At 41.4% G+C, this 42,115-nt stretch carries 46 protein-coding genes, 1 tRNA gene and 1 rRNA gene (1 of these 48 running past the window's edge); 43 read left to right on the forward strand and 5 right to left on the reverse strand.

Translation table 11 applies throughout. The features are described from left to right. Positions 1-5,781 carry the 3' portion of an LPXTG-anchored isopeptide-forming adhesin PadA gene (gene padA / locus HMPREF0847_RS07660; protein ID WP_020992767.1) on the forward strand. The gene continues 5,163 nt to the left of window position 1, outside the view, so only the last 5,781 of its 10,944 coding nucleotides appear in the window; its start codon lies beyond the left edge, outside the window; its stop codon occupies positions 5,779-5,781. A 76-nt stretch (positions 5,782-5,857) separates the two neighbouring features. Continuing rightward, on the forward strand, positions 5,858-8,515 hold the full coding sequence (locus HMPREF0847_RS07665) for a G5 domain-containing protein (protein ID WP_020992768.1): 2,658 nt from the start codon (positions 5,858-5,860) through the stop codon (positions 8,513-8,515). A gap of 217 nt (positions 8,516-8,732) precedes the next feature. On the opposite strand, the gene HMPREF0847_RS07670 is transcribed toward HMPREF0847_RS07665, so the two are convergent. Continuing rightward, positions 8,733-8,803 (reverse strand) — tRNA-Cys (locus tag HMPREF0847_RS07670). Between the two features lie 284 nt (positions 8,804-9,087). Between HMPREF0847_RS07670 and rpsB the strand changes: the two genes are divergently transcribed. Next, entirely contained in the window at positions 9,088-9,870 is a 783-nt protein-coding gene (gene rpsB, locus HMPREF0847_RS07675; protein ID WP_008809924.1) for a 30S ribosomal protein S2, read from the forward strand. A 78-nt stretch (positions 9,871-9,948) separates the two neighbouring features. Next, positions 9,949-10,992: a translation elongation factor Ts gene (tsf, locus tag HMPREF0847_RS07680; RefSeq protein ID WP_008809923.1), complete on the forward strand. Its 1,044-nt coding sequence runs from the start codon at positions 9,949-9,951 to the stop codon at positions 10,990-10,992. 105 nt (positions 10,993-11,097) lie between these two features. Here the strand turns inward: tsf and HMPREF0847_RS07685 are convergent, their stop codons facing one another. Further along, entirely contained in the window at positions 11,098-11,448 is a 351-nt protein-coding gene (locus HMPREF0847_RS07685) for a hypothetical protein (protein ID WP_008809922.1), read from the reverse strand. 318 nt (positions 11,449-11,766) lie between these two features. Between HMPREF0847_RS07685 and HMPREF0847_RS07690 the strand changes: the two genes are divergently transcribed. The 6 genes from HMPREF0847_RS07690 to HMPREF0847_RS07715 all read left to right on the forward strand — a co-directional run bounded on the left by HMPREF0847_RS07690 (position 11,767) and on the right by HMPREF0847_RS07715 (position 18,520). Then, positions 11,767-12,225: a CtsR family transcriptional regulator gene (locus HMPREF0847_RS07690; RefSeq protein ID WP_008809921.1), complete on the forward strand. Its 459-nt coding sequence runs from the start codon at positions 11,767-11,769 to the stop codon at positions 12,223-12,225. 6 nt (positions 12,226-12,231) lie between these two features. Beyond that, the gene (locus HMPREF0847_RS07695) at positions 12,232-14,661 is read left to right on the forward strand and encodes an ATP-dependent Clp protease ATP-binding subunit (RefSeq protein ID WP_008809920.1); all 2,430 of its coding nucleotides are present in this window, start codon (positions 12,232-12,234) and stop codon (positions 14,659-14,661) included. A gap of 221 nt (positions 14,662-14,882) precedes the next feature. After that, on the forward strand, positions 14,883-15,941 hold the full coding sequence (locus tag HMPREF0847_RS07700; protein WP_008809919.1) for an AAA family ATPase: 1,059 nt from the start codon (positions 14,883-14,885) through the stop codon (positions 15,939-15,941). Between the two features lie 21 nt (positions 15,942-15,962). After that, entirely contained in the window at positions 15,963-16,778 is an 816-nt protein-coding gene (gene pnuC / locus HMPREF0847_RS07705) for a nicotinamide riboside transporter PnuC (protein ID WP_008809918.1), read from the forward strand. 43 nt (positions 16,779-16,821) lie between these two features. Then, positions 16,822-17,610, forward strand: a complete 789-nt coding sequence (locus tag HMPREF0847_RS07710) for an NUDIX domain-containing protein (protein WP_008809917.1) — start codon at positions 16,822-16,824, stop codon at positions 17,608-17,610. Positions 17,611-17,845: 235 nt separating this feature from the next. Then, the gene (locus tag HMPREF0847_RS07715) at positions 17,846-18,520 is read left to right on the forward strand and encodes a DUF6287 domain-containing protein (protein WP_008809916.1); all 675 of its coding nucleotides are present in this window, start codon (positions 17,846-17,848) and stop codon (positions 18,518-18,520) included. A gap of 38 nt (positions 18,521-18,558) precedes the next feature. Here HMPREF0847_RS07715 and dusB read toward each other — a convergent pair whose 3' ends face one another. The 3 genes from dusB to gshAB form a co-directional block, all read right to left on the reverse strand. Next, positions 18,559-19,536: a tRNA dihydrouridine synthase DusB gene (dusB, locus tag HMPREF0847_RS07720; RefSeq protein WP_008809915.1), complete on the reverse strand. Its 978-nt coding sequence runs from the start codon at positions 19,534-19,536 to the stop codon at positions 18,559-18,561. Next, on the reverse strand, positions 19,523-20,395 hold the full coding sequence (hslO, locus tag HMPREF0847_RS07725) for an Hsp33 family molecular chaperone HslO (protein WP_008809914.1): 873 nt from the start codon (positions 20,393-20,395) through the stop codon (positions 19,523-19,525). Before hslO ends, dusB begins: the two co-directional genes overlap by 14 nt. A gap of 190 nt (positions 20,396-20,585) precedes the next feature. Further along, entirely contained in the window at positions 20,586-22,841 is a 2,256-nt protein-coding gene (gene gshAB / locus HMPREF0847_RS07730; RefSeq protein ID WP_008809913.1) for a bifunctional glutamate--cysteine ligase GshA/glutathione synthetase GshB, read from the reverse strand. A gap of 297 nt (positions 22,842-23,138) precedes the next feature. Here gshAB and HMPREF0847_RS07735 point away from each other — a divergent pair, with 297 nt between their 5' ends. The 33 genes from HMPREF0847_RS07735 to HMPREF0847_RS07890 form a co-directional block, all read left to right on the forward strand. After that, entirely contained in the window at positions 23,139-24,431 is a 1,293-nt protein-coding gene (locus HMPREF0847_RS07735; RefSeq protein ID WP_008809912.1) for an adenylosuccinate synthase, read from the forward strand. A 56-nt stretch (positions 24,432-24,487) separates the two neighbouring features. Beyond that, positions 24,488-25,156: an HAD family hydrolase gene (locus HMPREF0847_RS07740; protein ID WP_008809911.1), complete on the forward strand. Its 669-nt coding sequence runs from the start codon at positions 24,488-24,490 to the stop codon at positions 25,154-25,156. Positions 25,157-25,555: 399 nt separating this feature from the next. After that, the gene (gene rpsJ, locus HMPREF0847_RS07745; RefSeq protein ID WP_002894478.1) at positions 25,556-25,864 is read left to right on the forward strand and encodes a 30S ribosomal protein S10; all 309 of its coding nucleotides are present in this window, start codon (positions 25,556-25,558) and stop codon (positions 25,862-25,864) included. Between the two features lie 190 nt (positions 25,865-26,054). After that, positions 26,055-26,681: a 50S ribosomal protein L3 gene (gene rplC / locus HMPREF0847_RS07750; protein WP_008809910.1), complete on the forward strand. Its 627-nt coding sequence runs from the start codon at positions 26,055-26,057 to the stop codon at positions 26,679-26,681. 24 nt (positions 26,682-26,705) lie between these two features. Further along, positions 26,706-27,329, forward strand: coding sequence for a 50S ribosomal protein L4 (gene rplD / locus HMPREF0847_RS07755; RefSeq protein ID WP_008809909.1), 624 nt, complete (start codon positions 26,706-26,708; stop codon positions 27,327-27,329). Further along, on the forward strand, positions 27,329-27,625 hold the full coding sequence (locus HMPREF0847_RS07760) for a 50S ribosomal protein L23 (RefSeq protein WP_008809908.1): 297 nt from the start codon (positions 27,329-27,331) through the stop codon (positions 27,623-27,625). Before rplD ends, HMPREF0847_RS07760 begins: the two co-directional genes overlap by 1 nt. Before the next feature lie 17 nt (positions 27,626-27,642). Then, positions 27,643-28,476: a 50S ribosomal protein L2 gene (rplB, locus tag HMPREF0847_RS07765; RefSeq protein ID WP_008809907.1), complete on the forward strand. Its 834-nt coding sequence runs from the start codon at positions 27,643-27,645 to the stop codon at positions 28,474-28,476. Between the two features lie 86 nt (positions 28,477-28,562). Continuing rightward, positions 28,563-28,844, forward strand: coding sequence for a 30S ribosomal protein S19 (gene rpsS / locus HMPREF0847_RS07770; protein ID WP_000533766.1), 282 nt, complete (start codon positions 28,563-28,565; stop codon positions 28,842-28,844). Between the two features lie 11 nt (positions 28,845-28,855). Next, positions 28,856-29,200, forward strand: coding sequence for a 50S ribosomal protein L22 (gene rplV / locus HMPREF0847_RS07775; protein ID WP_008809906.1), 345 nt, complete (start codon positions 28,856-28,858; stop codon positions 29,198-29,200). Between the two features lie 12 nt (positions 29,201-29,212). Continuing rightward, on the forward strand, positions 29,213-29,866 hold the full coding sequence (gene rpsC / locus HMPREF0847_RS07780) for a 30S ribosomal protein S3 (protein ID WP_008809905.1): 654 nt from the start codon (positions 29,213-29,215) through the stop codon (positions 29,864-29,866). A gap of 3 nt (positions 29,867-29,869) precedes the next feature. Further along, positions 29,870-30,283 carry a 50S ribosomal protein L16 gene (gene rplP / locus HMPREF0847_RS07785; RefSeq protein ID WP_000960948.1) on the forward strand — a complete coding sequence of 138 codons (414 nt, stop codon included), beginning with the start codon at positions 29,870-29,872 and terminating at the stop codon, positions 30,281-30,283. A gap of 9 nt (positions 30,284-30,292) precedes the next feature. Then, the gene (gene rpmC / locus HMPREF0847_RS07790; RefSeq protein ID WP_008809904.1) at positions 30,293-30,499 is read left to right on the forward strand and encodes a 50S ribosomal protein L29; all 207 of its coding nucleotides are present in this window, start codon (positions 30,293-30,295) and stop codon (positions 30,497-30,499) included. A 23-nt stretch (positions 30,500-30,522) separates the two neighbouring features. Beyond that, on the forward strand, positions 30,523-30,783 hold the full coding sequence (gene rpsQ / locus HMPREF0847_RS07795) for a 30S ribosomal protein S17 (RefSeq protein ID WP_000440801.1): 261 nt from the start codon (positions 30,523-30,525) through the stop codon (positions 30,781-30,783). A 25-nt stretch (positions 30,784-30,808) separates the two neighbouring features. Continuing rightward, positions 30,809-31,177 (forward strand): 50S ribosomal protein L14, encoded by a 369-nt coding sequence (gene rplN / locus HMPREF0847_RS07800; RefSeq protein ID WP_002894494.1) that lies wholly within the window; start codon positions 30,809-30,811, stop codon positions 31,175-31,177. 74 nt (positions 31,178-31,251) lie between these two features. Continuing rightward, on the forward strand, positions 31,252-31,557 hold the full coding sequence (gene rplX / locus HMPREF0847_RS07805; protein WP_008809903.1) for a 50S ribosomal protein L24: 306 nt from the start codon (positions 31,252-31,254) through the stop codon (positions 31,555-31,557). Between the two features lie 23 nt (positions 31,558-31,580). Then, the gene (gene rplE, locus HMPREF0847_RS07810) at positions 31,581-32,123 is read left to right on the forward strand and encodes a 50S ribosomal protein L5 (protein WP_002894499.1); all 543 of its coding nucleotides are present in this window, start codon (positions 31,581-31,583) and stop codon (positions 32,121-32,123) included. A 17-nt stretch (positions 32,124-32,140) separates the two neighbouring features. After that, the gene (locus tag HMPREF0847_RS07815) at positions 32,141-32,326 is read left to right on the forward strand and encodes a type Z 30S ribosomal protein S14 (protein WP_001085697.1); all 186 of its coding nucleotides are present in this window, start codon (positions 32,141-32,143) and stop codon (positions 32,324-32,326) included. 284 nt (positions 32,327-32,610) lie between these two features. After that, entirely contained in the window at positions 32,611-33,009 is a 399-nt protein-coding gene (gene rpsH, locus HMPREF0847_RS07820) for a 30S ribosomal protein S8 (protein ID WP_008809901.1), read from the forward strand. A 187-nt stretch (positions 33,010-33,196) separates the two neighbouring features. Further along, entirely contained in the window at positions 33,197-33,733 is a 537-nt protein-coding gene (gene rplF / locus HMPREF0847_RS07825) for a 50S ribosomal protein L6 (protein ID WP_008809900.1), read from the forward strand. Positions 33,734-33,815: 82 nt separating this feature from the next. After that, positions 33,816-34,172, forward strand: a complete 357-nt coding sequence (rplR, locus tag HMPREF0847_RS07830; RefSeq protein WP_005592009.1) for a 50S ribosomal protein L18 — start codon at positions 33,816-33,818, stop codon at positions 34,170-34,172. A gap of 18 nt (positions 34,173-34,190) precedes the next feature. Next, positions 34,191-34,685: a 30S ribosomal protein S5 gene (rpsE, locus tag HMPREF0847_RS07835; RefSeq protein ID WP_006269137.1), complete on the forward strand. Its 495-nt coding sequence runs from the start codon at positions 34,191-34,193 to the stop codon at positions 34,683-34,685. A gap of 13 nt (positions 34,686-34,698) precedes the next feature. Next, positions 34,699-34,881, forward strand: a complete 183-nt coding sequence (gene rpmD / locus HMPREF0847_RS07840; RefSeq protein WP_002894509.1) for a 50S ribosomal protein L30 — start codon at positions 34,699-34,701, stop codon at positions 34,879-34,881. Between the two features lie 155 nt (positions 34,882-35,036). Further along, positions 35,037-35,477, forward strand: a complete 441-nt coding sequence (gene rplO / locus HMPREF0847_RS07845; RefSeq protein WP_008809898.1) for a 50S ribosomal protein L15 — start codon at positions 35,037-35,039, stop codon at positions 35,475-35,477. 12 nt (positions 35,478-35,489) lie between these two features. After that, positions 35,490-36,800: a preprotein translocase subunit SecY gene (gene secY, locus HMPREF0847_RS07850; RefSeq protein WP_008809897.1), complete on the forward strand. Its 1,311-nt coding sequence runs from the start codon at positions 35,490-35,492 to the stop codon at positions 36,798-36,800. 95 nt (positions 36,801-36,895) lie between these two features. Continuing rightward, the gene (locus tag HMPREF0847_RS07855; RefSeq protein WP_008809896.1) at positions 36,896-37,534 is read left to right on the forward strand and encodes an adenylate kinase; all 639 of its coding nucleotides are present in this window, start codon (positions 36,896-36,898) and stop codon (positions 37,532-37,534) included. 117 nt (positions 37,535-37,651) lie between these two features. Beyond that, positions 37,652-37,870: a translation initiation factor IF-1 gene (gene infA, locus HMPREF0847_RS07860; protein WP_008809895.1), complete on the forward strand. Its 219-nt coding sequence runs from the start codon at positions 37,652-37,654 to the stop codon at positions 37,868-37,870. Positions 37,871-37,894: 24 nt separating this feature from the next. Then, positions 37,895-38,011 carry a 50S ribosomal protein L36 gene (gene rpmJ, locus HMPREF0847_RS11125; RefSeq protein WP_001808836.1) on the forward strand — a complete coding sequence of 39 codons (117 nt, stop codon included), beginning with the start codon at positions 37,895-37,897 and terminating at the stop codon, positions 38,009-38,011. 16 nt (positions 38,012-38,027) lie between these two features. Then, on the forward strand, positions 38,028-38,393 hold the full coding sequence (gene rpsM, locus HMPREF0847_RS07865) for a 30S ribosomal protein S13 (protein ID WP_008809894.1): 366 nt from the start codon (positions 38,028-38,030) through the stop codon (positions 38,391-38,393). A gap of 19 nt (positions 38,394-38,412) precedes the next feature. Beyond that, positions 38,413-38,796 (forward strand): 30S ribosomal protein S11, encoded by a 384-nt coding sequence (gene rpsK, locus HMPREF0847_RS07870; RefSeq protein WP_001118385.1) that lies wholly within the window; start codon positions 38,413-38,415, stop codon positions 38,794-38,796. Between the two features lie 45 nt (positions 38,797-38,841). Continuing rightward, positions 38,842-39,780: a DNA-directed RNA polymerase subunit alpha gene (locus HMPREF0847_RS07875; RefSeq protein WP_008809893.1), complete on the forward strand. Its 939-nt coding sequence runs from the start codon at positions 38,842-38,844 to the stop codon at positions 39,778-39,780. A gap of 11 nt (positions 39,781-39,791) precedes the next feature. After that, positions 39,792-40,178 (forward strand): 50S ribosomal protein L17, encoded by a 387-nt coding sequence (rplQ, locus tag HMPREF0847_RS07880; RefSeq protein ID WP_008809892.1) that lies wholly within the window; start codon positions 39,792-39,794, stop codon positions 40,176-40,178. A 377-nt stretch (positions 40,179-40,555) separates the two neighbouring features. Beyond that, positions 40,556-41,821: a glutamate-cysteine ligase family protein gene (locus HMPREF0847_RS07885; protein ID WP_008809891.1), complete on the forward strand. Its 1,266-nt coding sequence runs from the start codon at positions 40,556-40,558 to the stop codon at positions 41,819-41,821. A 217-nt stretch (positions 41,822-42,038) separates the two neighbouring features. After that, positions 42,039-42,115 (forward strand): 16S ribosomal RNA (locus tag HMPREF0847_RS07890); the annotation flags it as partial.

Here is a 42,115-nt window from a genome sequence, read left to right on the forward strand (position 1 = left end):
TCAAATATCGTACCAGTGACTCCTCCAAGTCCTGAAAAACCAGAGATTGAAAAGACTGTTAATGATGCAAAAGAAGCGACTCTTGCTAACCGTGACGAAATCTTTACTTATAAAGTGAAGACAAAAGTACCGTTTGATGCAACAGCCTTCTCTATCGATGACACTATTAAGGATGTTCTAGAGTTTGCGGATGCTGGAAGTGCTACTCTTAATGGAGAAGCTTTAGAAGCAGACCGTATCTCTATCGCTGATCAAAAGATCACCTTGACTTTGACAGAAGACCAAGTCAAGAGCAATGGCGGTAAAGAAGTAGTTCTGACCTTCAAGGCTAAGATTCGCCAAGGTGCTAACCTGTCTGGCTACATTGAAAAAGGTAAGACAGTCATCAATAACCAAGCGTCTTATAACGCTGCCTTCCCTAACGATCCTAACTTCCATAAAGATTCAAATATTGTCCCAGTGACTCCTCCAAATCCGGAAAATCCTCCAATTGAGAAGAAGGTCAATGAGGCTGAATCAGCGAACTTGGGAGCTCGTGATGAAGAATTCACCTACACAATCGACACAACTGTGCCGCTTGATGTTACAGGCTTCGCAGTCTACGATACGATTGAGAAAGTCTTAGAATTCTCAGGTGAAAATGGCCAAGCAAGCGCAACGGTAGATGGTCAACCACTAGATGCCAGCCACATTACAATTAAAGGTCAGAAGATCACAGTCAAACTGACAGAAGACGAAGCGAAAGCCCTAGGAGGCAAAGCGGTTCATGTCAGCTTCAAGGCTAAGATCAAAGCGGGAGCGAACCTGTCAGACTACATCGAAAAAGATGGTACGACACGGATTTACAACACCGCTAAATACAACTTTAACAATGACCCAGGAACAGAACAAAGTTCTAAACCAGTTCCAGTCATTCCACCAACCCCAACTGAACCAGAACTGAAGAAGGAAGTAAACGGTAAAGAAGCTGAAACATTAGCTAACCGTGACGATGTCTTCACTTACACTGTGAAGACAACTGTACCGCAAGATGCGACAGCCTTCTCTATCAGCGATAGTTTAGTTCCAGTACTTGAATTTGCTGGCGAAGATGCAGAAGCATCTCTCACACTCAATGGTGAAAAGCTGGGTGCAAAACAAATCAAGTTGAAAGACCAAACCATCAGTGCTGAGTTGACTGAAGAACAAGTCAAAGCAAACGGTGGTAAAGAAGTTGTCCTCAACTTTAAAGCTAAGATTCGTGAAGGTGCTAACCTAGCAGACTACATCGAAGCAGACGGTGTAACGCGTGTACCAAACAAAGCGTCTTATGTGGCTAACTTCCCACACCGTCCAAAAGTTGAGAAAGATTCAAACATCGTCCCAGTGACTCCTCCATCACCAGAAAATCCACCAGTTGAGAAGAAGGTTAATAACAAGCCATCCGCAACTCTGGACAGCCGTGATGAAGAATTCACTTACACCATCGATACGAAAGTACCTGTCGATGCGACTGGCTTCAAGATTACCGACGAATTGAAAGACGTTCTTGAATTCTCAGGTAAGAAAGGCCAAGCAGAAGTCACAGTAGATGGTGACAAAGATGTGATCGAAGATTCACAAATCACTGTAGATAAACAAGTTCTGACAGTGACTCTGACGAAGGATCAAGTGAAGAAATACGGCAATAAAGCTGTTCATGTAAGCTTCAAGGCTAAAATTCGTAAGAATGTCAGCCTGGCAGGCTACATTGAAGCAGACGGCGTAACTCGGATTCCTAACATTGCTAAATACATCATCAACGATGATCCTAAGACAGAAAAGAGCACAGAACCAGTTCCAGTGATTCCACCAAGTCCAGAAGAACCTGGTATTAAGAAAGAAGTGAATGGTCAGCCAGAAGCAACGCTGAAAGAACGTTATGAAGAGTTTACTTATAAAGTAACAACTTCTGTACCTCAAGATGCGACAGCCTTCTCAGTATCAGATACTCTTGTACCAGTATTAGAATTCTCAGGTGAGAAAGGTCAAGCAACAGCGACTCTCGATGGCCAAGAAATTGATGCCAACCGTATCAACGTTGCAGACCAAACAATCTCTATGGCTCTGACAGAAGACGAAGTGAAAGCAAATGGTGGTAAGGAAGTAACCTTGACCTTCAAGGCTAAGATTCGTGAAGGTGCAAACTTGTCTGACTACATTGAAAAAGGTAAGACTAGCATCCCGAATACAGCTTCTTACACAGCAGGCTTCCCAAATCGTCCAGAAATCCATAAGGATTCAAACAGAGTACCAGTAACTCCTCCAACTCCAGAAGAACCTAAAATTAAGAAGGATGTCAATGGTAAGGAAGAGGAAACACTGGCTAACCGTAACGATGAGTTCACTTACCACATCAATACGAAAGTACCGTTTGATGCAACAGCCTTCTCTATCAATGATGAGCTGAAAGACGTTCTTGAATTTGCAGATGGAACAGGTCGTGCGACTGCTAGCCTAAATGGCCAAGCTCTTGATGCCGATCGTATCTCAATTAATGGTCAAACCATTACTGTGAATCTAACCGAAGAACAAGTCAAGAACAATGGTGGTAAAGATGTGAACCTAACCTTCACAGCTAAGATCCGCCAAGGTGTCAACCTATCTGGCTACATTAAAGATGGTAAGACTAGAATTCCGAATAAGGCAAGCTACCGAGTGGACTTCCCGAACAACCCAGGCGTAACTAAGGATTCTAATGAAGTCCCAGTGACTCCTCCAAGTCCGGAAAATCCTCCGATTGAGAAGAAGGTCAATGAGGCTGAGTCAGCGAACTTAGGAGCTCGTGATGAAGAATTCACTTACACAATCGACACAACTGTGCCGCTTGATGTTACAGGCTTCGCAGTCTACGATACGATTGAGAAAGTCCTAGAATTCTCAGGTGAAAATGCTCAAGCAAGCGCAACGGTAGATGGTCAACCACTAGATGCCAGCCACATTACAATTAAAGGTCAGAAGATCACAGTCAAACTGACAGAAGATGAAGCCAAAGCCCTAGGAGGCAAAGCAGTTCATGTCAGCTTCAAGGCTAAGATCAAAGCGGGAGCGAACCTGTCAGACTATATCGAAAAAGATGGTACGACACGGATTTACAACACCGCTAAATACAACTTTAACAATGACCCAGGAACAGAACAAAGTTCTAAACCAGTTCCAGTCATTCCACCAACCCCAACTGAACCAGAACTGAAGAAGGAAGTAAACGGTAAAGAAGCTGAAACATTAGCTAACCGTGACGATGTCTTCACTTACACTGTGAAGACTACTGTACCGCAAGATGCGACAGCCTTCTCTATCAGCGATAAGCTGGAAGATGTTCTTGAGTTTGCGGGTGAATCATCTGCGACTCTAGCAGGTGAAGACTTGAAGGCAGACCAGATTACAACAGACGGTCAAACCATCAAGTTGACCCTGACAGAAGATCAGGTGAAAGCAAACGGTGGTAAAGAAGTTGTCCTCAACTTCAAGGCTAAGATCAGAGAGGGCGCAAACTTGTCAGCTTACATGAAAGCAGACAAGGCAGAAGTACCGAATAAGGCTTCTTACACAGTTGGCTTCCCTAACAAACCAGCTGTAACGAAGGACTCTAACGTAGTACCTGTCACTCCTCCATCTCCAGAACAGCCACCGATTGAAAAAGATGTGAATTCAAAACCTTCTGAAACAATTGCAGATCGAACAGAAGAATTCACATACAACATCCATACAACTATGCCTCAAGATGCGACAGGCTTTACAGTTACCGATGAATTGAAAGACGTTCTTGAATTTGCCGGTGATGTCCAAGTCACTCTTGGTGGTAAGAAAGCAGACGCAGCTGTAGCGAAAAACGGTCAAACTCTGGAAGTAACCTTCCCAGAAGAGACTGTCAAAGCAAATGGTGGTAAGAAAGTCCAAGTAACCTTCAAAGCGAAGATTAAAGCGGACGCCGACTTAACTCCATATGAAACAGCTAATAGCTACTCTGTACCAAATACAGCTTCTTACTTGATTAACAATAATCCAGCAAGCAAGAAAGAAACTAAGCCAGTTACGGTCGAAGTTCCAAAACAACCTGGACCAGAGGTTACGAAGAAGATTAACCGTACATTGGATCACTTAGATGTTGACCGTGATGTTCCTTACATGTACAATGTCAACACACAAATTCCAAAAGATATCCGCCTTTACAAAGAGTTCACCGTTACGGATACTTTGGAACCAGTTCTTGAAATCACAGGAACTCCTGTAGCTTACGTGGATGGTTATGCAACAGACGCTGTGGAAACAAAAGTGGAAGGCAATACAGTTACTGTAACAGTGAAAGACTTCGCTCGTATCAGTGGCTATAAAGAAATCCAACTTTACATTCCAGCTAAGCTGAAAGCAGATAGTGACTTATCAGCTTACGAAAACCAAACTGTTCCAAACAAGGCAACAATTGCCTTCAAGGATAGCAATGGCAAGAACGGCACAAAAGAATCTAACCCAGTAACCGTTCGTCCACGGGACCCAGAAAAACCTGAGGAACCAAAACCAAACGAACCAGCTAAGACAGTAGGTCCAGCTGATGGATCTAACCCATCAACTGCTTACCGTCTGAAAGAACTCAAGGAAGGCTTCCGCTTTGATGTGACAGCGAAGGTGCCAACTGATCCAGTTGATGAATCAGGCAACCCTATCAAAGACGCTCAAGGCCGTGATGTGAAGACTGAATTGAATAGCTTTACGGTAACAGATGAACTTGAAAAAGTTCTGAAAGTGGACCGTGTAGCTGTTAAGGTTGAGGAAAATAAAGTCGCAGAAGCCATTGCGAAGATTACTGCTAAGATTGAAAAAGCAGAAAGCGACCTGAAAGAGCTCGAAGGCAAAGAGACAAATGGTACTTTTGCTAAGAAACTGGCAGAAGCTGAGAAGAAGGTAGAAGAGCTAACAGCACAATTGGCAGCAGCCAAAGAAAAAGCTACAGCTGCAGCGACACCTGCAACACCAGCTCCATCTTCAGATTCTGACGCAGGCAATGCTACAGCGACACCTGCTCCAGCAGACAATAACGCTGAAGTGGTAGCCCTTGAAGAAAGCCTCAAAGCAGCACAAGCTGAATTGGAACAACTGAAAGCAGATGGTGCGAAAGCTGGTAACCTCGCAACACCTGAAGAACAAAAAGTTGAACAAGATAAGCTGAATAAGAACCTTGAACAACTGAAAGAGAGCAAAGAGAAACTCGAAAAAGCTCTCGAAGCATTCACAACAGTGAATGACAAGGGTGAGATCACGGATGAAGCTCTTGCGAAAATCGCCAAAGTAACTGTAGAAGGTCAGAAAGTTACCGTAGAAGTTACTGATAAGGCTGTTTTGGAAGCCTTGAAGGGTAGCACCTTCCGCGTCATCATCTATTCATCTATTAAAGACGGAGCAGACTTGTCTAGCTACCTGAACAAAGAGAATAATGAGACGAAGATTCCGAATAAGGCTACTGTAACCTTCAACGATAAACCGAAAGTAACGAATACAGTAAACGTTTATCCGCCAGAGCCAACTACACCGCCGACAACACCACCACAAACACCACCGACAACACCGGGTACGCCGCCACCAACTACACCTGATACGCCACCAGCGCCTAAGGGTGACTTGCCACCGGCACCAACACCAGAGCCAGAAAAACCTAAGAATATCTTGCCAAAAACAGGTACTTCTGCTACTATGGTAAATGAGGTGATTATCGGAATGATCCTTGTGCTGATGGGACTTCTTTTGAGAAGAAAACCAAAGCATTAATGTAAGATAGTCCAGGAGAGCTATGCTCTTCTGGTTACTATCGTATTATTAGGAAAAAGATTAAAGGAAAATCATTATGGATAGAAAAAAGTTAATTAAGTTAGGAATCTCAGTGCTAGCTGTTAATGCTTTGGGAGCAGTAGCCGTTTATAAATATCCTGAGCTGACACATGTACCTACTGTCTATGCAGAGGAAGTGCCTGGAGAGGATGAGGAAATTCCAGATGCAGCAGAAGCGCAAGCAGCAAATAATCTCCGTGCGAAATTATCAGAACTTGAAGGAACTATTGCTAAATTTGATGCGACCGATGATGAATCTAAGGAAAATTTGGAAGCTTTATTAGAAGAGGTTGACGAGGCTCATACTGAAGCAGTTAATGCGATCAAGAGTGAAGAAGGCAAGAAAGGTTTTGCCAAGTACGAAGCTCGTTACCAAGCTTTAAAAGCAAAAGCTCAAGCCCTTCTAAATGGTGAATCACCAAAACCTCAACCAGAGATCACCACTCAGGACGTTACAGTCAAAGAACCAATCCCTTATGGATCTTCAACAGTTAAAAATCCAGCTCTACCAAAAGGCACAAGAAACACAAAAGTTCAAGGTGTCAATGGTGAAAAGGAAGTTGTCTACACAATCACTTTAACAGATGGCAAGGAAACAGGCCGTGTGAAAAAGTCTGAAACAGTTATTAAACCAGCTGTTGACGAAGTCATCGAAGAAGGTACCGGTGCAGTTACTACAACTGAAGAAGTAGTAGAAAAAGAAGTTATCAAGCATGGTAGCTCTACAGTTCCAAATCCAGCTCTACCAAAAGGCACAAGAAATGTAAAAGTTCAAGGTGTAGATGGAGAGAAGGAAGTAACTTACACAGTTACGAAAGCTGATGGCGTACAAGTTAGCAAGGTTAAGAAGTCAGAGAAAGTGACAAAACCAGCTGTTGACGAAGTCATCGAAGAAGGTACCGGTGCAGTTACTACAACTGAAGAAGTAGTGGAAAAAGAAGTTATCAAGCATGGTAGCCGAACTGAACAAAATCCAGCTCTACCAAAAGGCACAAGAAATGTAAAAGTTCAAGGTGTAGATGGAGAGAAGGAAGTAACTTACACAGTTACGAAAGCTGATGGCGTACAAGTTAGCAAGGTTAAGAAGTCAGAGAAAGTGACAAAACCAGCTGTTGACGAAGTCATCGAAGAAGGTACCGGTGCAGTTACTACAACTGAAGAAGTAGTAGAAAAAGAAGTTATCAAACATGGTAGCTCTACAGTTAAAAATCCAGCTCTACCAAAAGGCACAAGAAACACAAAAGTTCAAGGTGTAGATGGAGAGAAGGAAGTAACTTACACAGTTACGAAAGCTGATGGCGTACAAGTTAGCAAGGTTAAGAAGTCAGAGAAAGTGACAAAACCAGCTGTTGACGAAGTCATCGAAGAAGGTACCGGTGCAGTTATTACTACTAAGGAAGAAACTAAGACTGAAGAAGTAGATTTCCAAGTCAAAGAAGTTCCAAATCCAGCACTTCCAGAAGGTGTCCGCAATGTGACAACTCCAGGTAAGAAGGGTGTTCGTACAATCGTTGAGACAGTAACCTACACTGACGGCAAAGAAACAGGTCGTGTAGTGAAATCAAACGAAATCACAACTCCAGCAGTTGATGAAGTCGTTGAAGTAGGAACTAAGAAAGGCGTAGTTACTACAACCGAAGAAGTAGTAGAAAAAGAAGTTATCAAACATGGTAGCTCTACAGTTCCAAATCCAGCTCTACCAAAAGGCACAAGAAACGTAAAAGTTCAAGGAGTAGATGGAGAGAAGGAAGTAACTTATACTGTTACTAAAGCTGATGGCCAAGAAGTTAGCAAGGTTAAGAAGTCAGAAACTGTGACAAAACCAGCTGTTGACGAAGTCATCGAAGAAGGTACTGGTCCAGTCATTACCACTAAGGAAGAAACTAAGACTGAAGAAGTAGACTTCCAAGTCAAAGAAGTTCCAAATCCAGCTCTTCCAGAAGGTGTTCGCAATGTGACAAACCCAGGTAAGAAGGGAGTTCGTACCATTGTTTACACGGTAACCTACGCAGACGGTGTTGAAACAGGTCGTGTAGAGAAATCCAACACTATCACAACTCCAGCAGTTGATGAAGTTGTTGAAGTAGGCACTAAGAAAGCTACTGCTCCAGTTGTTACAACTGAAAACGTGACTGAAACTCAAGTTATTTACCATGGCACTATCACTTTAAGCAATCCAGATCTTCCAAAAGGAACAAAACGGATCAAGATTGCTGGTGTTGATGGTGAAAAGACTGTTGTCTACACAATTACTAAGACAAATGGTGTTGAAACAAGCCGAGTTGCCAGAGACGAACAGATTACGAAAACACCAATCACTCAAGTAGTTGAAATTGGTGCTAAGGAATCTGGTAGCAGCCAATCAAATGCTAGTCAAGATCAAAAAGATCCATCAGACAAAGCTCAAGATTCTAAAGGAAAAGCTCAAGATTCAACTGGTAAAGTTCAAGATCCTAAGGATCAAGCGAAACCAGGATCAGATGCTGCTACAAGTAGTCAATCAGGTCAAACAGACCGTCCACAACAACCTCAATACTCTAGAGTAAATAGAAACGCAGAAGAGAAGAAGAACCTTCCAAACACTGGTGAACATGCAAATGGCCTTGCGGCTCTATTAGGACTTGTTCTTGCAAGTGTAACAGCCTTCTTTAACTTCCGTCGTAAAAAACACTAAGAATTAGGTTGAAAAATAGAAGGCATTTGTCTTTAATTCTACTGCTTTTCTCAAAACAGAGAATTAGTAAAAATGCTATAAAAAGAGGCTGAGAGAATATCTCAGCCTCTTTTTGAATCCTAACTTAAGAGATAGGCTTAAAATCTAGCGTCAAATGAAAAAAGCCCGATTTTACGAGCTTTATGTTCAGATGTTTCCTGATAAATCAGGTAATATAAGGCGGTAGACGGATTTGAACCGACGATCAAGCTTTTGCAGAGCCGTGCCTTACCACTTGGCTATACCGCCTCAACCTTTACTATTTTACCTTAAAAAAGGATTTTCGTCAATACACTTGAGTCTAAGAAAATGAAATAATACTGAAAACTAGAAAAATAAATGCTGATAAAATCAAGGTTTTCGAGGAAAAATAAAGCAAAAGAGCTTGTCAAATTCTTGAAATTCTGTTATCATAATAGATGCCGTGCAAATGGCAAAATACTCATTTTAGATGAATTGTGGGACTGTTGCCCTTGGGTTGTCCTGCGAGCTGAAATCTAAAAGAGGAAAAAAACAAAAAGGAGAATTTACTCATGGCAGTAATTTCAATGAAACAACTTCTTGAGGCTGGTGTTCACTTTGGTCACCAAACTCGTCGCTGGAACCCTAAGATGGCTAAGTACATCTTCACAGAGCGTAACGGTATCCACGTTATTGACTTGCAACAAACTGTAAAATATGCAGACCAAGCATATGATTTCATCCGTGATGCAGCTGCAAACGATGCAATCATCTTGTTTGTTGGTACTAAAAAGCAAGCTGCTGAAGCTGTAAAAGATGAAGCAGAACGCGCTGGTCAATACTACATCAACCACCGTTGGTTGGGTGGAACTCTTACAAACTGGTCTACTATCCAAAAACGTGTAGCTCGTTTGAAAGAAATCAAACGTATGGAAGAAGACGGAACTTTCGAAGTTCTTCCTAAGAAAGAAGTAGCTCTTCTTAACAAACAACGTGCACGTCTTGAAAAATTCTTGGGTGGTATCGAAGAAATGCCACGCATCCCAGATGTAATGTACGTAGTTGACCCACATAAAGAGCAAATCGCTGTTAAAGAAGCTAAGAAGCTTGGTATCCCAGTGGTTGCGATGGTTGATACAAACACAGATCCAGACGATATCGATGTAATCATTCCTTCTAACGATGACGCTATCCGCGCTGTTAAATTGATCACTGCGAAAATGGCTGACGCTATTATCGAAGGTCGTCAAGGTGAAGACAGTGTTGAGTCAGTAGAAGCTGAATTGGCTGCAACTGAAACTCAAGCAGACTCAATCGAAGAAATCGTTGAAGTTGTAGAAGGCGACAACGCTTAATTCAAATAATTAGTAATTACCTAGGAGGGCGGGGCTTAGCCCGGCCCTCCTATTTTTAAAAAATATAGGAGAAACAAAATGGCAGAAATTACAGCTAAACTTGTTAAAGAGTTGCGTGAAAAATCTGGTGCTGGTGTCATGGACGCTAAGAAAGCCCTAGTTGAAACTGATGGTGACATCGAAAAAGCGATTGAATTGCTTCGCGAAAAAGGTATGGCAAAAGCAGCTAAGAAGGCTGACCGTGTTGCTGCTGAAGGTTTGACTGGTGTATTTGTTAACGGTAATGTTGCAGCAGTAGTTGAAGTAAACGCTGAAACTGACTTCGTTGCAAAAAATGCTCAATTTGTTGACTTGGTAAATGCAACTGCGAAAGTAATCGCTGAAGGCAAACCAGCTAACAACGAAGAAGCACTTGCTTTGACAATGCCTTCAGGTGAAACTCTTGAAGCTGCATACGTATCTGCAACTGCAACTATCGGAGAAAAAATCTCATTCCGTCGCTTTGCTTTGATCGAAAAAACAGATGCACAACACTTTGGTGCTTACCAACACAATGGTGGCCGTATCGGTGTTATCTCCGTTATCGAAGGCGGAGACGAAGCTCTTGCTAAACAAATTTCTATGCATATCGCTGCGATGAAACCAACTGTTCTTTCATACAAAGAATTGGATGAGCAATTTGTTAAAGATGAATTAGCACAATTGAACCATGCTATTGATCAAGATAACGAAAGCCGCGCAATGGTTGGTAAACCAGCTCTTCCGCACTTGAAGTATGGATCAAAAGCTCAATTGACTGATGCAGTTGTTGCTCAAGCTGAAGAAGACATCAAGGCTGAGTTGGCTGCTGAAGGTAAACCAGAAAAGATCTGGGACAAGATCATCCCAGGTAAAATGGATCGCTTCATGCTTGACAACACTAAAGTTGACCAAGCATATACACTTCTTGCACAAGTTTACATCATGGATGACAGCAAGACAGTTGAAGCTTACCTTGAATCAGTAAATGCTTCAGTAGTTGAGTTCGCTCGCTTTGAAGTTGGTGAAGGTATCGAAAAAGCCGCTAACGACTTTGAATCAGAAGTTGCAGCAACAATGGCAGCAGCTCTTGGACAAAACTAAGAATCTACTATCATAAAAAGAACGGGACAAGATTGATTTTGTCCCGTTTTATCTTTATAAGCCTAAGCTCTTGTATATATCAAAAGCTTTCTAATGTGCTTTATTCTATTTAGCCACTCTTCTCATCAAGTTGCTATGTGAAATCACAGCATCAATAAAAATTAGAAGAATACCAAAAATTAAGAGATGAGTAATTTGAGAATAGGTAAAAGTAATTCTAAACTTCTGAGTGAATAGGATTCCTATCACAGTAGCGAGTGTAATGAGTAGATTAAGAGTCCACTTTGTTTTCTGTTTCATCTTGGCCTGTTCAAATAAGAAGGGGATAAAGAAGCAGGCAACCAATATGGCAATCTGGACATTGACATAATGGGCAGAAAATACTGTGTATAGGAACAAGGTTGAAAGCAACCAAGTGAGCACGTGGCGAGTATAAGTGAGCCAATCTAGCGTCATTGGACATTCCTCCTTTTGAGATAATTGTGAATAGGTAAGGTACCTATTCTTTCTGTACATTTCCGCCTATATTATAACGCTTTAAAAGTTAATTGCAAGCGGTTACAGCTAAGAATCTGCTCTTTTATAAAGCTTTTTCACTAGTTTGAATTATCAGACCTTTTACCATCCCTTTTCCTTTCAAAATAAGGACTTTTTCGGTATAATATTAGTCAAAGATAGTCAATGTCAAAGATACTTTTGTGAAGCTAGAAATCAGTGTCTAATGTTTAATGAAAGAGCGATTAAAAATAATAAGATTGACTAGAAAGGAAGATCATGAGCGGTAAGAATACTTCAGATAATATCGAAGCCTATATTAAAGCAATTTTAGAGCAGGCAGGTATGGTTGAGTTGAAACGGAGCGAGTTGGCTGATGTCTTCCAGGTTGTTCCCAGTCAAATTAATTATGTGATTAAGACTCGCTTTACTGAAAGCCGGGGCTACGTTGTCGAAAGTAAGCGAGGTGGCGGTGGCTACATTCGAATTGGAAAGGTCGAGTTTTCTGACCGCCATCAGATGATATGTGAGTTATTCGATCGTATTGGAGAGCAAGTGAGCCAACAGTTCTTTACAGATATTATTCAACTCTTGTTTGATGAAAGAATTATGTCGGAACGTGAAGGCAACCTTCTTTTGGCTATATCGTCTGATTGTGTTTTAGGAGTAGATGCTCCAATAATTCGCGCTCGTATGTTAAAGAAAGTATTACAACAACTTGATAGAAAAGGAACTTAAATAGAAATGAAATATTCGAAAGCCTTGATTGTTAGTATAGAAGAAGCCCAGCAACTGGCTAGTCATTTTGAATCTGAGTATTTAGAGTCATGGCATCTCTTGATTGCTTTTTCTAATTATCCGTACAGCGTAGCAGGCTCAGTTTTAAACGATTATCCGCTAGAAATTGATCATTTTGAGGATGCTGCTTACCATGTGGTAGGGAAATCTTATCAGAAGGAAGGGCGATTTAGTATCCTGCCTTTTTCTCATCGCTTGACGACTCTTTTTAAGGAGGCAAAAGCAATAGCCGAAGCTACTCACGCAAAGGAAGTCGGAACTGAACATATCTTATACTCTATCATCAGCGACAGAGGAACCCTAGCAACTCGTATTTTGGAATTTGTCGGCTTTAGTTATGAAGACAAAGAAGGAGTCTTGCGCATTAATGATTTGCGGAGAAATCTGGAACAAAAGTCTGGCTGGACTAAGAATGATTTAAAAGCAATCCGCAGTCTTCATAAAGGTTTTAATCAAGCCAAGCAAAACATGGCAAACATGATGGGGATGCCTCCTACTCAGAGTGGTGGTCTAGAAGATTACACACGAGACTTGACGGAATTAGCTCGTTCAGGTCAGCTAGAGCCTGTTGTTGGTCGAGATCAGGAAATCTCTCGGATGATTCAGGTTCTCAGCCGCAAGACGAAGAATAATCCTGTCTTAGTTGGGGATGCTGGAGTTGGTAAAACTGCTCTAGCTCTCGGTTTGGCCCAGCGTGTAGCTTCTGGTCAAGTTCCACACGAACTAGCCAAAATGCGGGTTCTAGAGCTTGATTTAATGAATGTAGTCGCAGGGACTCGTTTCCGTGGGGATTTTGAAGAGCGTATGAACAATATCATCGACGATATTGAGAAAGATGGTAAGGTCATCCTCTTTATCGATGAGCTTCATACGATTATGGGATCTGGTAGTGGTATTGATTCTACGATGGATGCTGCGAATATCCTTAAACCTGCTCTGGCTCGCGGAACACTGCGTACGATAGGAGCTACAACTCAAGAAGAATACCAAAAGCATATTGAAAAAGACGCTGCTCTATCTCGGCGCTTCGCTAAGATCAGTATTGAAGAACCAAGTGTGGCTGACAGCATTGCTATCCTTAAGGGGCTAAAAGAAAACTATGAAGCCCATCATAAGGTAACGATTACAGATCAAGCCATTGAAACAGCTGTAAAATATGCCCACCGTTATTTGACAAGTAAGCATCTGCCAGATTCAGCAATTGATCTGTTAGATGAAGCAAGTGCTACAGTACGTAACAATGGTCCTCAGAGTCATGCACAAGAGGATTTGAGTCCAGCAGATCGAGCAATTATAGCTGGTCAGTTCAATAAACTTAGTCGCTTGATCAAGGAAGAAAATCAACCTCTATCAAGTAATTTGAAGGTAGAGGAAACAGACATTTTGACAACTCTCAGTCGCCTGTCTGGTATTCCAGTCCAAAAATTGACTCAGACAGATGCTAAAAAATATTTGCACTTAGAAGAAGAATTGCATAAGCGGGTGATTGGCCAAGATGAAGCTATATCAGCTATTAGTCGCGCAATTCGTCGTAATCAGTCAGGTATTCGAGCGAATAAGCGACCGATTGGTTCCTTTATGTTCTTGGGACCAACTGGGGTTGGTAAGACCGAGTTAGCTAAGGCTCTGGCAGAAACCCTCTTTGACGACGAATCAGCTCTCATTCGTTTTGATATGAGTGAATACATGGAGAAATTTGTAGCTAGTCGTCTCAATGGAGCGCCTCCAGGCTACGTCGGCTATGAAGAAGGAGGCGAATTAACAGAGAAAGTTCGCAACCGACCATATTCCGTCCTCTTATTTGACGAAGTTGAAAAAGCTCATCCGGATATTTTCAATGTCCTTCTGCAGGTTTTAGATGATGGTGTATTGACTGATAGTAAGGGACGAAAGATTGATTTTTCAAATACGATTATTATCATGACCAGCAATCTAGGAGCAACCAGTTTGCGTGATGATAAGACGGTCGGCTTTGGAGCGCGCGACATTCGCTTGGATCATGCAAATATGGAAAAACGAATGTTAGAAGAGCTCAAAAAGACATACCGTCCAGAATTTATTAACCGGATTGATGAAAAAGTCGTCTTCCATAGCTTGTCAGCAGACCATATGCAGGAGGTTGTCAAAGTGATGGTTAAACCTCTGGTTGCCAGTCTAGCTGAAAAGAATATCCAACTAAAATTCCAAGCTAGTGCCTTGAAACTACTAGCTAAAGAAGGATATGATGTAGAAATGGGGGCTAGACCTCTTCGTAGGACTCTGCAAACCAAAGTTGAAGACAAACTAGCAGAACTGCTATTAACTGGGGATTTACAAGCTGGTCAGACTTTGAAAGTGGGGGTTAAGGCAGGTCAGTTGAAGTTTGATATAGCCTAAATTCTAAAGAAGATCGCAGTAATCTTGATGAACAATTGTAAAAAAACATAAGGAAAGCTCTGATATAACAATTATCAGGGCTTTTTTAATTTTAAGTTTGATATTTGAGTTTAAAAATATTTTTATAAAATTTTATAAAAACTATTGACAAAACAAAAATATAGTTTATAATAAAAACATAGAAAAAATAAAAATATAAAAAACAATAAAAAGGTGTGGCTATGAAAGAAAAAATTGCAATCGTCTTTGGAACCTTTGCTCCCTTGCATCAGGGGCATATCGATTTGATTCAGAAGGCTAAGCGTTCTTACGACAAGGTGCGCGTGGTGGTTTCTGGTTATCAAGGTGACCGTGGGGAGGAAGTAGGCCTGTCTCTGCAGAAGCGTTTCCGCTATACGCGAGAAACTTTCGCAGATGATGAATTGACTCAGGTTTACAAACTGGACGAAACTTCTTTTCCTCGCTATCCTCTGGGTTGGGACCAGTGGTTGTCGGCTTTATTAGACTTGGTGGGTTATGATTCTGAACGCGAGGAGTTGATCTTCTATGTCGGAGAGGCTGATTACTTGGCAGAGCTGAACAGACGAGGGTTTGAAAGCTCCTTGGAAGAGCGTCAGGTTGGCATTTCCGCTACCATGATTCGAGAAAATCCTAGTCGTTATTGGAAATATATGGCCCAACCATTCCGCCGTCACTTTACCAAGAAAGTGCTGATCATGGGTAGCGCCAGCAATGGTAAAACGACCTTGGCTAAGGATTTGGCTCGCTATTATGATGCTCCAGTTAGTCTGGAATATGCTCGAGAATACCAGATTCAAAATAACGTACGAGATGATGAACTGACCCCTAAAGACTACTATTATCTACTTCTGGGACAATACGCTCAGACTTCTCGCCTCATTGACAGCAGCGCTAACCGTGGTCTGGTAGTGGCTGATACAAATTCACTGGTAACCAAGGCTTACTATGATTACTATCTGAAAGAAAGTCCGGTTCAGGACGAAGAGACAGATACTTTTGATAATCTCTTTGTCAGCATCTTATCCAAGGAAAAATGGGATTTGATTCTCTTTGCTGAGCCAGTTGGGACCTATGTCAATGATGGCTTTCGCGATATGAGCATGGCAGACGAGGCTATCCGCAGTGATTTTTCAAGCTATCTGAAAAAGCTGAAAGATCAGTACTTGCCTGATCATCCGACAGTCTATCTAGCTGGCAGTTATCTGGACAATTATGAGATGGCCAAAGAAGCAATCAACAGGATTTATCAAGCAGATTAAAAAAGAAAGTGGTAGAATAGAATGGAAATAAAAAATCAAAAACTCTCTCCTGAAGCTCTCTGCGCAGGACTGAAACAAAAAACTCAAACCTTTGCTCGGAATTTCCGTAATGTCTGTGCCGTAGCTAAAAAGCAGGGCATTAAGGGGATTACAAAATTGCTCTGGCAGGACCTATTTGGTGGCCGTAGCTTGGCTCAATGGCTCTATTTACTTGCTCTTTCCAGTCTGCCTTTCATTCTGGAGTTTACCAGTGGCCAGGCGAAGCATGATTGGCTGGGACTCTTTGCTTCCTGGACGGGCATCGTCTGTGTAATCCTAGTAGCTGAAGGTCGGGCTAGCAACTACATTTTTGGGGCTGTAAATTCCGCAATTTACCTCATATTGTCCTTCAAGGCTAGTTTTTATGGTGAAGTACTGACAACAATTTACTTCTTTATCATGCAGCCAATCGGCCTTTATACTTGGCTGTCCAACCGGGTTAATGAGCAAGATAAGGAAGAACCTTCTCATTTTGAAGCTAAGAAGTTAGACTGGCGTGGCTGGCTTAAATACCTGGCCTTGACGGCCTTGATTTGGATTGGTATGGGCTTTGCCTATAAAAGCATTCAAAGTCACCGTCCTTTCCGTGATAGTGTGACAGATGCGACCAATGGTATCGGTCAGCTTCTCATGACTGGTCTCTACCGTGAGCAGTGGATTTTCTGGATTGCGACCAATCTCTTCAGTATCTATCTCTGGTGGGGTAGCAACTTTCACATACAGGCTATGTACTGGGTCTATACCCTCAATAGTATCGTCGGGTGGTATCAGTGGACCAAGGCAGTGAAGAAGGCTTAGAGCAAGATTTGGAGGATTTTTGATAGAAAAGGATAAGATACTTATGACCAAACAGGCTATTCCATCTGGTATGACAGAAAAAGAATATTATGAAACAATGGCGGATGAATCCGCCTTTTTGGAATGGTACAAGACTCAGGATTTGCCAAAATATGAGACTCCGAGTGTAACAGCAGATATGGTGGCATACTGCTTCGTGGAAGGGCAGATAAAACTCTTGGTCATCAAGCGCAAGGCCCATCCTTATCAAAATAAATATGCCCTAGTCGGAGGCTTTGTGGACAAGCATGAGGATGCCTATCAAGCCTGCATTCGGGAAGTCAAAGAAGAGGTGGGGCTTGAGATACCGCTGGAAAAGGTGGAACAGCTGATGACGGTTTCTACACCAGGACGTGATCCACGCGGATGGATCATTACGATTTCCCACTTGGTTTATCTTCCGGCTATAGCAGTAGATCAAGTACAAGCTGGCGATGATGCTAAAGAAGTCACCTTTCTTGATGTGGACTTTAAGACAAGGAGCTTTAGGGACGGAGAGCGGCTTTTGAAAGCAGAGGACTTTGCTTTTGATCACTACCAAATCCTACTAGAATCTATTAAACGGATTCAGGGACGACTGGACTGGAATCCAACATTTCTTCATTTACTGGAATCACCTTTTACTGTCTATGAAGGGACTGAGTTGGTCAATCTCATCACACCTAGACGTCCTATTGTCAGCAATAATTTTCTAGTTAAATTTGGGGAATACCTAGAAGAGGCTGGTGTCAAGCGCGTGCCAAAGAAGAAGCCGAGAAAAGTTTATCGGCTGAAGACAGAAAAAACGGCTTAAAAGAAAGTCGAGGTTATATTTCTCTTGCAGGACAAAATTGTCCTGTTTTTCTTATTTTAATGACGAATAGATAAGTAGGAGCAAATTTCTCATGACCAAAGAAGTAGCATGAGAAGCTTGAACTTGCTTGGGTAGAAACTTTTTAAAGAATTTTATATAAATGATTGACAAATAAAAAACATAGTATTACAATTACATTACAAAAAGATTTCTAAATGTTACAAGGAGGCAAAAGATGAAAACACGTACTTATACAAAAATGATGGCAGTTGTAGTTCTAGCTTCTGGTCTGCTTTTAGGGGCATGTGGTAAGAAAGAAGAAAGCACAACAAGTACTAGTTCTAGCAAGACTGTTCAGACTTCCTCTAGCTCAAAAGCTGCGTCATCCAGCAAGGCTAGTTCTTCTTCTAAGGCTAGCAATCGACCTTCTTCAGAAGTAGCAGTTGGCCAGTCTGGACAAGTCGAAGCTTCTGCCAGTCAGCAACAGTCTACTGTAGAAGCGCCTCAAGCCCAACAAACGCAAACGCAGCAAGCTTCAGGTCGACAAAATACTCAGAGTCAAGCAACTCAACCAGCTCAAGCATCGGAAAGCAATCGCCAGCTTCAGAATAAGCAGGCAGCCAGCAATGCTCGCTATAAAGGTGTCTTGACTATGGTGGATGGAGATTTCTCAGCGGCTGCTGGTACTTGGAAGGATGCCAATGGAAATACTGTGACTGTATCAGGCAACGGCCAATTCACAGTCCAGTCTGCAGATGGAAAGACAGCTAATTATTCCATCGCTTCCTACTCTTATACGCTGGATGATGGCAAATACAATGCTCAGTTAAGCGGGCCAGGCAATGCCAATCTGCAGATTACAACAGGAGCAGATGGTTCAGTAACAAGTGTTGTGGTGACTCAACCCTAAACAGAACAAAAAGGAAGTCCGATTGGCTTCCTTTTGTTTTATTTTTGAATTTGCAAGAGCTCTTCAATTTCAGCAAGGGTGTTTGCTTGAGAAATCGCACCTCGTAGTTTAGCAGCTCCGGATGTTCCACGCAGGTAGTGTGGAGCTAGGCCTCGGAATTCTCGAACGGCAATATGTTCCCCTTTGAGATCAATCAAACGTTTAAGGTGGTCGTGGGCAATTTTCATTTTATCTTCAAAGGTCAAGTCCGGAAGGATTTCACCCGTTTCAAAGTAGTGGTTGATCTGGTTGAAGAGGTAAGGATTACCCATAGCAGCTCGACCTATCATAACGGCATCAGCTCCGACTTCTTCGATACGTTGTTTGGCTTCTTGAACGCTGCGGATATCTCCGTTAGCGATGAAAGGGATCTTAGTCAGAGCTTGCGCAACATCGTGCAAGGTCTCAAGGTCAGCATGACCAGTATACATTTGCTCACGGGTCCGCCCGTGCATAGCTAGGGCTGAGACTCCAGCAGCTTCAGCTGCCAGAGCATTTTCTACAGCCAGTGAACTGTCGGACCAGCCAGTACGCATCTTGACTGTCAGAGGAATATCTAGCACTGACTGTACTTTGTTGATGATTTTGTAGATTTTCTCGGGGTCCTTAAGCCACATGGCTCCAGCTTCATTTTTAACGATTTTATTGACCGGGCAGCCCATATTGATATCAACGATGTCCGTTTTAGTGTTTTCTTGGATAAATTCTGCTGCGCGGGCTAAGCTATCTTCGTCACTACCGAAAAGTTGGATAGAGACTGGATTTTCTCCCTCGTCAATGTGGAGCATGTGGAGGGTTTTTTCGTTGTTATACTGGATGCCCTTGTCAGAGACCATTTCCATCACGACCAGGCCCGCTCCCAGCTCTTTGGCAATGGTCCGGAAAGCAGAGTTGGTTACGCCGGCCATAGGTGCCAGAACTGTGCGGTTGGGAATTTCGACATTTCCGATCATAAAAGGGGTATTAAGATTTGTCACGAATCAGTTCCTCCAGGTCATTTTGGTCAAAGTGATAGGCAGTCTGGCAGAATTGACAGACGATTTCAGCTCCTTGGTCCTGGTCACGCATCTCTTCCAAGTCAGTCTTTGGCAAGGTAGCCAAGGCATTCATGAAGCGCTCTTTGCTACAGTCGCACTGGAAGCGGATTTCTTCTTCAGACAGGCGTTTGTATGGCTCATCACCATAGATGGCAACCAGCAGAGCTTCGATATGGTCATCGGATTCCAGCAGTTTTGAGATGGCAGGCATTTCTTGGATCCGCTTCTCAAAGCGGGCAATTTCAGCTTCCTTAGCACCAGGCAGAACTTGTATCAAGAAACCACCGGCAACCTTGACTTTGTCGTTCTCATCTAAGAGAACATTGAGGCCAACTGCGGAAGGTGTCTGCTGGCTTTCGGTTAGGTAGAAAGCTAGGTCTTCGCCGATTTCTCCAGAGATGAGAGGAGTCATGGAGTTGTAAGGATTGCCCGTGCCATAGTCCGTGATAACGAGGAATTCGCCTTGGCCGACAAAAGGACCAACCAGCACTTCGCCAGTGGCTGTCTTTTTGATATCTACACCGGGATTTTGCACATAGCCTTTGACATTACCCTCTGTATCTGCCACTGTGATAATCGCACCTAGTGAGCTGGTCCCGAGAACCTTGACGGTAATCTTGGTCTGGCCTTTTTCATTTGCAGCCAAAATCTGGCTGGCAATCAGTGTGCGGCCAAGTGCAACAGTAGAACTTGCTTGAGTTTGATGTTTTTCTTGAGCGGTCCGAACCGTCTCTGTGCTATCCAGCACATACGCGCGGAAAGAACCATTTTCTGAGATAGTTTTGATAATTTTGTCCATACCTTTTATTTTAACACAAAATAGAGAAAGGGGCGCAGGCTTGCGCTTGTTTTTTCAAGTTTGTGAAGAGGACATAAAGAAATTTTAAACTTGTAGTAGAGATCAAGCTTAATTCTTTTAGGTTATCATCTTAAACTTTACCTCGGTTACAAAACAAAAAACGCAGGGACATCTTCTGCGTTTTCTTATTTTACAGGTCCATTTCTGGGAAAAGTTTGGCCAGTATTTTAGGGGTGATGCTTTGTCCCGGCCCCTCAGCACAATAGGTGTGCATATACATAGAGGGGTTGAAATTGAGCTCGATGCAGGTGCAGTTAGGATTTTCCTTGGTAGAAATAGCAGAGCTGTCAGGAATAATCAGGTCAACGCCACAGGCCCAAGCTCCCATAGCCTTTGCCATGTTCGCAGCAAGTTCCTTATAAGATGGGTGCATGCTGTCTGTGACGTCAATCGAGTCTCCGCCGGTAGAAATATTGGAATTGCGTCGCAAGTCAACCTTGACTCCAGCAGGCAGGATATCATCTGGTCCATAGCCTTGCTGGTCCAGCATGAGCAGTTCAATGTCCCCCAGTTCAATGATTTCAAGCGGTGATCGATGATCCCGACCCCGTAGCGGATTGTCGTTTTTGATGGCAACCAATTCTCTCAAGGTATGCTGACCGTCTCCGACGACATTGGCTGCTACTCGCAAGAGGACTGCCTCACACTGACCGTCTAAGACAAAGAAGCGGTACTCCGTTCCAGCGATAAATTCTTCCACTAAGACAGCAGCGTCTTCTGAAAAAGCGATTTCCAAAGCCTTGCGATAAGCTTCCAGACTAGCTGGTTCTTGGAAGATGGAGATGCCTAGTCCGAAGTTAGTTGACTTTGGTTTGACAACAATTTGTCGGTCCTTAATCAAAGGGTAATAGGCCAGTCCATCCTCTAGGGAAGAAAATTCTGCTCCAGCTGGAACGGGAAAGTCAGCTGCAGCCAAAATCTTTTTGGTGACGGTTTTATTGGCCATGGCCAGAGGGATGACATAGTTATCCTTGGAGGTCATATTGCCGTTCTTGACATATTCCACATGGCGACCATGCCAAAGCTTGAGAAATTGGTCATTTTCATCTAAAATTTCGACATTAAGCCCCTTTTGGATAGCATCAAAGAGTAGCATCTGGGTGGATAGTTCCATATTTTCGTAGCCTTTGAGGGCATAAGGAGCAGTCCAAGCGTAGCGGTGATATTCCTCTGCTTTTTCTAGCCCAAAGGCCATTAAGGAATCATGCTGGATATGAGGCAGGAGCTGGCCAGATAGGGTTAGCTGAGGATTTTGTAGCGCCTCCTTAAGATGTTGAAGTAAGGTTTGGTAGTAAGTTGGCAGTTCAAAATGCTGGATAAGCTCTTCCATGGCTTGGAGAAGGGCTGAGCTGTCTGCCTCATCTGGCAGGGCAGTCAGTGGATGGCTACAAGCAATCTTTTGGTTCAAGTCGTGGGCAGCTTTTAATGCCGCATCAACATTTTCTACATCATCTAGCCAGAGCAGGCTCAGTAAAAAGAGATGGACGGTATCTAAGGTTTCTTGGCTAATACCTAAATGGTCAAAAGGATTGAGATCGAAGCAGCGGAATTCTAGATAAGTGATACCTTGCTCCAGATAGGCACGATTGTGCTTCTGTCCACGGAAGCGAACGGCTGAGTAAAATTCTTTTTCAGCGCTGAGCTCGCCTGACTGAACGTAGTTTTCAATATCGGTTACATATTGCTCCAAAGAAGCGTAGGACACTTGAATATTTTCGTCATTGACATAGCCATAGTCGCTGTTACGAAAAGAGCGGATAGGCTGGGAAATTTCCTGACTGTAGAAGCCAGTTTCTGCCAAAGGTGCAGCACCGTAGAGATAGGTTAAGATCCAGCGGAAACGCAGAAAGTTTCGAGCCAGCTTGAGATAGAGGCCGTTTTTAAAATCCTTAAGTGATTGATAGGAGCTGACTTGAAAGAGAGCAGTGACTAGATCTTTCCCTAGCTCCATGTTGTAGTGGATACCAGAGATAGCCTGTAGTTTTTTGCCATATTTTTCCGCCAAGCCCTCTCGGTAGTGGCGCTCATAGTCGTTTTCCAGACAAGCAATGACAATCTCCTCTTCAGTCAGCTGCGGTGGCATGGACAGAGGCCAGAGGCGCTCGTTCTGATCAATCGAGCGGGCCGCCACGTCACTAATAGCCCCCAGTAAGCGCCTAGCTTCCTTAGTCGAGTGAGCAATAGGTGTTATTAGTTCTAGTTGTTGCTCGCTGAAGTCTGTTTGGATGCTTGGGTGGAAATTCCTTGAACCGAGTTGACTTGGATGGGCAGTTTGGGCTAAGTGTCCATCCAAGTCAACTCGGAGATTTTCCCTCTCTAGACCAAAGGTCGCTTGAAGAATAGGGCTTGATGTATCCAGTTTCTGCAGTAATTGATTAATCGTCATCGTTTCACCGTCCTATGATAGTAATTTTAGTCTATTACAAACGGAAAAAGAAAACAAATTTCTACTACGATTTTAATAAAAATCCGAACTTTTATTTAAAATAAACTAATTAATATCAGAAAAAACAGATTTTGTGAAAAACTAATTCATTTCCAAAAGTTAAAATCCAAATGAAATCCCTATCTCTTCTTGAAAAATGGCAATAAATTTCTTATAATAAAGTGTAAGATATACCAGCAGGTGAGATTCCTGCCTTGTATGTAAGAAAGGACGAGCTGTCTCAGCTCAGACAAAATTATGACATCAGTAGTTGTTGTAGGAACCCAGTGGGGAGATGAAGGGAAAGGAAAGATCACAGACTTCCTTTCTGCTAATGCCGAAGTGATTGCTCGTTATCAAGGTGGTGACAATGCTGGTCATACCATCGTGATTGACGGTAAGAAGTACAAACTGCACTTGATTCCATCAGGGATTTTCTTCCCAGAAAAAATCTCAGTCATTGGAAACGGGATGGTGGTTAATCCTAAATCTCTAGTTAAAGAACTGAATTATTTACATGAAGAAGGTGTGACAACGGATAATCTTCGTATCTCAGACCGGGCTCATGTTATCTTACCTTATCATATTGAGCTGGATCGCCTGCAGGAAGAGGCCAAAGGTGACAATAAAATTGGAACTACTATTAAAGGAATTGGACCTGCTTATATGGATAAGGCTGCGCGTGTTGGTATCCGGATTGCAGATCTCTTAGATAGAGACATTTTCAGGGAACGCTTGGAGCGTAATTTAGCTGAGAAAAATCGCCTCTTTGAGAGATTGTACGATAGCACAGCAATTAACTTTGATGATATTTTTGAAGAATACTATGAATATGGGCAACAAATCAAGCAGTATGTGACAGACACCTCTGTCATCTTAAACGATGCGCTGGATCAAGGCAAGCGAGTGCTCTTTGAAGGGGCTCAAGGAGTTATGCTAGATATTGACCAAGGAACTTATCCATTTGTAACCTCCTCTAATCCTGTTGCTGGCGGTGTAACGATCGGTTCTGGTGTGGGTCCTAGCAAGATTGACAAAGTAGTGGGTGTTTGTAAAGCCTATACAAGTCGTGTTGGTGATGGGCCATTCCCGACAGAGCTTTTCGATGAAGTAGGAGACCGCATACGTGAAGTCGGCCATGAGTATGGTACAACAACAGGCCGTCCGCGTCGAGTTGGTTGGTTTGACTCTGTTGTTATGCGCCATAGTCGCCGAGTGTCAGGGATCACCAATCTTTCACTTAACTCCATCGATGTTTTGAGTGGTCTGGATACAGTCAAGATCTGTGTAGCCTATGATTTGGATGGCCAAAGAATCGACCACTATCCAGCTAGTTTGGAACAGCTTAAACGTTGTAAGCCGATTTACGAAGAGCTTCCTGGATGGTCTGAAGATATTACTGGCGTTCGTAAGTTAGAAGATCTTCCAGAAAATGCTCGCAACTATGTTCGGCGAGTAAGTGAGTTGGTTGGTGTACGTATTTCCACCTTCTCAGTTGGACCTGACCGCGACCAAACTAATATTTTGGAAAGTGTCTGGTCAAGTTTATAATTGATGAAAGAGGCTGGGAAAATTTCCCGCCTTTTTAAAAAAGAAAAGGGAAAAACATGTATCAAAATATCTTATTTGATTTAGATGGGACTTTGACCAACTCTGAGTTAGGGATAACTAATTCTGTGGCTTATGCTTTAGAGAAATTTGGTATCGAAGTGCAAGATAAAAAAGAATTAAGAGTTTTCATCGGTCCACCACTGAAGTATTCTTTTGAACACTTTTATGGTTTTTCAGAGGAAGAAAGTATACAAGCTGTGGCTTATTATCGTGAATATTTTTCTGAAAAAGGCCTCTATGAAAATGAAGTTTATAAAGGGATTCGGGAAATATTGTCTTCTCTCAAACAAGCTGATAAGAAATTGATAGTGGCAACCTCTAAGCCTGAAAAATTTTCAACTCAAATTCTTAAACATTTTGATCTGTATGACTATTTTGACTTTGTAGCAGGAGCTACTATGGATGGTAGTAGAAGCAAAAAAGCAGATGTTATTGGTTATGCTTTAGAAAAAACGAAAATTAAAAATCTCTCCGAAACAATTATGGTCGGTGATCGTGAGCATGATATTATAGGGGCTCAAATACAAAAGATTGAGTCTATCGGGGTTCTTTACGGCTTTGGTACAAAAGAAGAATTAGAAAAAGCGGGAGCGACGTTTATTGTTAAAGACGTCTGTGAACTGGAAAATTTATTACTTTTTAAAAAAAGCTTAAGGATATTTTAAGTTAAAGACCTTATACTGTAATCATAAACAAAGATCTCCTAACTTTGTTTAGAAATCCTAAAACTTTTCTTTTTCATAATAATCTCCCGAAAACCACCTCATAAGGTGGTTTTCTTTTGTGCCCCAAAAGAGAAAAAAGCTAAAAATGCCAATCTTTCTTCTATATATTAGACAACAAAAATAGGTAGAAAACATTTTCATTAAAAATAGTTAAAAAAATCTCTTAAATCCCTTGCAATGCTTGGATCTTTGTGTTAAGATACTATGGTGCTGTAAAAATACAGTGTGTAGCTTTGATGCAAGAGGTTGCGACACGCTCGGTTGCATTGCCACGCAACTGCCTGTCGGTTTTCTTGTGGAGCTAGCCTATTATCTTAAATAGACGAAAAGGAGAAAAAGATGGCAAACAAAAAAATCCGCATCCGTTTGAAAGCATACGAACATCGTACACTTGACACAGCGGCTGCAAAAATCGTAGAAACTGCTACTCGTACAGGTGCTGAAGTTGCGGGTCCAATCCCACTTCCAACTGAACGTAGCCTCTACACAATCATTCGTGCGACTCACAAATATAAAGACTCTCGCGAACAATTCGAAATGCGTACTCATAAACGCTTGATCGACATCATCAACCCAACTCAAAAAACAGTTGACGCTCTGATGAAATTGGATCTTCCAAGTGGTGTGAACGTAGAGATTAAACTTTAATCTAAATAGCACAATCGAACACAGGCTAAACTCTTTGCAAAAAAGATAGATTGCCTTGCGAGCGTCGCTCGCTGCATCAATCTCCTGTTTTTGCTGCGAGTTCTTAACGCCTTTTGTATCTTGTGTTTGAGCATGAAAAACGCTCGTTAAAAACTTTTTGAAAAAAATATAGAAAAGGAAACATTTTCTCATGACAAAAGGAATCTTAGGGAAAAAAGTGGGAATGACTCAAATCTTCACTGAAGCTGGCGAATTAATCCCTGTAACTGTTATTGAAGCAACTCCAAACGTTGTTCTTCAAGTTAAAACAGTTGAAACAGATGGTTACAACGCAGTTCAAGTTGGTTTCGATGATCTTCGTGACGTATTGAGCAACAAACCTGCTAAAGGACATGTAGCAAAAGCTAACACGGCTCCTAAGCGCTTCATTCGTGAATTCAAAAACATTGAAGGCTTAGAAGTTGGTGCTGAAATCACAGTTGACACTTTCGCAGCCGGCGATGTTGTTGATGTAACAGGAACTTCAAAAGGTAAAGGTTTCCAAGGTGTTATCAAACGCCACGGTCAATCTCGTGGTCCTATGGCTCACGGTTCTCGTTACCACCGTCGTCCTGGGTCAATGGGACCAGTTGCGCCTAACCGTGTTTTCAAAAACAAACACTTGGCTGGACGTATGGGTGGCAACCGTGTGACAATTCAAAACCTTGAAATTGCACAAGTTGTTCCAGAGAAAAACGTTATCCTTATCAAAGGAAACGTACCTGGTGCTAAGAAATCTCTTATCACTATCAAGTCAGCAGTTAAAGCTGGTAAATAATAAAGAAAGGGGAAATCAGTCATAATGGCAAACGTAAAATTATTTGACCAAACTGGTAAAGAAGCTGGTGAAGTAGTTCTGAACGATGCGATCTTTGGTATTGAACCAAACGAATCAGTTGTCTTTGATGTCATCATCAGCCAACGCGCTAGCCTTCGTCAAGGAACTCACGCTGTTAAAAACCGTTCTGCAGTATCAGGCGGCGGACGCAAACCATGGCGTCAAAAAGGAACTGGACGTGCTCGTCAAGGTTCTATCCGCTCTCCACAATGGCGTGGTGGTGGTGTCGTGTTCGGCCCAACTCCTCGTTCATATGCTTACAAACTTCCACGTAAAGTTCGTAGATTAGCGCTTAAATCAGTTTACTCTGAAAAAGTTGCTGAAAACAAATTCGTAGCTGTAGACAGCCTTTCATTTACAGCTCCAAAAACTGCTGAGTTTGCAAAAGTGCTTGCTGCACTAAGCATCGACACAAAAGTACTTGTTATTCTTGAAGAAGGAAACGAATTCGCTGCACTTTCAGCACGTAACCTTCCAAATGTTAAGGTTGCAACTGCAACAACTGCAAGTGTTCTTGATATCGTAAACAGTGACAAACTTCTTGTTACTCAAGCAGCTATCTCTAAAATTGAGGAGGTTCTTGCATAATGAATTTGTATGACGTTATCAAAAAACCTGTCATCACTGAGAGCTCAATGGCTCAACTTGAAGCAGGGAAATATGTATTTGAAGTTGACACTCGCGCTCACAAACTTTTGATTAAGCAAGCTGTTGAAGCTGCTTTTGAAGGAGTTAAAGTTGCTAACGTTAACACTATCAATGTAAAACCAAAAGCAAAACGCGTTGGACGTTACACTGGTTTTACTAACAAAACTAAAAAAGCTATCATCACTTTAACAGCTGATTCAAAAGCAATCGAGTTGTTTGGTGCTGAAGCAGAATAATCTAAGGAGGATATATCGTGGGAATTCGTGTTTATAAACCAACAACAAACGGTCGCCGTAATATGACTTCTTTGGATTTCGCTGAAATCACTACCAGCACTCCAGAAAAATCTTTGCTTGTTTCGTTGAAGAGCAAGGCTGGTCGTAACAACAACGGTCGCATCACTGTTCGTCACCAAGGTGGCGGTCACAAGCGTCACTACCGTTTGATCGACTTCAAACGTAACAAAGACGCTGTTGAAGCAGTTGTAAAAACAATCGAGTATGATCCAAATCGTTCAGCTAACATTGCTTTGGTTCACTACACTGACGGTGTGAAAGCTTATATCATCGCTCCTAAAGGTCTTGAAGTTGGTCAACGCATCGTTTCAGGTCCTGAAGCAGATATCAAAGTCGGGAACGCTCTTCCGCTTGCTAACATCCCAGTTGGTACTTTGATTCACAATATCGAGTTAAAACCAGGTCGTGGAGGTGAATTGGTTCGTGCTGCTGGAGCTTCTGCTCAAGTATTGGGTCAAGAAGGTAAGTACACACTTGTCCGTCTTCAATCTGGTGAAGTTCGTATGATTCTTGGTACTTGTCGCGCTACAGTTGGTGTTGTCGGAAATGAACAACATGGACTTGTAAACCTTGGTAAAGCAGGACGTAACCGTTGGAAAGGTATCCGCCCAACAGTTCGTGGTTCTGTAATGAACCCTAACGATCACCCACACGGTGGTGGTGAAGGTAAAGCACCAGTTGGTCGTAAAGCGCCATCTACTCCATGGGGCAAACCTGCTCTTGGACTTAAAACTCGTAACAAAAAAGCGAAATCTGACAAACTAATCGTTCGTCGTCGCAACGAGAAATAATCTAAAACAATCTATCCGCCAGCTCGGTAGCGCTGCTTAGTCAGCGCAGGCCGCTGTGGTACTTATTTTAAAGGAGAAAAAATATAATGGGACGCAGTCTTAAAAAAGGACCTTTCGTCGATGAGCATTTGATGAAAAAAGTTGAAGCTCAAGCTAACGACGAAAAGAAAAAAGTTATCAAAACTTGGTCACGTCGTTCAACGATCTTCCCAAGTTTCATTGGTTACACAATCGCAGTTTATGACGGACGTAAACACGTACCTGTTTACATCCAAGAAGACATGGTAGGTCACAAACTTGGTGAGTTTGCACCAACACGTACTTACAAAGGTCACGCTGCAGACGACAAGAAAACACGTAGAAAATAAGGAGAACATAAATGGCAGAAATTACTTCAGCTAAAGCAATGGCTCGTACAGTGCGTGTTTCACCTCGTAAATCTCGTCTTATTCTTGACAACATTCGTGGTAAAAACGTCGCTGACGCAATCGCAATCTTGAAATTCACTCCAAACAAAGCTGCTGGTATTATCGAAAAAGTATTGAACTCTGCAATCGCTAATGCTGAAAACAACTTTGGTTTGGAAAAAGCTAACTTGGTAGTATCTGAAGCTTTCGCAAACGAAGGACCAACTATGAAACGTTTCCGTCCGCGCGCTAAAGGTTCAGCTTCACCAATCAACAAACGCACAAGCCACATTACTGTGGTAGTTGCAGAAAAATAAGGAGGTAACATCGTGGGTCAAAAAGTACATCCAATTGGTATGCGTGTCGGCATCATCCGTGATTGGGATGCCAAATGGTATGCTGAAAAAGAATACGCGGATTACCTTCATGAAGATCTTGCAATCCGTAAATTCGTTCAAAAAGAATTGGCTGACGCAGCAGTTTCAACTATTGAAATTGAACGCGCAGTAAATAAAGTTAACGTTTCTCTTCACACTGCTAAGCCAGGTATGGTTATTGGTAAAGGTGGAGCAAACGTTGATGCACTCCGTGCAAAACTTAACAAATTGACAGGTAAACAAGTTCATATCAACATCATTGAAATCAAATCTCCAGATTTGGATGCTCATCTTGTTGGTGAAGGAATTGCTCGTCAATTAGAGCAACGTGTCGCTTTCCGTCGTGCTCAAAAACAAGCTATCCAACGTACTATGCGTGCAGGTGCAAAAGGAATCAAAACTCAAGTATCAGGTCGTTTGAACGGTGCAGATATTGCTCGTAGCGAAGGATACTCAGAAGGAACTGTTCCTCTTCACACACTTCGTGCGGATATCGATTACGCTTGGGAAGAAGCAGATACTACTTACGGTAAACTTGGTGTTAAAGTATGGATCTACCGTGGTGAAATTCTTCCAGCTCGTAAAAACACTAAAGGAGGTAAATAACCAATGTTAGTACCTAAACGTGTTAAACACCGTCGCGAATTCCGTGGAAAAATGCGCGGTGAAGCTAAAGGTGGAAAAGAAGTAGCATTTGGAGAATATGGTCTTCAAGCAACTACTAGCCACTGGATCACTAACCGCCAAATCGAAGCTGCCCGTATCGCTATGACTCGTTACATGAAACGTGGTGGTAAAGTTTGGATTAAGATTTTCCCACACAAATCATACACTGCAAAAGCTATCGGTGTACGTATGGGATCTGGTAAAGGGGCTCCTGAAGGTTGGGTAGCACCAGTTAAACGTGGTAAAGTGATGTTTGAAGTTGCTGGCGTTTCTGAAGAAATTGCTCGTGAAGCACTTCGTCTTGCAAGCCACAAGTTACCAGTTAAATGTAAGTTCGTGAAACGTGAAGCAGAATAAGGAGAAGGCATGAAACTTAATGAAGTAAAAGAATTTGTTAAAGAACTTCGTGGTCTTTCTCAAGAAGAACTCGCGAAGCGTGAAAATGAATTGAAGAAAGAATTGTTTGAACTTCGTTTCCAAGCAGCTGCTGGTCAATTAGAGCAAACTGCTCGCTTGAAAGAAGTAAAAAAACAAATCGCTCGTATCAAAACTATTCAATCAGAAGTTAAATAATAGACTAGGGAAGGAGAATTTCAATGGAACGCAATAATCGTAAAGTTCTTGTCGGACGCGTTGTTTCTGACAAAATGGACAAAACAATCACAGTTGTAGTTGAAACTAAACGTAACCACCCAGTCTATGGTAAACGTATTAACTACTCTAAGAAGTACAAAGCACATGATGAAAACAATGTTGCCAAAGAAGGCGATATCGTTCGTATCATGGAAACTCGTCCGCTTTCAGCTACAAAACGCTTCCGTCTTGTAGAAGTTGTTGAAGAAGCGGTAATCATCTAATCAAACCAGAAAGGAGAAAACTTAAATGATTCAAACAGAAACTCGTTTGAAAGTTGCCGATAACAGTGGTGCTCGCGAAATCCTGACAATCAAAGTTCTTGGTGGTTCAGGACGTAAGTTTGCTAACATCGGTGATGTGATCGTTGCATCTGTAAAACAAGCTACTCCTGGTGGTGCGGTTAAAAAAGGTGACGTTGTAAAAGCTGTTATCGTTCGTACTAAATCAGGTGCTCGTCGTAAAGATGGTTCATACATCAAATTTGACGAAAATGCTGCGGTAATTATCCGTGAAGACAAAACTCCTCGCGGAACTCGTATCTTCGGTCCTGTTGCACGTGAATTGCGTGACGGTGGCTTCATGAAGATCGTTTCACTTGCCCCAGAAGTACTTTAATCGAAAAAACAAACTAGTCCCCTGGATTTATCCAGGGTGCCCATTCAGGGCGTAAGAAATCAAAGGAGAACCCAATGTTTGTAAAAAAAGGCGACAAAGTTCGTGTTATTGCTGGTAAAGATAAGGGTGTTGAAGCTCTTGTCGTAACAGCTCTTCCAAAAGTTAACAAAGTTGTTGTTGAAGGTGTAAACATCGTTAAAAAACACCAAAAACCTAATAATGAACACCCTCAAGGTGCTATCGTGGAAAAAGAAGCACCAATCCATGTTTCAAACGTTCAAGTTTTGGATAAAAATGGAGTTGCAGGACGTGTTGGCTACAAATTTGTAGACGGCAAAAAAGTTCGTTACAACAAAAAATCAGGCGAAGTGCTTGACTAATCACGAAGGAAAGGAGAAGTATAATGGCAAATCGTTTAAAAGAAAAATATCTTAAAGAAGTAGTTCCTGCTTTGACTGAAAAGTTCAACTACTCATCTGTTATGGCTGTGCCAAAAGTGGATAAAATCGTTTTGAACATGGGTGTCGGTGACGCTGTGTCAAACGCTAAAAACCTTGAAAAAGCTGCTGAAGAATTGGCTCTTATCTCAGGTCAAAAACCACTTATCACTAAAGCTAAAAAATCAATCGCCGGCTTCCGTCTTCGTGAAGGTGTAGCGATCGGTGCTAAAGTAACCCTTCGTGGCGAACGTATGTATGAATTCTTGGATAAATTGGTTTCAGTTTCTCTTCCACGTGTCCGTGATTTCCACGGTGTTCCAACAAAATCTTTTGATGGACGCGGAAACTACACACTTGGTGTGAAAGAACAACTGATCTTCCCAGAAATCAATTTTGATGACGTTGATAAGACTCGTGGTCTTGACATCGTTATCGTAACAACTGCTAACACTGACGAAGAGTCACGCGAATTGCTTACAGGCCTTGGAATGCCTTTTGCAAAATAATATAGGAGGTAAAACAAATGGCTAAAAAATCAATGATTGCTAAGAACAAACGCCCAGCTAAGTTCTCTACGCAAGCTTATACTCGTTGTGAAAAATGTGGCCGTCCACATTCAGTATACCGCAAGTTTAAACTTTGCCGTGTTTGCTTCCGTGAATTAGCATACAAAGGACAAATTCCTGGCGTTACCAAAGCATCTTGGTAATTTAAGATATCAAGGGCGTCAAAACTCCAAGTGAAAATAGGAAACTTGACGAAGAAACTGAAGTTTCTAGGAAAGTTTATCTTTTTCACACAGAGTTTAGCCCGGGTTCAGTTGGGCTTGCCAATTTGAACACGAGCAACAGCTTTGGCAAAAAAGACCAATTTTCTTTGGAGCATCGCTCCTGCATCAAATTGCCTATTTTTGCTCTTGCTGTTACGCTCTTTGTATCATGTGTTAACTAGCAAGTGCAACTTGCAAACTACTAGTAAGAGGAGAAATAAAAAATGGTTATGACTGACCCAATTGCAGACTTTTTGACACGCATTCGTAATGCTAACCAAGCAAATCATGAAGTGCTTGAAGTACCTGCATCAAATATTAAAAAAGGGATTGCTGAAATCCTTAAACGCGAAGGTTTTGTAAAAAACGTTGAATTTATCGAAGACGACAAACAAGGCATCATCCGTGTCTTTCTTAAATACGGACAAAATGGTGAAAAAGTTATCACTGGTTTGAAACGTGTTTCTAAACCAGGACTTCGTGTCTACAAAAAACGTGAAGATCTTCCAAAAGTACTTAACGGACTTGGAATTGCTATCCTTTCAACTTCTGAAGGTTTGCTTACTGATAAAGAAGCACGCCAAAAGAACGTTGGTGGTGAGGTTATCGCTTACGTTTGGTAATATTTAGCTCCCAATTTCTTTGTGACTCTTCGTTATCGTCTCTTGCATAACCCAAAGTTATGCCTGCGAGACGTTGCCTAGATTCACTTTGAAATTGAAACCTAAATATTCCTTTAAATCGAGAAATCGATTTAACCCCGTGAAAACTGGCCGTCATGGCCTGACAATTTAACAGGAGAAAATAAACATGTCACGTATTGGTAATAAAGTTATCGTGTTGCCTGCTGGTGTTGAAATCACTAACAATGACAACGTTGTAACTGTAAAAGGACCTAAAGGAGAACTTACTCGTGAGTTCTCAAAAGATATTGAAATCCGTGTGGAAGGTACTGAAGTAACTCTTCACCGTCCAAACGATTCAAAAGAAATGAAAACTATCCACGGAACTACTCGTGCCCTTTTGAACAACATGGTTATTGGTGTTTCAGAAGGATTCAAGAAAGAACTTGAAATGCGTGGGGTTGGTTACCGTGCACAACTTCAAGGAAAGAAACTTGTCTTGGCTGTTGGTAAATCTCATCCAGACGAAGTTGAAGCTCCAGAAGGAATTGCTTTTGAACTTCCAAATCCAACGACTATCGTTATCAGCGGAATTTCAAAAGAAGCTGTTGGACAAACAGCTGCTTACGTTCGTAGCTTGCGTGCTCCAGAACCATATAAAGGTAAAGGTATCCGCTACGTTGGTGAATTTGTTCGCCGTAAAGAAGGTAAAACTGGTAAATAATGTGATTCGGTTGATCTTCAACCCTATCCTTTGTTTCCAACTTTGTGCTTAAGCACAAGATTAATATTAAGAGGTGAAAATTGTGATTACGAAACCAGATAAAAACAAAGTCCGCCAAAAACGCCACCGTCGTGTTCGCGGAAAACTCTCTGGAACTGCTGATCGCCCACGTTTGAACGTATTCCGTTCTAATACAGGCATCTACGCTCAAGTGATTGATGACGTAGCGGGTGTAACGCTCGCAAGCGCTTCAACTCTTGACAAAGAAGTTTCAAAAGGAACTAAGACTGAACAAGCCGTTGTTGTTGGTAAACTCGTTGCTGAACGTGCAGTTGCTAAAGGTATTTCTGAAGTGGTGTTTGACCGCGGTGGATATCTCTATCACGGACGTGTAAAAGCTTTGGCTGATGCAGCTCGTGAAAACGGATTGAAATTCTAATAGGGAGGACACTAGAAAATGGCATTTAAAGACAATGCAGTTGAACTTGAAGAACGCGTAGTTGCGATTAACCGTGTTACTAAAGTTGTTAAAGGTGGACGTCGTCTTCGTTTTGCAGCTCTTGTAGTTGTCGGTGACCGCAATGGTCGTGTAGGCTTCGGTACTGGTAAAGCTCAAGAAGTACCAGAAGCTATTCGCAAGGCAGTTGAAGATGCGAAGAAAAACTTGATTGAAGTACCAATGGTCGGCACAACAATTCCTCACGAAGTTCTTTCAGAATTTGGTGGAGCTAAAGTATTGTTGAAACCTGCTGTAGAAGGTTCTGGAGTTGCTGCTGGCGGTGCTGTTCGTGCCGTTATCGAATTGGCAGGTGTGGCAGATGTAACATCTAAATCACTTGGTTCTAACACTCCAATCAACATTGTTCGTGCAACTGTTGAAGGTTTGAAACAATTAAAACGCGCTGAAGAAGTTGCTGCCCTTCGTGGTATTTCAGTTTCTGACTTGGCATAAGAAAGGGGATCACATGGCTCAAATTAAAATTACTTTGACTAAGTCTCCAATCGGACGCATTCCGTCACAACGCAAAACTGTTGTAGCACTTGGACTTGGCAAATTGAACAGCTCAGTTATTAAAGAAGATAACCCAGCGGTACGTGGTATGATTACTGCAGTATCTCACTTGGTAACTGTTGAAGAAGTTAAATAAGCTTTGCTAGTTTAACAACTTTGAATTTAAAATACATTAGGGGATGGGTTTTTCTCAGCCCCTAAAACTAAATATATGTATAGGCGAGTTTGTATAGGAGACACCTTTTCTCCTATATGAGCGCTAGCATTTTACAAAAGAGGAGAAATTAAATAATGAAACTTCATGAATTACAACCTGCTGCAGGTTCTCGTAAAGTCCGTAACCGTGTTGGTCGTGGTACTTCATCTGGTAACGGTAAGACAGCTGGCCGTGGTCAAAAAGGTCAAAAAGCTCGTAGCGGTGGCGGTGTTCGTCTTGGTTTTGAAGGTGGACAAACTCCATTGTTCCGTCGTCTTCCAAAACGTGGTTTCTTGAATGTAAACCGCAAAGAGTATGCTATCGTAAACCTTGATCAGTTGAATGCTTTTGAAGACGGTGCAGAAGTAACACCAGTTGTGCTTGTTGAATCAGGTATTGTAAAAGCTGAAAAATCTGGCGTTAAAATTCTTGGTAACGGAGAATTGACAAAGAAATTGACTGTTAAAGCAGCTAAATTCTCTAAATCTGCTGAAGAAGCTATCACTGCTAAAGGTGGTTCAGTGGAAGTCATCTAAGAGAGGTGACCTATGTTTTTCAAACTATTAAAAGACGCATTTAAGATTAAGCAAGTACGCTCTAAGATTCTATTTACTATTTTTATTATCTTAGTCTTTCGTATTGGTACTACAATCACTGTTCCTGGTGTAAATGCAAAAAGTTTAGAAGCCTTAAGTGGCTTGTCATTCCTGAACATGCTAAGCTTGGTGTCAGGTAATGCCATGAAAAACTTTTCAGTATTTGCGCTAGGGGTGAGCCCATATATCACAGCTTCCATCGTGGTGCAACTCCTTCAAATGGACTTGTTACCGAAGTTTGTTGAATGGGGTAAACAAGGTGAAGTAGGTCGTAGAAAGTTAAATCAAGCAACACGCTATATTTCCTTGGCACTTGCTTTTGTACAATCTATCGGTATTACTGCTGGTTTTAATGCCTTGTCTAGTACTAAACTAGTTGCGGCACCTAACTGGCAAACCTACTTATTCATTGGATCTATCTTAACAACTGGATCAATGATTGTTGTTTGGCTCGGTGAACAAATTACTGATAAGGGCTATGGAAATGGTGTATCTATGATTATCTTTGCCGGGATTGTTGCATCAATTCCGGAGATGGTTAAAGGTATTTATGAAGATTATTTTGTCAATGTACCGAGTGACAGATTGCAATCGTCAATCATCTTTGTAGCTTGTTTGATTGTAGCGGTTTTACTTATTGTCTACTTTACAACTTACGTACAACAAGCAGAATACAAAATCCCAATCCAATATACAAAGATTGCCCAAGGTGCTCCTTCCAGTTCATATCTTCCTTTGAAGGTCAATCCAGCAGGAGTTATTCCGGTAATCTTTGCAAGTTCAATCACTGCCGCGCCGGCAGCTGTTCTACAGTTTTTGAGCGCATCTGGTAATGATTGGGGATGGGTTCGTACAGCTCAGTCTTTGCTTGCGACAACAACACCAACAGGTATTGCTATGTATGCTTTGCTGATTATTCTGTTTACATTCTTCTATACCTTTGTACAGATTAATCCAGAAAAAGCAGCTGAAAATCTACAAAAGAGCGGTGCCTATATTCCAGGAGTACGTCCAGGAAAAGGAACTGAGCAATTTATGTCGAAACTACTTCGCCGATTGGCTACTGTTGGTTCATTATTCCTAGGTTTTATTTCAATCATCCCAATCATTGCAAAAGACTTATTTGGTTTATCAGATACAGTCGCTTTGGGAGGTACCAGTCTTTTGATCATCATTGCCACTGGTATCGAAGGAATGAAACAATTGGAAGGATATTTACTGAAGAGAAAATATACCGGCTTTATGAATACAACAACAAAATAGAAATAGGTTGACTTAGTCAGCCTTCTATTTTGTTTTTGGATAAGTTTATTAACCGGTTTAATAGATTTATGGAAAAACAAAAAAGGAGAATCAACATGAATCTTTTGATTATGGGCTTACCTGGTGCAGGTAAGGGAACTCAAGCAGCGAAAATCGTTGAAAAATTTAAGGTGGCACATATTTCTACAGGTGATATGTTCCGAGCTGCAATGGCTAATCAAACTGAGATGGGTGTGCTCGCTAAATCATATATTGACAAAGGTGAACTGGTTCCGGATGAAGTTACCAACGGAATTGTAAAAGAACGTTTGTCTCAAGAAGATATTAAAGAAACAGGCTTCCTTTTGGATGGTTATCCTCGTACTATTGACCAAGCCCACGCTTTGGATACTATTCTAAAAGAGCTTGGAATTGTGCTTGATGGTGTCATCAATATTGAAGTTGATCCTAGTTGCCTCTTAGAGCGTTTGAGTGGAAGAATTATTCACCGTCAAACAGGCGAAACTTTCCATAAGGTTTTTAATCCACCAGTAAACTATAATGAAGAAGATTATTACCAAAGGGAAGACGATAAACCTGAAACAGTTAAGCGCCGTTTGGATGTAAATATTGCTCAAGGCGAGCCTATTTTAGCACACTACAGAGAACTAAAATTAGTCCATGATATCCAAGGTAATCAAGATATTAATGATGTATTTTCAGATATCGAAAAAGTCTTGGAAAAATTGAAATAAAAGCGTTTTTCACGCTTGCAATATTTGACAAGTAGTGATACAATGAATTAGTCTGACTTATAATTGTTACCTCTGTGTCCAGAGGTGATGAATCAAAATTTAGGGAGGTACTTTTGCGTGGCAAAAGATGATGTGATCGAAGTCGAAGGCAAGGTAATTGATACTATGCCAAACGCAATGTTTACGGTTGAACTTGAAAATGGACATCAGATTTTAGCAACAGTTTCTGGTAAAATTCGTAAAAACTATATTCGTATTTTAGCGGGAGACCGTGTTACTGTCGAAATGAGTCCGTATGATTTGACTCGTGGACGGATCACCTACCGCTTTAAATAATGGAAAAACTTGGAGGATTAAGAAATGAAAGTAAGACCATCGGTCAAACCAATTTGCGAATACTGCAAAGTTATTCGTCGTAATGGTCGTGTTATGGTTATTTGCCCTGCAAATCCAAAACACAAACAACGTCAAGGTTAATTAGAAAGGAGAAAACATGGCTCGTATTGCTGGAGTTGATATTCCAAATGACAAACGTGTAGTCGTATCACTTACTTACGTATATGGTATCGGTCTTCCAACATCTAAGAAAATTTTAGCTGCTGCTGGAGTTTCTGAAGACGTTCGTGTAAAAGACTTGACACCTGATCAAGAAGACGCTATCCGTCGTGAAGTGGACGCTATCAAGGTTGAAGGAGATCTTCGTCGTGAAGTAAACCTAAACATCAAACGTTTGATGGAAATCGGTTCATATCGTGGAATCCGTCATCGTCGTGGACTTCCTGTTCGTGGACAAAACACTAAAAATAACGCTCGCACTCGTAAAGGTAAAGCTGTTGCGATTGCTGGTAAGAAAAAATAATATAAGGAGGTAAAAAGTCTTGGCTAAACCAACGCGTAAACGTCGTGTGAAGAAAAATATCGAATCTGGTATTGCACATATTCACGCTACATTTAATAACACTATTGTTATGATTACTGATGTGCATGGTAATGCGATTGCTTGGTCATCTGCTGGTGCTCTTGGTTTCAAAGGTTCTCGTAAATCTACACCATTTGCTGCCCAAATGGCATCTGAAGCAGCTGCTAAATCTGCACAAGAACACGGTCTTAAATCAGTTGAAGTTACTGTAAAAGGTCCAGGTTCTGGTCGTGAGTCAGCTATTCGTGCTCTTGCTGCCGCTGGTCTTGAAGTAACAGCTATTCGTGATGTGACTCCTGTACCACACAATGGTGCTCGTCCTCCAAAACGTCGCCGTGTATAATCACCAACAATTACACTGCTTTTCGTTTAAGAGGGAGTTAACTAAATGATTGAGTTTGAAAAACCAAATATAACAAAAATTGATGAAAATAAAGATTATGGCAAGTTTGTAGTAGAACCGCTTGAACGTGGTTATGGTACAACTCTTGGGAACTCACTTCGTCGTGTCTTGTTGGCTTCATTACCAGGAGCAGCAGTTACTTCTATCAATATTGAAGGAGTATTGCACGAATTTGATACTATCCCAGGTGTCCGTGAAGATGTTATGCAAATTATTCTTAACATCAAAGGTATTGCTGTAAAATCTTACGTCCAAGACGAAAAGATGATTGAACTTGATGTTGAAGGTCCTGCAGAAATTACTGCTGGAGACATTTTGACAGATAGCGATATCGAAATTGTAAACCCAGATCATTATCTCTTTACAATCGGTGAGGGAGCACGCTTTAAAGCAGTCATGACTGTCAACAGTGGTCGTGGTTATGTTCCAGCTGATCAAAATAAACGTGATGATGCACCTGTGGGGACACTCGCTGTAGATTCCATCTATACGCCAGTGACAAAAGTTAATTACCAAGTTGAGCCAGCTCGTGTTGGTAGCAATGATGGTTTTGACAAACTAACCCTTGAAATTATGACAAATGGAACAATCATTCCAGAAGACGCACTTGGTCTTTCAGCGCGTATCTTGACTGAACATTTGGATCTCTTTACTGATCTTACTGAGGTGGCTAAAGCAACTGATGTGATGAAAGAAGTAGACAAGAGCTCAGATGACCATGTTTTGGAACGCACAATTGAAGAACTTGATTTGTCTGTTCGCTCTTATAACTGCTTGAAACGTGCTGGCATTAACACAGTTTACGATTTGACAGAAAAAACTGAGCCTGAAATGATGAAAGTTCGGAACCTTGGTCGTAAGAGTCTTGAAGAAGTTAAAGTTAAACTGACAGATTTAGGTCTAGGGTTAAAAAACGATAAATAAAGGAGGAATACATGGCTTACCGTAAATTAGGACGCACTAGCTCACAACGTAAAGCAATGCTTCGTGATTTGACTACTGACTTGATTATCAACGAATCAATCGTAACAACAGAAGCTCGTGCGAAAGAAATCCGTAAAACAGTTGAAAAAATGATTACATTGGGTAAACGTGGTGACTTGCATGCTCGTCGTCAAGCAGCTGCATTTGTTCGTAACGAAATTGCATCAGAAAACTATGATGAAGCAACTGAAAAATACACTTCAACAACTGCACTTCAAAAATTGTTCTCTGAATTAGCACCTCGTTATGCAGAACGCAATGGTGGATATACTCGTATCCTTAAAACTGAACCACGTCGTGGAGATGCTGCTCCGATGGCAATCATCGAATTAGTATAAGATCATCAATCTTTGTTGAGTGTTATGATGATGGAATAGATTTTCTATTCTTAGTCTAGCTCTGGTCTACCGCTAGGAATTTTTCCTAGCGGGAACACTCATCATATTGCGAGATGATAGGTAGACGCTTGTTTACGAAATTGTTTTTTGATAAAAAAACAATTTCGTAAGCAGGCGTTTTTGCTTAAATATAGGAAAAAAATAGAAAATTTGTTATAATACTCAAATACCAAGAAAGATTCTTTTAAAGATCTCCTTCGGATTCCTTTAGAAGAATGTTAAAAAACGGTAGGAGCTGAGAAATAGAATAAAGTAAGTTCTATCGAAACTATGCTTTGAGTGAAATAAATATCAAGGATAAATCATAGGAATTAAAAATGACTAATGCAATACAGCTATTAAAAGATCGATATTTAAAAAATATTAAAGAAAATCCGACTATCTATATAGGTATTGAATTGGAATTTCCTATTGTAAATTGTCAGGGAAAAGCAACTGATATAAATACAGCTAAGAACTTGCTAAAGCGTCTTATTGATCAACATTCCTTTGAAGCGGAGAAGTTCGATAGAGCTGGAAACCCGATTCAGATAAAGTCTAAAGAAAACGAAGATAGAATTCTATTTGAAGTTTCATACAATACTTTAGAATTTGCGTTTGAAAAAGCTGCAAAGGTTCAAGAAGTAGAGGAGCGATTCACAGAATATTTAAGTGTTATCCAATCCATTTTGGGTGAAGATGATCATGAACTGCAAGGAAAAGGAATTCATCCTTTTTGGGATAAAAATGATAATAGTCCGGTTCAATCGCCTCGCTATGAAATGTTAATGCAGTATTTGTCAATGAGTAAGAAACTAGAGTTAAAAACTCTGCATTCTTATCCTGAATATGGAGCGTTTATCTGTGGAAATCAAATTCAACTGGATGTTTCTAAAGAAAACTTTATAAGTGTTATCAATGTTTTTAATCAAATTGAAGCAGCCAAAGCATATCTTTTTGCCAATTCTGAATTTCTAGATTCTTCTTGGGATACAAAAATAGCTCGAGATATTTTTTGGGAACAATCCATGCATGGGATCTTACAAGAAAATGCGGGTGTCAATCTAAAAGATTTCAAAAACGAAGATGAATTTTTCACTTATCTTAGCAAATCCGCAATTTTCACAGCTAAAAGAGGGGATCAAGACTACTATTTCTATCCAATTCCAGCAATTGACTATTTAGGTTATAAAAAAATTGAAGCATATAATCTATCAGGTGAAACAGTAGAAATAACACCGAAGCAAGAAGATTTTGAAAATCATAGAAGTTATCAGTATCAAGATTTAACAACAAGAGGGACTGTCGAGTTTAGAAGTGTTTGCGCTCAGTCTTTTGATAAAACGTTTGTTTCTGCCGCTTTCCATCTCGGTATTCTAGCCAACTTAGATAATGTACAAAAGTATCTACAGAAAGCTGACTTTTTTAAAGAGGAGGGACGTGATTATAAACAGCTAAGACTAAAATTTTCAAAAAAAGAAATTAGCGGAAGTGCGGAAACTCATGTTCGTAACTTCGCAAACGACTTGATTCAATTGGCAATGGCCGGTCTAGTAGCTCGAAACAATGGAGAAGAATCCTATCTGAAGGATTTAAAAGTCTAGGAAAAGAAACGGAATAAAAAAAGCTAAAAAAAGTTAAAAAAAGTAGTTGACAGGAGAGGTAGTAGATGATATACTAAGATAGTTGTCTCGGAGGGAGGCAAAGACCTTTGAAAACTGAACAAGACGAACCAAGTGCAGGGTGACATAGAGATATGTGACCTGTCAAAGAACGAAAAATAAATCTGTCAGTGGACAGAAATGAGTAAGACTCAAACGCTTAAATGAGAGTTTGATCCTGGCTCAGGACGAACGCTGGCGGCGTGCCTAATACATGCAAGTAGAACGCACAGTTTA

The organism is Streptococcus sp. 2_1_36FAA (genome assembly GCF_000161955.2).
GTDB lineage: Bacteria > Bacillota > Bacilli > Lactobacillales > Streptococcaceae > Streptococcus > Streptococcus gordonii.

Bases quoted from the DNA above. Each gene is read 5' to 3' on its own strand.
- HMPREF0847_RS07665 (WP_020992768.1), top strand. From the start codon at position 5,858: ATGGATAGAAAAAAGTTAATTAAGTTAGGAATCTCAGTGCTAGCTGTT.
- rpsB (WP_008809924.1), top strand. From the start codon at position 9,088: ATGGCAGTAATTTCAATGAAACAACTTCTTGAGGCTGGTGTTCACTTT.
- tsf (WP_008809923.1), top strand. From the start codon at position 9,949: ATGGCAGAAATTACAGCTAAACTTGTTAAAGAGTTGCGTGAAAAATCT.
- HMPREF0847_RS07685 (WP_008809922.1), bottom strand. From the start codon at position 11,448: ATGACGCTAGATTGGCTCACTTATACTCGCCACGTGCTCACTTGGTTG.
- HMPREF0847_RS07690 (WP_008809921.1), top strand. From the start codon at position 11,767: ATGAGCGGTAAGAATACTTCAGATAATATCGAAGCCTATATTAAAGCA.
- HMPREF0847_RS07695 (WP_008809920.1), top strand. From the start codon at position 12,232: ATGAAATATTCGAAAGCCTTGATTGTTAGTATAGAAGAAGCCCAGCAA.
- HMPREF0847_RS07700 (WP_008809919.1), top strand. From the start codon at position 14,883: ATGAAAGAAAAAATTGCAATCGTCTTTGGAACCTTTGCTCCCTTGCAT.
- pnuC (WP_008809918.1), top strand. From the start codon at position 15,963: ATGGAAATAAAAAATCAAAAACTCTCTCCTGAAGCTCTCTGCGCAGGA.
- HMPREF0847_RS07710 (WP_008809917.1), top strand. From the start codon at position 16,822: ATGACCAAACAGGCTATTCCATCTGGTATGACAGAAAAAGAATATTAT.
- HMPREF0847_RS07715 (WP_008809916.1), top strand. From the start codon at position 17,846: ATGAAAACACGTACTTATACAAAAATGATGGCAGTTGTAGTTCTAGCT.
- hslO (WP_008809914.1), bottom strand. From the start codon at position 20,395: ATGGACAAAATTATCAAAACTATCTCAGAAAATGGTTCTTTCCGCGCG.
- gshAB (WP_008809913.1), bottom strand. From the start codon at position 22,841: ATGACGATTAATCAATTACTGCAGAAACTGGATACATCAAGCCCTATT.
- HMPREF0847_RS07735 (WP_008809912.1), top strand. From the start codon at position 23,139: ATGACATCAGTAGTTGTTGTAGGAACCCAGTGGGGAGATGAAGGGAAA.
- HMPREF0847_RS07740 (WP_008809911.1), top strand. From the start codon at position 24,488: ATGTATCAAAATATCTTATTTGATTTAGATGGGACTTTGACCAACTCT.
- rpsJ (WP_002894478.1), top strand. From the start codon at position 25,556: ATGGCAAACAAAAAAATCCGCATCCGTTTGAAAGCATACGAACATCGT.
- rplC (WP_008809910.1), top strand. From the start codon at position 26,055: ATGACAAAAGGAATCTTAGGGAAAAAAGTGGGAATGACTCAAATCTTC.
- rplD (WP_008809909.1), top strand. From the start codon at position 26,706: ATGGCAAACGTAAAATTATTTGACCAAACTGGTAAAGAAGCTGGTGAA.
- HMPREF0847_RS07760 (WP_008809908.1), top strand. From the start codon at position 27,329: ATGAATTTGTATGACGTTATCAAAAAACCTGTCATCACTGAGAGCTCA.
- rpsS (WP_000533766.1), top strand. From the start codon at position 28,563: ATGGGACGCAGTCTTAAAAAAGGACCTTTCGTCGATGAGCATTTGATG.
- rplV (WP_008809906.1), top strand. From the start codon at position 28,856: ATGGCAGAAATTACTTCAGCTAAAGCAATGGCTCGTACAGTGCGTGTT.
- rplP (WP_000960948.1), top strand. From the start codon at position 29,870: ATGTTAGTACCTAAACGTGTTAAACACCGTCGCGAATTCCGTGGAAAA.
- rpmC (WP_008809904.1), top strand. From the start codon at position 30,293: ATGAAACTTAATGAAGTAAAAGAATTTGTTAAAGAACTTCGTGGTCTT.
- rpsQ (WP_000440801.1), top strand. From the start codon at position 30,523: ATGGAACGCAATAATCGTAAAGTTCTTGTCGGACGCGTTGTTTCTGAC.
- rplN (WP_002894494.1), top strand. From the start codon at position 30,809: ATGATTCAAACAGAAACTCGTTTGAAAGTTGCCGATAACAGTGGTGCT.
- rplX (WP_008809903.1), top strand. From the start codon at position 31,252: ATGTTTGTAAAAAAAGGCGACAAAGTTCGTGTTATTGCTGGTAAAGAT.
- rplE (WP_002894499.1), top strand. From the start codon at position 31,581: ATGGCAAATCGTTTAAAAGAAAAATATCTTAAAGAAGTAGTTCCTGCT.
- HMPREF0847_RS07815 (WP_001085697.1), top strand. From the start codon at position 32,141: ATGGCTAAAAAATCAATGATTGCTAAGAACAAACGCCCAGCTAAGTTC.
- rpsH (WP_008809901.1), top strand. From the start codon at position 32,611: ATGGTTATGACTGACCCAATTGCAGACTTTTTGACACGCATTCGTAAT.
- rplF (WP_008809900.1), top strand. From the start codon at position 33,197: ATGTCACGTATTGGTAATAAAGTTATCGTGTTGCCTGCTGGTGTTGAA.
- rpsE (WP_006269137.1), top strand. From the start codon at position 34,191: ATGGCATTTAAAGACAATGCAGTTGAACTTGAAGAACGCGTAGTTGCG.
- rpmD (WP_002894509.1), top strand. From the start codon at position 34,699: ATGGCTCAAATTAAAATTACTTTGACTAAGTCTCCAATCGGACGCATT.
- rplO (WP_008809898.1), top strand. From the start codon at position 35,037: ATGAAACTTCATGAATTACAACCTGCTGCAGGTTCTCGTAAAGTCCGT.
- secY (WP_008809897.1), top strand. From the start codon at position 35,490: ATGTTTTTCAAACTATTAAAAGACGCATTTAAGATTAAGCAAGTACGC.
- HMPREF0847_RS07855 (WP_008809896.1), top strand. From the start codon at position 36,896: ATGAATCTTTTGATTATGGGCTTACCTGGTGCAGGTAAGGGAACTCAA.
- rpmJ (WP_001808836.1), top strand. From the start codon at position 37,895: ATGAAAGTAAGACCATCGGTCAAACCAATTTGCGAATACTGCAAAGTT.
- rpsM (WP_008809894.1), top strand. From the start codon at position 38,028: ATGGCTCGTATTGCTGGAGTTGATATTCCAAATGACAAACGTGTAGTC.
- HMPREF0847_RS07875 (WP_008809893.1), top strand. From the start codon at position 38,842: ATGATTGAGTTTGAAAAACCAAATATAACAAAAATTGATGAAAATAAA.
- rplQ (WP_008809892.1), top strand. From the start codon at position 39,792: ATGGCTTACCGTAAATTAGGACGCACTAGCTCACAACGTAAAGCAATG.
- HMPREF0847_RS07885 (WP_008809891.1), top strand. From the start codon at position 40,556: ATGACTAATGCAATACAGCTATTAAAAGATCGATATTTAAAAAATATT.